The organism is Mesorhizobium sangaii, assembly GCF_014207355.1.
GTDB classification, from domain to species: Bacteria; Pseudomonadota; Alphaproteobacteria; order Rhizobiales; family Rhizobiaceae; genus Mesorhizobium; species Mesorhizobium sangaii.
In genome coordinates this window covers 397070-453263 of record NZ_JACHEF010000006.1, presented here as the reverse complement: position 1 = coordinate 453263, position 56194 = coordinate 397070, and the positions used below count along the sequence as shown (strand labels likewise).

The following is a 56194-nucleotide window of genomic DNA, read 5'->3' as shown; positions in this document are numbered from 1 at the left end:
CGCCGTCACCGAAGAGACGGCGGAAAACGCCGCGTCGCCGGCGGCGAGCCTCGCTGCATCGACTGCCGGCGCAAGCCCAGCCATCGCCGGTTCGCCAAAGCCTGGCACTCCGGGCATCGCATTCCCATCGAGTGCTTTCGCGTAGACCCAGGCGGCAAGCGAGCCCATCGCTGCCACCGCGATCAGGCCGCCGATGCGCGAGACGGCATTGTTTATGCCTGAGGCAGCACCGGTATCCTTGTCTTCCACCGCCGTCATGATCGCGGTCGACAGTGGCGACACGACCAGCGCCATGCCGAGCCCCATCAGCCCCATCAGCGGAAACGTTCCCGTCCAGAAATTGTGGATGCCGGCATGGGCGAGCAAGGCAAGCCCGGCAAAGGCGAAAGCCACGATAAGGCTGCCGCAGGCGATCGGAAAGCGTGGCCCGATCCGGTCGGACAACTGGCCGACCGGCCTCGACAAAAGTGCCATCGATGCCGACAGCGGCAGGAAGATGAAGCCGACCTCGGCCGTGCTCAGTCCCCAGCCGGCGATCAGCAGCATCGGCAGGTAGAAAAGATTGGCCGACAGCGCGAAATAGAGGAAGAACGTCGCGACATTGGCGCCGGCGAAAGCGCCGATGCGAAACAGCGACAGATCGATCATCGGCTCGCGCTGCCTAAGCTCGAAGGCGATGAAGACAGCCAGCAGTACGGCGCCGGCGGCAATGCTCGGCCCCGACAAATGGCCCTCGCCGCTGGCGCTCATCGAGGTCAGCCCGTAGGCGAGCGCGCCGAAGGCCAATGTCGCGAGCGCGGCACCGCCGAGATCCAGGCTGCGCTTTTCCGCCGGCGCATCGGCTGGAATCTTGGCCAGCAAAAGATAGATCGAGATCAGGCCGAGCGGCAGGTTGATGGCGAAGATCGCCCGCCAGATGCCATCGCCGAAAGCCGACAGCACGAAGCCGCCGAGCACCGGGCCAAGTGCCGTGGTCAGCGCCGAAGCCGCGGCCCAGATGCCGATGGCCCGGCCGCGCTCTTTTTTCGGATAGGCCTTGGCGATGATGGCGAGGCTGCCCGGCACCATGACCGCAGCACCAATGCCCTGCAGCGCCCGAAATGCGATCAGCACCACCGCATTCGGCGCCAGCGCGCAGGCAAGCGAAGCGACAATGAACAGCGCAATTCCTGCCACGAAGGCGCGGCGCAGACCGAATCGATCGCCGGCGGCACCCCCGGCAAGGATCATTGCCGAGAGCGTCAACGCATAGGCGTTGGAAATCCACTGCGCTTGCGCCAGGCTGGCGCCAAGGTTGACGCGGATCGCCGGCATGGCGATGGCCAGGATCGAACCGTCGATGAAGCCGAGCGCCGAGGCCAGGGTCGCCGCGATCAGCACGAATCGCCGTTGCGATGGTGGACAGAACGTGCCGTTCGTGACTGGACTGGTCAGCGGAACGGCGGCGGCTTCGCTTGGTGAATGCATGGAACCTTGCTTAGACCGCAGGCGTGTTGGCAACAACCGGCCAGTGGCTTGCTGTCCTTGAAACCAGCCACATGGCCAGGATTGCCCCTGTCCGGGTGCACATGGCGGCAGTCATGCTAGGTTTCTGGCCAAGTTTCTGGAAAATTGCAGACGGGGAGAAGTCGATGAAGCGGCCACTTGAAGCATCGGCGGAGGGACGCGGCCGTATCGTCGGCATCACCGACGGCGTGTTCGCCATCGCACTCACCCTGATCGTCCTCGAAATCAGGGTGCCGGCGCACGAGGCGATCCATTCGGAGCGCGATCTGCTTGCCGCGATCGCGGCACTGGGGCCACGCTTCCTGACCTACGCCTTGAGCTTCCTGACGCTGACCATCTTCTGGTTCGGCCAGCAGGCGCAGCATGGGCTGATCGCCAAATCCGACCGGCGGCTTGCCACGCTGAACCTCTGCTTTCTCGCCTTCATCGCCCTGCTGCCGTTCTCGACCGATCTTTTGGCCGACTTCCTCGAATTCAGAACCGCGGTGCTGGTCTACTGGCTCAATCTGCTGATGCTCGGCGTCACGCTGTTCGCCAGCTGGCGCTATGCGGAGAAAAGCGGCTTCCTGGCGGAAGGTGTCGATGCGAAAGCCAAGCGAACGGTCTATCTGCGCATCGTCAAGGCGCAGATCCTGTGGGCGATCGGCGCGGCACTGTGCCTGATCACGCCGTTGCTCGGCGTCGGATTTATCCTGGTGGTGCAACTGGTCTATGCCGCAACCCCGGGCGCGAAGTGGGTGCGCAGGATAATTGGCTGAGCGTTCGGGACACCGCTTCAGCTTCAGTCGACGAACTCCACCGTCACGCCCGGCGAGACCAGCTTAGCCAGTTCACGCGCATCCCAGTTGGTCAGGCGGACGCAGCCATGGCTTTCTGTCTTGCCGATCTTCGACGGATCCGGCGTGCCGTGGATACCGTAGGTCGGCTTGTCCAGAGCAATCCACACCGAGCCGACCGGACCGTTCGGACCTGGCGGAATGGTCAGGACCTTGTCGTTCTGGCCCTGCTTGAAGTTGATGCTCGGATTGTAGGTATAGTTCGGATCGAGCGCGACGCGCGATACAGCGTGTATGCCCGAGGGTGACGGCGTGTCCGCCGAGCCGATGGTTGCGGGATAGGCTGCCACCAGCTTGCCGCCCGCATCATAGGCGAAGACTTCTTTCCTGCCCTTGTCGGCGACGATACGGGCAACCGGCGTCGAGACCAGTTTGCCGAAATTGGCGACCTTGATGGTCGTGCCGGGACGATTGAAGTTGGCGTCCGGGTTGAGCGCCTTGAGGTAGTTCTCGTCCATGTGGAAGCGCTCCGCGAGCGCCTCGGTCACCGACGTATAGCCCATGCGGTCGAGCTGCGCCTTCTGGCTATAGTCTTCCGGGATCGAGGCCACATAGGGACCGGCCGCATCCTCCGGGGTAATGGTGTAGTTGGCGAAGGCATCGCCGCCGGACTGCGCAAGAGCTGCCTGGATGCCGACCGCATCGGTCGATCGCAGATTGCTGCCGGTGATCTGGTTGTAGGCGGCGAGCGCCTTGTCGACATTCGAACCGAAACGCCCGTCGATGACGCCAGGCGAAGCGCCACCCCGGTCGAGCAGCACCTGCAGCGCCGCGACATCCTGGCGTGCTCCCAGCGAAAGCGCCGGCTCGACGGTCGTCTTGCCACCGGCCGTTGGCGGAAGTCCCGCCTGATCGGGAGACGCAGGCGGGGCAGGGTCTATCGAGGCCTCGTTCAGCGGCTGGCGTTTGATGGTGCCCGGTTCTGCCGGCTGCTGCGCATCGGGATAATTGTTGTCGTAGCTGCCGTCGTCCTGCGGTGGCGGCGGCGGATAGGCTTCCACGGAATTGTCACTGTCGGGATTGTATTCGTCAGCCGGCGGCGGGATGACCCGGCCTTCTTCTTCCAACTGCTTGCGACGGAACCGCGCCATGTCTTCCGGATTGTCCAGATAGTAGCGGTCATTGTCATCAGGGACGCGGCCTAGCTCGCGCAGCCGTGTCTCGCGGCGTAGCGCGCGCCGGTCGAGCCGCGTCTGCGGCGGCTGGATGGCGATGACCTTGCCGGTATCGGAATCGACGATGACGCGGTTGCCCCTGGCGTCGTAATAGATGTCGAGATTGCCGTCCTGGGCGACAAGGATGTTGCCGTCGTGGGCAGCGCGGGCAATGCGTGGTGCGCTGTCCTGCGTCGGCGCGCCCAGCGCGCCAGAAGATAAAAGCCCGCCGGCGAGTACCGAAAGGGTGAAGATAGTGCGCAGCATGGTGGCCAAACTCTCCGGTCCGTAGTTGCCGCCGCCCGGCAGTGTCCCTGTACGGCGAACCCCTTCGCCAGCAAACCAGTTCACCACCATATGGTTCCAATATGAACCGGGCATGAAGATGGCGGTTTCCCGGCGTCTCGACGAATATCAGCTAGCTTGCGGCAAGTCCCAACTCCTTGCGCGCCTGCTTCGTCAGCTTCAGGGCAACAAGGCGATGGCTCTCGCGCAGATAGTCCTTCAGCGCGTCATCATCCATGCTCTGGCTTGTCTGACGCTGGATCCATTTCATGCCGCGCGAAGCAAGATAGGGTGCCGGCCGCAAGCCCGGCTGCTCCTTGAGCACGTCATAGGCGATGTCGGAACATTTGAAGGTGACGAAGAACTGCTGGCCCTGGTCCCAGCCGCCGATCGCAAAGACCTTGGCCCCGACCTTCCAGACATGGGCGCCGCCCCACTGGACGACATGGTTTGTCGAAGGCAGCGAAGCGCAGAAGCTGTTGTAGTCGTCCAGCGTCATCCGCGCCCCCGCCTTTATGAAAAAGCCGCGCGTCCAGGCTGGACGCGCGGCGTTGGATCAGGCTGCCGCCTCAGCCGCCACAATCGTCGGCTTCGAGCGGAAGTTCAGCCGGTCGGAACCGGCGGTCACCTTGACGGTCGAGCCGTCGAGGATGTCGCCGAGCAGTATCTTCTCTGCCAGCGGGTCCTGCAGTTCCTTCTGCATCACCCGCTTCAGCGGCCGCGCGCCGTAGGCCGGGTCGTAACCCTTGGCCGCCAGCCAGTCGATCGCCTCCTGGTCCAGCGACAGCGTGATCTTGCGATCGGTCAGCAGGCTTTCCAGCCGCTTGAGCTGGATCTCGACGATGCGGCCCATGTCCTGCCGGCGCAGCCGGTGGAACAGGATCACCTCGTCGACGCGGTTGAGGAACTCCGGCCGGAACGAGGCCTTGACGACATTCATCACCTCGTCGCGAACCTGGTCGACATCCTGGTCCTCGCCGAGATTGACGAGATATTCCGCGCCAAGGTTCGACGTCATGATGATCAGCGTGTTGCGGAAGTCGACGGTACGGCCCTGGCCGTCGGTCAGGCGGCCGTCGTCGAGCACCTGCAGCAGCACGTTGAACACGTCCGGATGCGCCTTCTCGATCTCGTCGAACAGCACGACCTGATAGGGCCTGCGCCGCACCGCTTCGGTCAGAGCACCGCCCTCCTCGTAGCCGACGTAGCCGGGAGGTGCGCCGATCAGCCGGGCGACCGAGTGCTTCTCCATGAACTCCGACATGTCGATGCGCACCATGGCGCTCTCGTCGTCGAACAGGAAACTGGCAAGCGCCTTGGTCAGTTCGGTCTTGCCGACGCCCGTCGGTCCGAGGAACATGAACGAGCCGATCGGCCGGTTCGGATCCTGCAGGCCCGCGCGGGCGCGCCGCACCGCCTTCGAGACAGCTTGCACCGCCTCGCCCTGGCCGACGACGCGCTTGCCGATCTCGTCTTCCATGCGCAACAGCTTGTCGCGCTCGCCCTGCAGCATCTTGTCGACCGGAATCCCGGTCCAGCGCGAGACGATATGGGCGACGTGGTCGGGGGTGACCACCTCTTCCACCATGCCGACCTTGCCGTCCTGGGCTTCGGCTTCCTTCAGCTTCTTTTCCAGTTCCGGGATCTTGCCATAGGCAAGTTCGCCGGCGCGCTGGAATTCACCCTTGCGCTGGGCAATGGCAAGCTCGTTGCGCGCCTCGTCGAGCTGCTTCTTCAGATCGGCGGCAAGCCCGAGCTTCTGCTTCTCGGCCTGCCACTTGGTGGTGATCTCGGTCGATTCCTCCTCGAGCCCGGCGAGTTCCTTTTCCAGGCGGGCGAGCCGATCCTTCGAGGCATCGTCAGTCTCGACCTTCAGCGCCTCGCGCTCGATCTTGAGCTGCATGATGCGGCGATCGATCTCGTCGAGTGCCTCGGGCTTGGAATCGACCTGCATGCGCAGCCGCGAGGCGGCTTCGTCGACGAGGTCGATTGCCTTGTCCGGCAGGAAGCGGTCGGCGATGTAGCGGTTGGACAGCGTCGCCGCCGCAACCAGCGCCGAATCCGAGATGCGCACCTTGTGGTGCTGTTCGTATTTTTCCTTCAGGCCGCGCAGGATCGAGACGGTGTCTTCCACAGTCGGCTCATCGACGAACACCGGCTGGAAGCGGCGGGCAAGAGCCGCATCCTTCTCGACATGCTTGCGATATTCATCGAGCGTGGTGGCGCCGACGCAGTGCAATTCACCGCGCGCCAATGCCGGCTTCAACAGGTTCGACGCATCCATGGCGCCATCCGCCTTGCCGGCGCCGACCAGCGTGTGCATCTCGTCGATGAACAGGATGATGTTGCCGTCGGCCGAGGTGACTTCGGAGAGCACGGCCTTCAGCCGCTCCTCGAACTCGCCGCGGTATTTGGCGCCGGCAATCAGCGCGCCCATGTCGAGCGCCATCAATTGCTTGTCCTTCAACGATTCCGGTACGTCGCCATTGACGATGCGCAGCGCCAGGCCTTCGGCGATCGCCGTCTTGCCGACGCCCGGCTCGCCGATCAGCACCGGATTGTTCTTGGTACGGCGCGACAGCACCTGGATGGTGCGGCGGATCTCGTCGTCACGGCCGATGACCGGATCGAGCTTGCCGGCGCGGGCATCCGCGGTCAGGTCACGTGCGTATTTCTTCAACGCATCGTAGCTCTGTTCGGCGCTCGCCGAATCGGCGGTGCGACCCTTGCGGACATCGTTGATGACCTGGTTGAGCGCCTGCGCGGTGATCCCGGCCTTGGCCAGGATGTCGGCGGTCTTGGCCGATTTCTCCATGGCGAGCGCCTGCAAGAGCCGCTCGACGGTGACGAAGCTGTCGCCGGCCTTCTTGGCCAGCTCTTCGGCGGTCGAAAACACCTTGGCCAGCGGCTGCGCCAGGTAGAGCTGGCCGTTGCCGCCTTCGACCTTGGGCATCGCTTCGAGCGCCGTTTCGACGCCAAGCTTGACATCGCGGACGTTGCCGCCGGCGCGTTCGATCAGCGACGCGGCTAGGCCCTCGTCGTCGTCGACGAGCACCTTCAGGATGTGTTCGGGTGTGAACTGCTGGTGGTTGCGGGAGAGCGCCATGGTCTGCGCGGACTGGATGAAGCCGCGCACGCGCTCCGAGTATTTCTCAAGGTTCATATCTGTCTCCTTCCATCACCGGCCCGCTTTGCGGCACCGGATCCGATTGCGGTGACGGACCCGCCCATTCGAGCCGGGTCCAGTTTGAGGCTGATATGGTGCATAGGCCATGCTGTCTCAAGACGCCTTGATGTCGGTCAACGCACAATATTCCATCGCGGCACAAAACGAAAACGGCGGAGATTTCTCTCCGCCGTCCGATATCCTGAAATGTCGTTCGATCAGTTGTCGATGTCGACTTTGACCGGTTCGGCATTGCCGCCGTCGGCCGGGGCCACAGCCACCTCGCCGGCATCAGCCCCGGAATTGGCATTGTCGCTGCCGCCGTCGACCTGATCGGCACTGACGCGCGGGCGGCGCGGACGCCTCGGGCGACGGACAGCACCGCTTTCGGCGGCCGCCTCGTTGAGTTCGGCCTGGGCGGCAAGACCTGCCGGCGACAGGTTCTCGAACAGCGGAACCGGCTCGGCTGTCACAACGGATTCTGTGGATTCGGTCGGCGAAGCGGTTTCGGCCTGGATCGGGGCCTCGTTGCGCTGGGGCTGGCCGCCCTGCTCGGCGGACGAACCATAATCACGCTGGCCATTCTGGCCGTAGCCGCCGTTGGGGCGACGATCGCGATGGCGCCCACCATTGTTGTCGCGGCCGCCATTGTTGCGCCCGCTATTGCCATCCCGATTGTCGCGGCCGTTTTCCCGGTTGAGCGCGACCTCGGCCGGCATGCCTTCGATGACCGGCTGCGGCCCGGCACCATGGTTGATCACCGGCACCTGGGCTTCGGAACCAGTGTTGCCGCTGTTGCCGGCATTGTCGAACTCGTCGCGATCCTCGTCGCCCTCATCGTCGAAATCATCGCGATTCTGTTGCGTGTTCTGGATCGGCATCTGTGCCTGCGCGGCTGCGATGATGCGATTGTAGTGCTCGGCGTGCTGGAGATAGTTCTCCGCCATGACCCGGTCGCCGGAGCTGTGCGCATCACGGGCCAAGGTGGCGTATTTTTCGGCGATCTGCTGAGCCGAACCGCGGATCTTCACGTCCGGGCCGTTGCTCTCGTAGTTGCGCGTCAGGGGATTTGGTCCCTTGCGGTTGTTGTTGTTATTGTTGTTATTGCCGCCGCCGCCGCCATTGTTGTTGCGACCGCGCATGCGCCTGTTCTGCTGTTGTGGCCTCATGAAACTCTCTTCATTTTGAAATTTTCGAAAACTCTTCACGAACGGAGGCGCTCATGCAGCCAGCCGCTTCGTTTCTTCACCGGCGTTCGCCCGCATCAATTGCGTTGGCGCCACGTGCCATCCTGTTCCGGTTACATCACTTGCCGGACGATTCCCGCACGAAGCTTGGGCATCGTTTTGCGCAAGAAGGCAGCTATTTCCAAGGAAAACCGAATCGCTAAGAGCACTGCCTGCTTCGTCTCATCCGGTTAAGGCGACCCTAGCCGCATTCCCCGGCATTGCCAAGCGCTTTTTTTTGCACTGCGTCAAGGCTTTGTCCTTTTAAAGACAAGAACCCTGTCGTTTCCACCAAGGTCCTGAAATGCACCGCCCGGCAGGTAGCCGGCTGCGACGAATATCTCCAAGACCTCGTTGTGCTGCGTGTGGCCGATCTCGACCGCAATCCTGCTTTCAGCTTCCAAAAACCTTGCCGCTTCCGCGGCGATGATCCTGTAGGGGCTCAGACCGTCCGCGCCACCATCCAAGGCCAGGCGCGGATCGAAATTGCGGACTTCGTCCTGCAGATTTCCAATGTCTTCAGAAGGTATATAGGGAGGGTTTGCGGCAATTACATGGTACCGGCCAGAAACTTTTTCGAACCAGTCCGACTGGAGGGCCGTGAACCGACCTGCAAGGCCGAGTTGCCGGGCATTGTGGGTCGCCGTTGCCAGCGCGCCCGCGGACATGTCGATGCCGGTTGCGATCGCGGCCGGCACTGCGCTAAGCAGCGCCAGCGCAATGGCGCCGGTGCCGGTGCCAAGATCGAGGATGCGGCATTCGCCTTGCCGCTCTGCCACTGCCTTGACGAAAGGCAGCATCGCCTCGACCAGCGTTTCGGTATCCGGCCGCGGCTCCAGCGTTTCCGGCGACAACGAAAGGCGCAAACCATAAAACTCGCGATAGCCGAGGATGCGATGCACCGGCTCGCCGCCGACGCGCCGTCTCAAGGCATCAGCAATTGCCGCAATGGCGCTTCCGTCGATCTTGCGGTTGGGATCGGCAATCGCCTGCGTGCGCGTCGTGCCGGAAAAATGTTCGACGATCAGCCTTGCATCGAGCGCCGGATCATCGACAGCGGCAAGCCGAGCCTGCGCCTGCCGCAGCAGCGGCCCCAGCGCCTCGGGCAGTCGATCAGCCATCGATGCCGATGTCGGCAAGCAGCTTCGACTGGTGATCGGCGATCAGCGCGTCGATCACTTCGTCGAGTTCGCCCATCATCACGCGGTCGAGCTTGTAGAGCGTCAGGTTGATGCGGTGGTCGGTGACGCGGCCTTGCGGGAAATTATAGGTACGGATGCGCTCGGAGCGGTCGCCGGAGCCGACTTGAGACTTGCGTGATTCGGAGCGTTCCTCATCCGCCTTGCTGCGCTCCAGGTCATAGAGGCGAGCGCGCAGGATCTGCATGGCCTTCGCCCTATTCTGATGCTGCGACTTTTCCGCCTGCACCACCATGATGCCGGTCGGCAGATGGGTGATGCGGACAGCCGAATCGGTGGTGTTGACGTGCTGGCCACCCGAGCCCGAGGCGCGCATGGTGTCGATGCGGATGTCCTCGGCCCTGATGTCGATGTCGACCTCTTCGGCTTCCGGCAGCACCGCGACCGTGGCGGCCGAAGTGTGGATGCGCCCGCTCGCCTCCGTCGCCGGCACGCGCTGCACGCGGTGCACGCCGGATTCGAACTTCAGATGCGCAAAGACGCCCTTGCCGGAGATCGTGGCGATGATCTCCTTGTAGCCGCCTGCATCGCCATCGCTGGCCGACACCGTCTCGAAACGCCAGCCGCGTTCGGCAGCATAGCGCTCATACATGCGAAACAGGTCGCCGGCGAAAAGGGCGGCCTCGTCGCCGCCGGTGCCGGCGCGGATTTCGAGAATTGCGTTCTTGTCGTCGGCTGCATCCTTGGGCAGCAGCAGGATCTGGATGTCCTTCTGCAGCGCCTCGATGCGCTCCTCGACCTCCGGCAGGTCGGCCTCCGCCAAAGCCCGCATTTCGGCATCGGTACCCTTGTCGGCAAGCATGGCCTCAAGATCGGCCTGCTCATGCTCGGCCGAGCGCAGTGCCCTGACCTTGGCCACCATGTCCTGGATCTCGGCGTATTCCGACGCCATCCGCACATAGGCATCCGGCGCCGGGCCAGCCGACATCTGCGCTTCGAGCATCTCGAAACGCTTGACGACTTGATCCATACGATCGCGTGGCAAATTGACCATGATGTGGGGCTACAATGGGATCGAACGGTCGTCGGCAAAGGCCTGCAGCAGCGCCCGCATCGGCAGCCCCTGCGCCGGCGCCATCAGATTGTCGTTGAAGAACGCCTCCAACTCATCCAGCGGCAGCTCCGTCAGCATCGCCTTGACCGGGCCGATCGAGGCCGGCGACATCGAGATCGAGCGGAAGCCAAGACCGATCAGCGCCATTGCCGAGATCGGCTTGCCAGCGAGTTCGCCGCACAGTGTTACCGGCGTGTGGTTGCGGATGCCGGCATCGGCGATCTGCTTCAGGACGCGCAGGAACGGCGCCGACAGCGTATCGAACCGGTTGGCCAATTGCGTGTTGCCGCGGTCGACGGCCATGACGAACTGGAACAGATCGTTCGAACCGACCGAGACGAAGTCGACCGCCTTCATCAATTCGTCGAGCTGAAACAGAAGCGACGGCACTTCCAGCATCGCGCCCAGCTTGAGGCTGGTCGGCAGATGATGGGCAAAGCGCGACAGATGCCTGACCTCGCGGTCGATGATCTCGCGCGCCTGGGCGATCTCGCCAAGCTCGGTCACCATCGGCAGCATCAGCTTCAATTCTCGTCCGCCACTGGCCTTGAGCAGAGCGCGGATCTGGGTGCGCAGCAGGCCCGGCCGGTCGAGCGTCAGGCGGATCGCCCGCCATCCGAGCGCCGGGTTCTCCTCCTGGATCGCACCCTTGAAATAGGGCAGCACCTTGTCGCCGCCAATATCGATGGTGCGGAAGGTCACCGGCTTGCCGCGCGCCGCTTCGAGCACGTCGCGGTAAAGCTTTTCCTGGGCCTCGGCGCGGGGAAATGTCGAGGCGACCATGAACTGCAATTCGGTGCGGAACAGGCCGATGCCGGCCGCACCCGCCTCGGCAAGCTGTGGCAGGTCGACGGCAAGACCGGCATTCATCAACAAATCGACCTGGACACCATCCCTGGTCGTCGACGGCTTCTTGCGCAGCTCGCGATAGACCTCTTGCCGGCGCGCCCGGAAACGCACCTTTTCGGCATAGGCGGCTTCGAGGTCGGGCTGCGGCCGCAAATGGATCACGCCCTCTTCGCCGTCGACGATGATGGCATCGCCGTTTTCCGCCATGGAAACGGCGCCCTTCATCTGGCCGGCGACAGGGATGCCCATGGCGCGCGCGACGATGACGACGTGGCTGGTGGCAGCACCATCCTCGAGCACCAGCCCGCGCATCTTGTCGCGGGGATAGTCGAGCAGCTCGGCGGCACCCATCGAGCGGGCGACGATGATGGCGTCCTTCGGCAGCGACGCCGCGACATCTTCCGGCCCGCGCCCCATCAGCTGGCGCAGCAGCCGGTTGGCGAGGTCGTCGAAATCGCTCATCCGCTCGCGCAGATAGGGGTCGGTCATGTGCAGCATGCGGGCGCGCATGTCGCTCTGCACCTTTTCCACCGCTGCTTCCGCGGTCAGGCCGTTGCGAATCGCCTCTTCCAGCCGGCGCACCCAGCCGCGGTCGTTGGCGAACATGCGATAGGCTTCCAGGACCTGGCGATGCTCGCCCTCGAAGGCGACGTCGCGACGTTCCAGCATGTCGTCGATGGAGAGCCGGAGCGAGCCGAGCGAGGTCTCGAGCCGGCGGACCTCTTCCTCGCTGTCCTCGTTGAACAAATTGGTGACGACGATGCGCGGCTCGTGCAGCACGACATGGCCAAGCCCGACGCCGTCGTTGAAGGACAGGCCGGTGAAACTGACCGGACGGCGCAGGTCGAGTTCGAGGCCGGGCCGGGTCAGCCGCGCCAGATCGCCGGTGGCGATCATCTCGGCGATCACCATCGCCGTGGTTTCCAGCGCCTCGACCTCGTCGTCGCGGTAGTGGCGCATCGTCTTGTTCTGCACCACCAGCACGCCCAGCGTGCGCCCTGCCCGTAGCACCGGCACGCCAAGGAAGGAGTTGTAGATCTCTTCCCCGGTCTCCGGCAGGTAGGCAAAGGCCGGGTGTTCCTGGGCGTTGGAAAGGTTGAGCGGCCGCGCGCTGGCCGCGATCGTGCCGACCAGGCCTTGCCCCAGCCGCAGCTGCGCCAGGTGGACGGCGTTCGGGTTCAAACCTTCGGTGGCGTAGAGTTCGAGCACCGAATCGGCGCGCAGCACGTAGAGCGAGCAGACCTCGGCGACCATGTTGGAGGCGATGTCGCGCACGATCCGGTCAAGCCGCTCCTGCGGCTCCAGCGGCTCCTGCATGAGCTCGCGGAGCCGTTTCAGCAAAACGCGCGGGCCACTGGCCTGATCACGCATCGCGGCTTCTTCTCCAATGGGCATTATGCCCGCCGCAGTTTCCACTGCGACCGGCGCACACGCAACAACTCAAATCGTTCTCGCTACTGCTTATCCAGACCGTAGACGGAATGCAAAGTACGAACCGCAAGTTCGGTGTACGGACCGTCGATCAGTATCGAAATCTTGATCTCGGAGGTCGTGATGGCGCGGATGTTGATCGAACGGTCGGCCAGCGCCTTGAAAGCTGTGGCGGCGACGCCGGCATGGCTCCTCATGCCGATGCCGATGACCGAAACCTTCGACATGCCGGCTTCCGATTGCACGACATCGTAGCCGATCGAGGCTTTCAGGCGCTCGAGCACGGCCAGCGCCTTGTCGACATCGCCCGACGGCACGGTGAAGGTCATGTCGGTGAACTTGCCGTCCTCGGAAATGTTCTGGACGATCATGTCGACATTGATGTTGGCCTCGGCCAGCGGCCCGAAGATGCCGGCGGCGACGCCCGGCCGGTCGCCGACACGGCGCAGCGAAATCTGCGCTTCGTCCTTGGCATAGGCAATTCCGGTGACGACCTGCTGTTCCACGATCTCTTCCTCGTCGCAAATGAGCGTTCCGGGCGGATTGAGCAAATCCCCCATTCCGGGCGCATCGGGATCGTCGAAGGACGACCGCACGAAGGTACGCACCCTGTGCACCATGGCAAGCTCGACCGAACGCACCTGCAGAACCTTGGCGCCAAGCGAGGCCATTTCAAGCATTTCCTCGAACGAAATCTTGGCCAGCCGCCGCGCCTTCGGCTCGATGCGTGGATCGGTGGTGTAGACCCCGTCGACGTCGGTGTAGATGTCACAACGATCGGCCTTGACCGCCGCAGCGATCGCCACCGCGCTGGTGTCGGAACCGCCGCGGCCAAGCGTGGCGATGCGATTGTCCGGGCCGATGCCCTGGAAGCCGGCGACCACCGCCACCTGGCCCTCGCCGAAACGCTTGATCAGGAAGGCGCCGTCGATGTCGAGGATGCGCGCCGCGCCGTGCGCATTGTCGGTCTTGATCGGGATCTGCCAGCCCTGCCAGGAACGGGCGTGCACGCCCATGTTCTGCAAGGTGATTGCCAGAAGGCCGGCGGTGACCTGTTCGCCGGAAGCGACGACTGCGTCATATTCGCGTGCGTCGTGCATCGGCGAGGCTTCGCGCGTCCATTGGACCAGTTCATTGGTCTTGCCGGCCATCGCCGAGACGACCACCGCCACCTCATGGCCGGCGTCGACCTCGCGTTTGACGTGACGCGCCACATTGCGGATGCGGGCGATGTCGGCGACGGAGGTTCCGCCGAATTTCATCACGATGCGCGCCATGGAAGCGAAATGCCTTTGCCTGATACCGGACCCAGCCCAAAAGCGGAATCCCGAAAAGCGGAAGGCCGGCTGGTGCCGGCCGCTGAATTCGCGGCCTCCTTAGCCAAATGATGAAGCTTTCGCAAGGCTGGCGGCGGATTGCCGACTTCAAGAACACGGCATATTGCGTTCCGGTCCGCCGCCGCTTACGAAATGCTGCCCGCGGGAAATTCCTTTTGATCCGGCATAACAGATGATTGCTCGTCTTCGACGCGCCACCCGATGGCAATCGCTCCCGCTTTTCATCGGCTTCGCGATGCTGGCGCTGATCGTCGGCACGCGCGCCGTGCTGGTCGAGAGCCAGCGGGCCAATCGTGCCGCCGCGCGTGAGACAATCGAATATCAGGAACTGCTTTCCGGGCTGCTTTCACTGGCGCAGGATGCCGAGAGCGGCCAGCGCGGCTATCTGCTGACCGGCGAGAAATCCTACCTCGAACCTTATCGGAAGGCGGTCGAGGCAATCCCGGGGCAACTCGCCCGCATCGACACGATGACAGCCTCGGACGACCAACTCGCCCTGCAGGTCAGTCACATCAAGGACGCGCTTGCGCAAAAGCAGGCGGAGCTGTCCGAAACGATCGCCCTCTACGACAAGGGTGACGCGGCGAAGGCGCTGGAGATGGTCCGCAGCGGCCAGGGCAAGGCCGCCATGGACGATATCCGGGCTAGCATGGATACGATCCGTCGCATCGGCGCCGCCGCCGTCGCCGAGCGTGACGAGCACACGGACCAGGTCGAGACCTGGCTGCGCATCGGCTCGCTGGCGGCACTGCTGGCGATCTTTCTGCTCGGCACTTACACCATCCGCGAATCCCGACGCCGCTTCCGCGAGGTGGCCGCCGCCCAGGATGAGCTGACGCGCAAGAACATCGCGCTCGGCAATGAGATCCAGACACGCGAAAAGGCCGAATCCCAGATCCGCCAAATGCAGAAGATGGAGGCGGTCGGGCAGTTGACGGGCGGTATCGCCCACGACTTCAACAATATGCTGGCGGTGATCATCAGCGCCATGAACCTCGCTCAGCGCAAGCTGGAGCGCGGCGAGCACGACATCGCAAAATTCATCGAAGCAGCGATCGACGCGGCAAACCGGGCGGCAAATCTGACGGCCAGGCTGCTCGCCTTCTCGCGCCAGCAGCCGCTGGCGCCGCAGATCGTCGATACCAACCGGCTGCTGACTGGAATGTCCGATCTGCTTCGGCGGGCGCTGGGCGAAACCATCCGCATCGAAACCGTGCTGGCGGGAGGCTTGTGGAAGACCCATGCCGACCCGAGCCAGATCGAGAACGCCATTCTCAACCTTGCCGTCAATGCGCGCGACGCGATGGGCGACGACGGCAAGCTGACCATCGAGACCGCCAACAGCCACCTCGACGACAGCTATGCAGCCACTCATGCCGAGGTCAAAGCCGGCCAGTATGTGATGATCGCCGTCAGCGACACCGGTGAGGGCATGGCGCCCGACACCATGGCCAAGGCCTTCGAGCCCTTTTTCACCACCAAGCCGGTCAACAAGGGCACGGGCCTGGGGCTGAGCCAAGTGTACGGCTTCGTCAAACAGTCCGGCGGCCACGTCAAGATCTATTCCGAGCCCGGCGAAGGCACGACGATCAAGATCTATTTGCCGCGATTCTTCGGACAGGAGGAGGTTGCCTTCCCCACGGGGCGGGGCGACAACCCCACGGCTCCGGTCACCGAAACCATCCTTGTCGTCGAGGACGATGCACGCGTGCGTGCTTCAACCACGGATGCCCTACGCGAACTCGGCTATACCGTCATCCATGTCGGCAGCGGCCAGGAAGCTCTGCAGGCGCTGGCCGAAAACCCCGGCATCGCCCTGCTGTTCACCGATATCGTCATGCCGGTGATGAACGGGCGCAAGCTTGCGGAAGAGGCGGTCGCCCGCATGCCGCAACTGAAGGTGATCTTTACCACCGGCTTCACCAGGAACGCCGTGGTCCACAATGGCGTGCTCGACCACGACGTGCACTTCCTGGCCAAGCCGTTCACCATCGAGCAGCTGGCGGCGAAACTGCGCAACGTGCTGGACACGAAGCAGCCCGGTCTGGAATGATCCTGTCGTGATCGACAACCGCGACCTGCCCGGATGGAACCGCGTTTCTGGCTGGACGCGACAGCGGGACGTCGGACCTCAAGCAAGGGTTTTGCTGGCCTTGGCCTGGTGACGGTCGGCATGGGCCTTGCCCAGCCCGACCACGACGCGGTCACGCCCGTCTGCCTTGGCCTGATAGAGCGCGCGGTCCGCAGCGTTGACGATCTCCGCCCAGGAGGCGCCAAGCTCCGGAAAGGCAGCCACCCCGAATGACGCCGTGATGGTGCCAAGCGTGCGGCCGCGATGAGCGAGGTGAAGCTGCTTGATCGCTTTTCGCAGCGCCTCGGCGCGCTCGGCACCGTCCGCCAGCGACGTCCCCGGCATCATCAGGGCGAATTCCTCGCCACCGTAGCGTGACACCACGTCGCTTTCCCTGGCGTGGTCGAGCAGCGTGGCGGCGACCTGCTTGAGGACGAGATCGCCGGCTTCATGGCCGAACGTGTCGTTGAACTGCTTGAAATGATCGACATCGAGCATGATCATCGCCAGGGGCTGTTCGGCACGCTCCATGCGCCTCAATTCGCGACTGCTTGTTTCCTCGAGATAGCGGCGGTTGTAGAGCCCGGTGTTGGGATCACGGATCGATTGTTGCCGCAGCGTTTCGCGCAGGCGCAAATTGGCCAGCGCCAGCGCCAGCGTATCGACGACGCCGCGCAGGATCTGATGCCGCTCGGCCAGCCAATCCGGCTTGTCGGCGGCGTCTGGTTCGCACAGATGCACGATGCCAAGCGTCTCTCCCTGTGCTGCCAGGGGCATGCAGACATAACCGCGGCCGCCATTCTCGGTGATGTGGTTGCAGCGCGGCGTCAGCATGCCGGGGCCGGCAACATGCTCCTGGCCGCGCCGCAGCGCCCAGCAATCTTCCGGCGCAAATTGGCCAACGCTCGAACGGACCGCGCCCCAATGCGCCATCTCCTCGACCAGATTGCGCGAGGCGCTGGTCAGATGAACGGTTCCGCTCAATCCGCCAAAGAAGTCGGGCATGGCCGAGCCGACGACGGAAAACGCCTCCTGGAAGGTGACGCAAGCCTGAAGCAACTCGCCGAGTTTGACCAGGCGGGTAGTCGCCTGGGACGTCTCCTTCAGTTCGCGGTTCAGCGTCGACAGTTCCTCGGCGCGATCGCTGACCGCCCGCTCGGCGCTGCGCAACTCGCCGATGTCGCTCAACGTCAGCACGATGCCGCCATCGGAGCGATTGAGCGGATTGCAGCTCGCAATCACCGGCAGATACGATCCATCAGGCTTTGCCAGCCGCACCTCGGCCTGATGCCGGCGACCCGTGGTCAGCGCCAGTTCGATCGGGGATGCGCCCTGCGCCAGCCTGTTTCCCGACAATCCCCTTATGTCGAGGACCGACGGCCAGTCCTGGCCCTCGATCTTGTCGTTGCGCAAGCCGATGATATCGGCGGCTGCCGGATTGACGGAGACCATCCGGCCCCTGCCGTCGATAACGGCAATGCCCTCGGCGACGGTACGGACGATATCCTCGATATAGGCCTTCTGTTCGACGAGCTGCCCACGCGAGGCTTCGAGCTCGGACGCCATGCGGTCGAACCCTTGCGCCAACAGGCCGAACTCGTCGTTGGAGGTACGGCCGATCCGCGCCCCGGCGTCGCCACGCGCCAGCGATTCGATGCCGCGGTTGAGGCCGGAAAGGCCAGCGCCAAAGCCGCGCAGCAAAAGGAAAGCCGAGATCGCCGATATCAGGACGGCGGCCGCGGTGCTCAGGCCGACAAGCCAGAGCATGTTGTTGGTGCGCTGTTGGGCGGCGCGCAGCAGCGGCGTGTACTCGAACAGGACCGCGCCGACGATCTTGCCCGGGGCATCCTTGATCGGTACCGCGACCAGGTTGATTGCTTCTGACACGTCGGCGCTGCTTTCGACGAAGTCGCGCGGCTCGCCGTCATCGAGCGTGCGGCCGACTTCGTTGCCGCCATCATGATCGAACGCGGTTCCGATATTTTGTTCTTCACCCGGAACGTCGGCCAGGATGATCTTGCCGCGATCGACCACGACGAGGTCGCGTTTCGAGCCACTGTGCTGCGAGGTCACGAATTCACGCAGCGCCTCGGGTCTCTCGAACAACGGACGTGGCGTATCGGTAGCCTTGAAGGCGATCGCCGCCGCCAGTTGCCGTGCAACGCTTGTCGCCTCAGCCAGTGCGGAGGATCTGGTCAGCGACATCTGGGAGACTATTGCAATGCCGCCCACCAGGCCGATCAAGGCCGCTGCGCTCAGCAAAGTAGCAATAATCTGGGTCTTGATCCGCACCAAGCCATCCCATTCTAGGAAAGGCAATCTATATGCCGAATCCCGCTCGTGCTTCAGGAAACCGCCAACCTCGTAAATTTCATGTTAAGGAAGCCGGATCAACCGCCATCTCCAGCAAGATCGCGGCACCGAAGATAGTGGGGTCAGCCTGGCAGTGCGGTGGCTCTCCACAGGCCGGGATAATCGACGACAAAGCCGTGCGGTGACACGTCGAGAACCTCGTCATAGCCGAACACCGGCGCGGCATAGCGAACCGTGTCGAGACGCCGGTAGGTCTGATCGAGGCGCACCAGCTTGAGCTCGGGGAACGTCAGGTAGGCGGCCTGGGCGGACGTCGCCTCCCCGACGCCGAGGTTGAACCGACGGATCGCCAGCAGATTCGATGCCGGCGTGAAACCAAGATCGACGTCGACAAGCCCGGCGACGCCATCTTGGACTTCGCCGTTCAGTATCCACTGGCCGCTGGGCCCCCGTTCGATAGCGTAATGCAGCTTCGACGTACCGGAAAAGCCGTCGATCCGCGCTGATCGAGTGCACCAGCCTGCATCGCAAATCACCTCATAGGCAAGGCAGCATGGCTGGCCGTCCTGGATGAAGATGGCCTGTCCCCTGAGGGTCTGCTCGCCGTCGGCCGGCGAAAGCAGGCAGGCGTCGTGGCCTTCCACGTCCAGCCGGCGCCAAAGGATGGAAGCCGTCATTGGTATCATTGTCCACTCCCCCGACGTCAAAAAGATCCCCTCTCCTTCGCCTGCCTGGCCAATTGTGTTTCACCCGCGCCACCCGGCAACTGACATGCCCTGACAGAATGCATCGCCCTGGCGGCAGAGAAAAATTGTTGCCTTGACATTCGCCGCCCCACGCCCGACTTCCTAGCGCTTGAGGAGACAACCGATGCCAGAGCCCCGACGATCGACGATCGATGCCGGAGAAGTGGAACGCTTTTCCGCTCTTGCCGCCGAATGGTGGAATCCGAACGGCAAGTTTCGCCCGCTGCACAAGTTCAATCCGGTCCGGCTCTCCTATATCCGCGACCAGATAGCAACGCGCTTTGGCCGCGACCCGCGCGCGGCACGGCCTTTCGAGGGCCTGCGCATTCTCGACATCGGCTGCGGCGGCGGGCTTTTGTGCGAGCCGATGGCGCGGCTTGGCGCCGAGGTGGTCGGAGCGGATGCCTCCGAAACGAACATCGAAGTGGCGAAGCTGCACGCGGCCGAGGGCAATGTGAGCGTCGACTACCGCGCCACGACGGCTGAGGATCTGGCCGATGCCGGTGAGAAATTCGACGTCATCCTCAACATGGAAGTCGTCGAGCACGTCGCCGACATCGACCTGTTCGTCGGCAAATGCGGCGAAATGGTTCGGCCCGGCGGCATCATGTTCGTGGCCACCATCAACCGCACCCTGAAGGCGCTCGGCCTGGCCATCATCGGCGCCGAATATGTACTGCGCTGGCTGCCGCGCGGCACCCATCAGTTCGGCAAGCTGGTGCGCCCGGAAGAACTCGAAAAGGCGCTCGGCGGTGCCGGGCTGAGCATCATCGACCGCACCGGCGTCACCTACAATCCGCTCGCCGACCGCTGGGCACGCTCCAAGGACATGGACGTCAACTACATGGTGCTGGCGGAAAAGGGCTCGGTCTGAACCGTCGCCCTTTTCCTGGAATTGCTCTGGGGGGTGTTGATATTCAGGTCAGGCCGAGGCCGGCATGACCTGAATATTAGCACACCTTAGGCGTCGAGCGGCCGGTAGCCGCCCCGCCAGTAGATCAGCGCCTGCCCGGCATCGCGGGTGCGCACCGCCTCGACCGTGCCGATGACGATGGAATGCGTGCCGCGATCGATCATCTCGTCGAGGCTGCAGTCGAAGGCAGCCACCGCGTCGCAAAGCAACGAAGCTCCGGTCTTCAGCGTCATCCATTCGGCGCCCTCGTAGCGGTCCTTGCCCTTGATGCCGCCAAAGCCGGAGAACCGCTCGGCCACGCGCTGATGCTGGGGTCCGAGCGAATTGACGCCGAAATGGCGGTAGCGTTCGATCAGCGGCCAGGTCGACGACGACCGGTTGACGCAGGCGATCACCTTGGGTGGCTCGGCCGACAGCGAGACGACCGAAATGACCACCAGGCCGGAGCGATCCTCGCCGACACCTGCAGTGATGACGCTGACATTGCCGACGATCAGCTGCATCGCGGCTCGAAAATCCGCGACGCCGACAGGAGTTCCCTCCGGAACCTTTGATTCAGTCATGGCTGGCTCCTCGATTTCCCGGAAGCGGAAACGGCTTTTCGGAAAAGACCACGCTCAAACAAGAAGATAAAGCGAATCCAGAGACAAATTCAGGTGAGCCCACTCACGGCAGCCATGGCGGCCGGCGTGATGCAGATGCCTCTCGGCCGAGGCCGATTACGCTTTCTGGCTTTGTGCCTTGGTGGTGATGAAGACGCCGGCCGTGATGATGACCGCGCCAGCCCAGGTCAGCAGCTGATAATGTTCGCCGAGGAAGACCGTGCCGGCAAACAGCCCGACCGCCGCCGCGACATAGCCGATCTGGCTGAGATAGACGGGGCCGCCGACCGACTGCAGCCGGAAGAAGAAGGCGAACATCGCTGAAGCCGACGCGGCCTGCGCGACGACGACCAGCGGCACGCCACCGAGCGGGGCGAAGGCCCCGGCGCCGAACAGAGCGAGAATGCCAACAGACAGCATCGCCGCCGACGCCAGGTGGCTGCCAACGGCAAGCTCAATCGGGCCGGTGCCTTGCGGCCAGTCCACCGTACGGTAGATGTTGCCGGCGGCAAGGCTGACCGGGATGAGCAGGCCCATCACCACCCAGAACAAATCGGCCGGCTGGCCGGCCTCGCCGCGCGTTACCGCCACCATGACCGCGCCGACGAAGCCGACGGCGATGCCGACGATGCCCAGCATGTTGGGACGCCGGACACGCAGCAGGATCGAGAACACGAGCGTGATGACAGGCGACAGCGTGAACATGATTCCGGTGTAACCGGCGCCGAGATGCGGCATGGCCGAGAACATCATGAGGTTCGGGACGGCATAGGACACCGCCGCGGTGACGAAGAAATAGCGCAATTTGTGCGCGGTGAGCCGAATGCGCTGGCCGCGCAGCAGCAAGGCGCACAGCAGCACGCCGCCGGCGCCGAGCGAGATGACGAAGGCCCAGACCATGGCTGGAACACCGGCAGCCGTGGCGATCTTGCCGAACGGCAGCGTCAGGCCGAGCAGGCCACCGGTGATCACCAGCAGGCCGAGCGCCGAATCCCAGAGAAATTTCATCATCGAGCCCCGTCGTGCGCGGCTCTTGGCCGGCATTGCATTTTGAGGTAAGATAATGGAAAGATTCTTAACGTCAAGATATATGATGGTGAGACAGTTGGACAGGGCAGCAAGAGCGATCGAGCAATGGAAGCGGGAGCGGCCGGATCTGGATGTCTCGCCGATGGCGGTGCTCGGGCGGCTGAACGAGGCCTCCTCGCTGATCGCCCGCGAGTGCCTCGCGCCGCTCTTTGCCCGCTTCGGGCTGCAGTCCGGGGAGTTCGACGTGCTGGCGACGCTGCGCCGTTCGGGATCACCCTACGCGCTGACGCCGACCGCTCTCTATGAAGCGACGATGGTGACGTCAGGCGCCATGACCAACCGGCTCGACCGGCTCGAAACGTCCGGATTGATCCTGCGCGGGCCGCACCCCAACGATCGGCGCGGCATTGTCGTGCGGCTGACCGAAAAGGGCCTCGCGCTGATCGACGAGGCTGTCAGCGCCCACGTTGCCAACGAGCACGAGATCCTCGCGAGCCTGACGCCGACGGAACGGGAAACGCTGTCTCGGCTGCTTGAGAAATTGATCGGCAGCGTGAGTTAGCGACTCAGTTGCGATCGTCCGGAAACACCGGGATCGGCATGAACTCGACGCCGTCCTCGGCCAGGCTCTTGGCCTCGTCCAGTGTCGCCTCGCCATAGATGCCGCGCGCGTCGCTTTCGCCGAAATGGATCTTGCGCGCTTCCTCGGCAAACTTGTCGCCGACATAGTCGGCATTCTCGCGCACCTTCTCGGCCATCGCCTTGAGCTGCGCCAGGGCCTGCTTCTGCGCCTCGCCCATGGCGAGCGCTATCGTTTCCTGCTTGCGCGCCGTGGAGACGGCGGGCGCCATCAGGGCTTTCTGCACCTTGTGCGAGCCACAGGTCGGGCAATCGACAAACCCGCGCTTCTTCTGGATGTCGAAATCGTCGTTGCTACGAAACCAGCCCTCGAATTCGTGCTCATGCTCGCAAATCAGGGCAAAGCGGATCAAGAGGCAGCACCCCTGAGACGCGGCGCCTCGCCCAGGCCGGCATTGACGGCGAAATCCCGCGCATTTTTGAGATTGGGAATCTTCTTGCGCGCCGCGGCCGACTGCGCCGGATCGATCTCGGCGACGATCACCGCCGGCTCGTCATGCGCGGCTTCCGCGATGATACGACCCCACGGGTCGACGATCAGCGAATGGCCATAGGTCTCGCGGCCGTCCTCATGCAGGCCGCCTTGCGCCGCGGCAACGACATAGGCGCCGTTCTCGATGGCGCGTGCCCTGAGCAGCACATGCCAATGCGCCTCGCCCGTCTGGCGGGTGAAGGCGGCGGGCACGGAAAGCAGATCGGCGCCGGCCAGGGCCTCGGCGCGGAACAGCTGCGGAAAGCGCAGATCGTAGCAAACGGCGAACCCCAGTTTCGCGCCTGCGATCTCGGTCACGACAGCCTCGGTGCCCGGCTCATAGGCGGCGGATTCGCGCCAGCTCTCGCCATTGTCGAGATCGACGTCGAACATGTGGATCTTGTCATAGGTGGCAAGCGTGGCGCCGTCCGGGCCGAACAGCAGCGCCCGGTTGGCGAGCTTGCCGTCGGCGCGCAGGATGGCGGTCGAGCCGATATGCAGCAAGACGCCAAGCTCGCTCGCCAGTTTGCGCGCGGTCGCCACGACGATGTCCTTGTCCTCGGAGGTGAAGGAGGCGGCACGCGCCTCCTTGTCGCGGATCAGCGCCCCGGTCATTTCCGGCGTCTGGATGTAGGTCGCACCTTGGCTTGCGGCTTCACGCACCAGCCGTTCGAGATCGACCGCGTTGCGCTCGGGGCTCTCGCCTGAACGCATCTGGATCGCAGCCGCCTTGAAAACACCCATCGTCATATCCCCTCAAATCGTCGCGCCGTTGGCGAGCATCTTGTCGAGCCGGCCTTCGGCCTCCAACTCGTGCAGGTCGTCGCAGCCGCCGACATGCGTATCGCCGATGAAAATTTGCGGAAAGGTCGAGCGGCCATGGGCGCGGGAAATCATTTCCTGGCGCAGTTCGGGCGAGAACGAGGCGTCGTGCTCGGTAAAGGCGACGCCCTTTCGCTCGAGCAGCCGTTTGGCTGCCGTGCAATAGCCGCACATCATGCGGGTGTAGATGGTGACGTCGACCATGACGAATTTCCGCTGTTCGTTGCCGACTTATATAGTCGCGGACTCGTCCGCCCGAAAGTCCCCCGGCAACACACGGGCGAAGGTCAACACGTCGACGGCACCGGCGCCGCCTCTTTTCAGCGCCTTGGTTGCCGCACGAACGGTGGCGCCTGTGGTGTAGACGTCGTCGATCAACAGCACCCTGCGGCCGGCAATTTCGATTTCCGCCTCGGCGGGCACCCGAAAGGCGGCCCGCACATTTTCCTCACGCTCCTGCCTCTCCAGCCCTACCTGCTGGCGGGTGAGTTTGACGCGCCGCACCGCCGAAGGCGCGAAGGGCAATTGGCTGAGCACGGAGACCGCCCTTGCCAGTTCCGCCGACTGGTTGAAACGCCGCCTGAAAAAGCGCCGCCAGTGCAGCGGCACCGGCACCACCACATCCGCCTCGGCGATGAGATCGGCGCCGGCCCGCACCATCCAGCGCGCCATCCATGGTGCGAGATCCGTGCGATCCTGGTATTTCAGTCCTTGCACCATCTGGCGGGCGACGCCGGAATAGGCGACGGCGGCCCGCGCCCGCTCGAAGGGCGGCGGATCGGCGATCGCCTCGGCGGACAGAAAGCCCTCGCCCATATGGTGGGTGAACGGCGTGCCCATCACCGGGCACCATGGCCGTTCCAGGAGCCGCAGCTTCGGCCAGCAGGCGCCACACAGGACGCCGGGCTGCGAGACATGCCGGCGGCAACCGGCGCAGACCGGCGGAAACAAGATGCGCGCCGGCCAGCCGAGAGCCGATCGGGCCAGGCGCTTGATCTCGATGGGCTTGATCTTGGGCATCGGATCGGCCACGTGGTTGGTCCTGCGCGCCATTATATGAACTATCTCAGGGCGTGGACAAACAAGGATTTGCCCGTTGCGGCCGATAATGGATATTTCGCTTTGGCTGGCGCACAAGCGGCGCGCGCTTGCCCATCCTGTTGACGGCGCCGATTTCCTCATGCGCCGCACGGCCGAGGATCTTGCCGATCGGCTGGCTGCCGTCGAGCGGCGGTTCGGCAAGGCAGCGGTGCTGTTTTGCCAGACGGCGGCGGCAGCCGAAATACTCGCCGAGAGCGGCAAGGTCGCCGACATTGTCCGTGTCGAGACGGACGCGGCTTTCCTGAATGGCGGTGCCGGCTTGGTGGCACCACTCGAAACCGTGCCGTTCGAACCGGAAAGCCTCGATCTGGCGGTCTCCCTGCTGTCGCTGCAGGCGATGAACGACATCCTCGGCATGCTGATCCAGATCCGCCGCGCGCTGCGGCCAGACGGGCTTTTCCTCGGCGCCTTTGCCGGCGCCGGCACGCTTTTCGAGTTGCGTGAAAGCCTGCTTGCGGCCGAGACCGAGCTTTATGGCGGCGCCAGCCCGCGTGTCATCCCGTTCACCGATGTGCGCGATGCCGGTGCGCTTCTGCAGCGCGCCGGTCTCGCTCTGCCGGTCGCCGACGTCGAGACGGTGACCGTGCGCTATGCCAGCCTGTTCGGCCTGATGGCGGATCTGCGGGCCATGGGGGAAACCAGTGCGCTCACCGATCGCAGCCGGCGGCCGGGCTCGCGCAAGCTGTTTGCCCGCGCGGCGGAAATCTACGCCGAGCGGTTTTCCGATCCCGATGGTCGCGTGAGGGCAAGTTTCTCGATCGTCTGGATGTCCGGCTGGGCGCCCGACGCATCGCAGCAAAAACCGCTGAAGCCGGGGTCGGCCAAGGTCTCGCTGAAGACGATACTGGAGGCTCCCTACGGGCAGTGATCCGGCCCGTAGGCGCGGACGGCCACCTCAGGGTCCGATGGCGTTGACAAGCCTGCTGCTGCTGTCGCTGAACAGCCAGGTGATCGCGTTGAAGACCTGACTGATGCCGCCAATGATGGTCAACGACAGCACGCCGATGATCAGGCCATATTCGATGGCCGTGGCGCCGGTCTCGTCCTTCAGAAAACGCAGCAGCACTGCTTTCATGACCTCAACCCCTCTGGCCAGAACCTTAGCGCCGATCTGTTAAGAAAGGTTAACGGCAAAGGCTTAACAGGCGGTGAAACCGCCACCCTTGTCGAATCTCTTAACCATGTCAGCAGTCGCCGCTGCTTCTGCCATTGGACCTGATGATGCAGACCGAACTGGGCCGCGGCTGCAGCACGCTGCGGCGCACCGTATAGGTTTCACGATGGCTGACCGAGCCGGTGGCCATCATGTCGAGCCCGCTGGCAACATCATCGCGGGCCGACAGCGAGCGTGTCTGGCCGTCGAGGAAAGGCGCGGCGATCAGCGCCAGCGCCACCGCGGCCGAACCGAACAGAAGCGTGATGCGCAATATGCCCATGCCCGCGTCGGCGGCGCGAAAGCCGCGCTCGGGCCGGATCGAGTCCCAATCCCTGTCTAGGCTCATTCTATCGCTCCCCAGCGAATCGGCGGTGCGGCCACCAAAACGACCATGCTTCACTTTTTCACGGTGGGATAAATCTTCCATTAACGCTGACTGATACGGCGCTTCGACCCGGCCGGCGGGAGGGCGTCCCTAGAGAAGATCGATGAGGAACGGGATCAGCGGCGCATCGGCCGGCGGCATCGGATAGTCGCGCATCTGCTTTGGCCGCACCCATTTCAGCGCCTGCCCCTCCTTGGGCTGGGCGATGCCGCGGAAGCGGCGGCAGATGAACAGCGGCATCAGCAGGTGGAAATCATCATAGGAATGACTGGCGAAGGTGAGCGGCGCCAGGCAGGGGATGTCGGTCTCGATGCCGATTTCCTCGTGCAGTTCGCGGATGATGCATTGTTCCGGCGTCTCGCCGGGCTCGACCTTGCCGCCGGGAAACTCCCACAGGCCGGCAAGTTGCTTGCCCTCGGGGCGCTGGGCCAGCAGCACCCTTCCGTCGGCATCGACCAGCGCGCAGGCGGCGACCAGCAGCAGGCGCTTGCCGGCGATCGTCACTTCACTCATGCCCAATTTCATTCATGAACAGGCGGCCGGCGATAGTGGTAGCGATAGACCTCGTCGAAGCCGAGCGAACGATAGAGCGCCAGCGCCGGCACGTTGCCGGCCTCCACCTGCAGCCAGGCGTCGCGGGCGCCACGCAGGCGCGCCCATTTCAGCGCCGACAGGATCAGGTTGCGGCCGTGGCCCTTGTTGCGCGCCGACTTGTCGGTGGCGATCTCGAACAGGCCGGCAAGATCGCCGTCGTGCACACAGATCAGCGTCGCCAGCGGCTCGGCTCCATCTTCGAGCGCGAACAGCCCGGCCTCGGGCTGGATGGCGCCGATGATCTCCGACAGGCCGGGTCGCAGCGAAACGTCCGAACCGCTGACCTTGAGCGACGCGCCGATGAAGCGGCTGATATCCTTCAGCGGGATCTGGTCCATGGCGGCATCGAGTTGCGCATCGGCCAGCGGCAGCCGCATCACCAGCGACTCGTCGAATCGGCTCCAGCCCTCGCGGTCGAGATGGCTGGCGAGATCGGGACCCGACAGTGGCGACATGCGGAACGTCAGCGGCCTGCCATAGGCATCGAAACGGCGGCTGGCCCGGCCGATGCGGTCGGCAATGTGCTGGGTGTCGCCCGGATCGAGAGGATTGACCGAATTCAACCGCTTGGCCGGATGGCCGGCGGTCAGCCGCACCACCCAGGTGCCGTCATAGTGGACCGCCGCTGCCGGCCAGGCGCGGAAGCCGGCCGCCTCGTAGCGGCGCACGATCGCGAGCATGCTTGCAGGATGCCTGGAAGCCAAAGCCATCAGCTCCGGTAATCGCCATTGATGGCGACATATTCCTTGGTGAGGTCGCAGGTCCACACCGTCGCCTTGCCGCGGCCGATGCCGATGTCGGCGCGGATACGGATATCGTCGCGTCTCATATAGGCCGAGGTGGCTTCCTCGGAATAGCCGGGGTCGCGCTCGCCCTCATGCGCCAGGCGGTTGTCACCGAACCAGATCGACAGCCGGTCGCGGTCGGCGGGCTCGCCGGCCTTGCCGACGGCCATGACGACACGGCCCCAATTGGCGTCCTCGCCGGCGACCGCCGTCTTGACCAGCGGCGAATTGGCGATCGACAGCGCGATGCGCTTGGCCGACCGCGCCGATTTGGCGCCTGTGACGGTCACTTCGACCTGCTTGCGGGCGCCCTCGCCGTCGCGCACCACCTGCAGCGCCAGCGATTTCAGCACCTTGCCGAGCGCCCGGCGGAACGCGCCAAGGCGGGCATCCTTCGCGTCGGTTATCTCTGGCGCACCGCGCTTTGCGGCCTTGCCGGTGGCGAAGATCAGCAGCGTGTCGCTGGTCGAGGTGTCGCTGTCGACGGTGACCGCGTTGAAGGTCTTGGCCGTGCCGCGCGACAGCAGGTCCTGAAGGACGGGTGCGGCGATCGGCGCGTCGGTGGCGATGAAGGACAGCATCGTCGCCATGTCGGGCGCGATCATGCCGGCGCCCTTGGAGATGCCGTTGATGGTGACGTCGGTGTCGCCGAGATTGACGGTTGCGGTCGCCACTTTCGGATAGGTATCCGTGGTCATGATCGCCTTTGCCGCTTCGGTCCACAAATCAGGCTTGCCGTTGCTGACCAGCCCGGCCAGCAGATGGCTGAACTTACCGGTGTCGAGCGGCTCGCCGATGACGCCGGTCGATGCCAGGAAAACCTCGCTGGCCTTGCAGCCGGCCGCCTTGGCCGCGGCTTCGCCCGTCAGCGCGGTGGACTCGCGACCCTTCTTGCCTGTGAAGGCGTTGGCGTTGCCGGAATTGACGACCAGCACCCGCGCCTTGCCGGCGCCGAGATTCTGCCGGCAGAAATCGACCGGCGCCGAGGGGCATTTCGATTTCGTGAACACGCCGGCGACCGCGGTGCCTTCATCGAACACCATGGTCAGCAGGTCGGTGCGGTTCTTGTATTTTATCCCCGCCTCGGCGGTGGCGATGCGCACCCCCTCGATGGCCGGCATCTTGGGGTATTTCTTCGGCGCAAGCGGCGAAATCGTCGTGGACATGGGGACCTCGGGCGGGAAAATCGCAAGGGAAGGCCGGTTTGCCCGATACGACGCGCGGGCGCAAGGGCGTTTTCGCTTGTCGCCGGAGCGGAAACCCGATCGGAATTAAGCCTGCATTTCAAATCCGTTGGCATCGCCGTGGCCGATTGCACTATGATCTTCCCCATGGGCAGGCTTGCGATCCTCGCATGGGCATTTCTGGGACTTTTGCTGCTGAGCGCCGATGCACAGCCGCAGCGGCGCGTGGCGCTGGTCATCGGCAACGGCACCTATGCCGAAGCCGGCACGCTGGCCAATCCGGTCAACGACGCGCTCGACATCGCCGACAAGCTGCGCTCCATCGGTTTCGAGGTCATTGAAGGCAATGATCTCGGCAAGCGCGAACTGGAACGCAGCATCGGCGCGTTCTCCGATGCCCTCGAAGGCGCCGGCGTCGGGCTTTTCTACTATGCCGGCCACGGCTTGCAGGTCGAGGGGCGCAATTACATCGTGCCGGTCGACGCCAGGCTCGACATGCCGGTCAAGCTGCAGCTCGAGGCCGTGCCGATCGATGAAGTCCTCGACATCATGGAACAGCAGACCAAGGTCAGCCTGGTGTTTCTCGATGCCTGCCGCAACAACCCGTTTGCCCGCAGCCCGAGCCGCACCGCCACCACCCGCTCGGCGACGGCGCTGGCCGGGCTGGCGCAGTTCGATTCGACGCGCGGCTCGTTCATCGCCTTCTCGACCGCACCTGGTGCGGTCGCCATGGATGGAAGCGGGCGCAACTCGCCCTTCGCCGAAGCCTTGCTGCGGCACATCGCCGAGCCCGGCCAGAGCATCAACGACATGATGATCGCGGTGCGCCGCGACGTGGTGTCGCAAACGCGCGAGGCGCAGCGCCCCTGGGAGCAAGGGTCGCTGCTCGAGCGCTTCGAATTCGTCCCGGGCGGACAACCCGCCCAGCCGCAGAAGCCGGCCGCGGCTCCGGCCCCCTCGACGGAAGTTGCCGCACTTGAACGATCGGTCGGCGACGACAAGGGCTCGATCGAGAAATTCCTGCGCCACGACTATCTGACGCCGGATACAAAGGCGATGAGCGAGACCGTCAAGCGGCTCTACGGCCCCTCCGCCACCATTTTCGGCATGCGCTACGACGCCGACGCCATCGCCAGAGTCAAGGCCGACTGGTTCGCGCAGTGGGCCTCCTGGTCGCTCGGCCTGGAGCCCGGCAGCCTGGAGGTCACCCCGCATGGCGAGGATCGCGCCGAGGCCGCCTTTGCGATGCGCTATGACTATCTCCCGAAGGACAAGTCGGCGGCGCGCCTGACCGGCAAGGCACGCGTCACGCTTGGCCTGGTCAAGGCAGACGGCGGCTGGCGCATCGAGTCAGAGACATCGCAAGCGATGCAGTAGGCATCTGCTGGAGGCCAATCCAGCGTGTCGGCAGCTGGTGTCGGCAGCTCTTGTGCCGCTCGCGTTTCACGTCGATAGGAATTTTTTCTTGACCCAGTGAGGACAGCTATGCTACATATTTGTCGATGGTGCTGTTTTGCGCCAGCGACCCGCCGCCCAGGCGGGTTTTTGCTTTTTGGTGCTTCGTCAACCGACACGCTGGCGAAGGCTCCTATGGAACCCGTTGACCGGGGATCGTTGCCCTTGCCGCCGCCACTGCCACCGGCAGCTTGAAAACGGGCCGTTTCGTTTAATCGCATGGTCACGTATAGTGCCGGCGAAATTGTTGGCGAGGACGACAGAAATGGGCGTAGACGTCGATCCGGCGCGCAGATCGATCGGCGCGCGGCGCAACCCCGACAGCGCCGATGCCATTCTCGAAGCCGCCGAGGCCGTGCTGGTCGAGGCCGGCTATGCCGGTTTCTCGATCGAGGCGGTGGCGCGGCGGGCTCGCGCCGGCAAGCCCACCATCTACCGCTGGTGGCCGAGCAAGGCCGCATTGCTGCTCGAAGTCTACCAGCGCCAGAAACGCGTCGATGTTCCCGATACCGGGCGGTTGGAGGAGGATCTCGTCGGCTTCCTGAAGAACCTGTTCGCCCACTGGCGCGAGACATCGTCTGGCAGCGTGTTCCGGTCGCTGATCGCCGAGGCGCAGTCGGATGACGCGGCGTCCGCGGCACTTGCCGGCTACGCACTGGGCCGACGGTCGCATACCGGCCAGATCATCGAACGCGCCAAGGCAAGGGGGGAAATCGGCGTCGACATCGATTCAGCGCTGGTCGCCGACCTGATCGCCTCATTCGCCTGGAAGCATCTGTTGACCAACCAGCTCGACGAGGACGAAGCCACGATACGCAAGACGGTCAGTTACGTGATGCGAGGCATAGCAGCGCCTGGAAAGTAAAAGCGGCCGGCGTCGGCCGATAAAAAAAGGGCGCGGCAACCCTTGGCTGGCGCGCCCTTTTCCAAATAATTCCTTCAGGCTTACTTCCTTCAGACTTACTTGGCGCTTTCTAGCGTATCGACCGCCTTCTTCAGCTTCTCATCCGGGATCTCGACCTTGGCGCCGCCGCGCAGCGACTTGACCAGCGCAAAATACTTGTCGCGGATGACCGCCTGCCTGGCCTGGTCCTTGACGTCGTCGAAGGCCGGCGGCTGCTTGGTGCGCTTGTCCTCGAGCTTGATGACATGCCAGCCGAACTGCGACTGCACCGGCTGCTCGGTGTATTTGCCAACCTCGAGCGCGAAAGCCGCCTTGTCGAACTCCGGCACCATCTGGCCAGGTCCGAACCAGCCGAGATCGCCGCCGCTGGTCTTGCCGGAGGGATCGCTGGTGTGCTCGTTGGCGAGCTTCTGGAAGTCGGCGCCGCCGTCGAGCTGCTTGATGATGGCCTCGGCCTCTTCCTTCGTCTTCACGAGGATGTGACGGGCATGCACCTCGTTGGTGGGCGGCGTGTTGGCGATCTCCTGGTCGTAGCGGGCGCGAACCTCGGCGTCGGTGACCTTGTCGACGACACCCTTCTCGACCATCTCGCCATGCAGCGCACGCTGCTGCAGGAAGGCCATGCGACGCTGGAAGTCGGGATCCTTGTCGAGGCCGGTGGTGACCGCCTGGGCGGCCATGACGCGGATTTCGATGGCCGCCGAGAGGGCCGCGGCGCGGCGCTGCTCGGGCGGCAGCTGCGCGAACTGCTGCGACAGCTCGCCTTCGGCAAGCACCAGGTCGGCTTCGGTCAAGGGCTGACCGTTGATCGTGGCGATCACGGTGTTCGGATCGACCGGTGCCGCGGCAGGGGCTGCCGCATCCGCCGGGGCGGCTGGAGCGGTCTGCTGGGCCATCAGCGGCGACAGCGAAAATGCCGACAGGCCGACGGCCAGGCCAAGGCTGGCGAGCGACGCACGGCGGAACAACAAGGACATAAGATGACTCCGGTAAGGGATTATGAGGGCGGAAGGTTTCCAAATCAGCCGGATTGTGGCGGAATTTGGCGCGACCGGCAGGGCCAGCGCGGCGTTGACATCAGTTGAGCCCCCTCTTATCTGTCCAACGACTTTGCGTCCAGAACCGTTTTCCGGGCGCTTTTTGTGTTTGCCCGCGTTCAGGCGGTGCGTTCACGTGGATTTGATGGGGCCAGCCGGCGCCCATCTCAAGATTGAGAATTCTATCGAAAGGACCATTGTATGGTCAGTCTCGGCGGTCTCGCCCGTAAGGTTTTCGGTTCCTCCAACGACCGTCGGGTCAAATCGACCCGGCCCCGCGTCGAGGCGATCAACGCCATGGAAAACGAGATGCGGGCACTGTCCGACGAGGAGCTGGTCGCCCGCACCGCGAAATTCCGCCAGGACATCGCCAACGGCGCCACGCTCGATGACCTTCTGGTACCCGCCTTTGCCACCGCCCGCGAGGCGGCACGCCGCGTGCTTGGCATGCGCCCCTTCGACGTCCAGCTGATCGGCGGCATGGTGCTGCACAATGGCGGCATTGCCGAAATGCGCACCGGCGAGGGCAAGACCCTGGTCGCGACGCTGCCGGTCTACCTCAACGCGCTCGCCGGCAACGGCGTCCATGTCGTCACCGTCAACGACTACCTCGCCAGCCGCGACTCCGAATGGATGGGTCGCGTCTACAAATTCCTCGGCCTCTCGGTCGGCGTCATCGTCCATGGCCTGTCCGACGAGGAGCGCCGCGTTGCCTATGCCGCCGACGTCACCTACGCCACCAACAACGAACTCGGCTTCGACTATCTGCGCGACAACATGAAATACGAGCGCGCCCAGATGGTGCAGCGCGGTCACAATTACGCGATCGTCGACGAGGTCGATTCCATCCTGGTCGACGAAGCGCGGACGCCGCTGATCATTTCCGGTCCGCTCGAGGACCGTTCGGAAATGTACAACACCATCGACACCTTCATCATCCAGCTGCAGCCGCAGGATTATGAGATCGACGAGAAGCAGAAGACCTCGATCTTCACCGAGGAAGGCACCGAGAAGCTGGAGAACCTGCTGCGCGATGCCGGCCTGCTCAAGGGCGAGTCGCTCTACGACGTCGAGAACGTCGCCATCGTCCACCATGTCAACAATGCGCTGAAGGCGCACCGGCTGTTCCAGAAGGACAAGGACTATATCGTCCGCAACGACGAGATCGTCATCATCGACGAATTCACCGGCCGCATGATGCCGGGCCGCCGCTATTCGGAAGGCCTGCACCAGGCGCTCGAAGCCAAGGAGCATGTGGCGATCCAGCCGGAGAACCAGACGCTGGCCTCGGTCACCTTCCAGAACTACTTCCGCCTCTACAAAAAGCTTTCCGGCATGACCGGTACGGCGCTGACCGAGGCCGAGGAGTTCGGCAACATCTACAATCTCGACGTCACCGAAATCCCGACCAACCTCCCGGTCATCCGCAAGGACGAGGACGACGAGGTCTACCGGACGGTCGAGGAGAAATACAAGGCGATCGTCAAGGAGATCCGCGAAGCCAGCGCCAAGGGCCAGCCGACGCTGGTCGGCACCACCTCCATTGAAAAATCCGAGCAACTGGCCGAGCGCCTGCGCAAGGAAGGCTTCAAGGACTTCGAGGTGCTGAATGCCCGCCACCACGAGCGCGAGGCGGCGATCGTCGCCCAGGCGGGCAAGCCGGGCGCCATCACCATCGCCACCAACATGGCCGGCCGCGGCACCGACATCAAGCTCGGCGGCAATGCCGAGATGCGCATCGCCGACGAGCTGGGCGACATGCCGGCCGGGCCCGAGCGCGAGGCGCGGGAAAAGGAAATCTATGACGACGTCGAGCGCCTGAAGGATAAGGCGCTGGCCGCCGGCGGCCTCTACGTGCTGGCCACCGAACGCCATGAATCGCGCCGCATCGACAATCAGCTCAGAGGCCGCTCCGGCCGCCAGGGCGACCCCGGCCGCTCGAAATTCTTCCTGTCGCTGCAGGATGATCTGATGCGCATCTTCGGTTCCGAGCGCATGGACGGCATGCTGCAGAAGCTCGGCCTCAAGGAAGACGAGGCGATCATCCATCCGTGGATCAACAAGGCGCTGGAAAAGGCGCAGAAGAAGGTCGAGGCGCGCAACTTCGACATCCGCAAGAACCTGCTGAAATACGACGACGTCTCCAACGACCAGCGCAAGGTGGTGTTCGAGCAGCGCATCGAACTGATGGACGGCGAAGGCCTATCGGAAACCATTGCCGAGATGCGCGAGGGCGTCATCGACGAGATCGTCGCCAAGGCCATTCCCGAAAACGCCTATGCCGAGCAGTGGGATGTTGCCGGGCTGAAGGCCGAGGTCGCCGAATTCCTCAATCTCGACCTGCCGGTCGAGGAGTGGGCCAAGGAAGAGGGCATCGCCGAGGACGACATCCGCGAGCGCATCACCCAGGCCGCCGACGCAGCCGCCAAGGAGCGCTCCGAGCGCTTCGGCCCCGAGGTGATGAACTATGTCGAGCGCTCGGTGGTGCTGCAGACGCTCGACCATCTGTGGCGCGAGCACATCGTCAATCTCGACCATCTGCGTTCGGTCGTCGGCTTCCGCGGCTACGCCCAGCGCGATCCGCTGCAGGAGTACAAGGGCGAGGCATTCGAGCTGTTCCAGGCGATGCTGGGCAATCTGCGCCAGGCCGTCACCGCACAGCTGATGCGCGTCGAACTGGTGCGCCAGGCCGCCGAAGCACCGCCGCCCGAGGCGCCCGACATGTTCGGCATGCATATCGACGGCACCACCGGCGAGAATGATTTCGACGGTGGCGAAACCGCCCTCCTGGTCCGTCCGGAGACGACCGCCATTGTCGCTCCCGAGAACCGCGACCCGAACAACCAGGCGACCTGGGGCAAGGTCGGCCGCAACGAAGCCTGCCCCTGCGGCTCCGGCAAGAAGTACAAGCACTGCCACGGGGCCTTTGCGTAAGGGAATGCTTCCCTTCTCCCCGTCACTATACGGGGAGAAGGTGCCCGAAGGGCGGATGAGGGGCAGCGCTGACGTTCTGAATTAGCCTATCTCCCCGCCTGAGGGAGGGATGGCCGGCAGGCCAACACATACACACTTCGATCTTTCGCTGACGACCCGCGCTCGCCATGCCACCGGCGTGTGCTGCGCACCCCCCGGCCTCCCGGCCCTTCGCTATGGCTCCCTGGCCTTCGGGCGTTCAGACCCTTCAAAAGGTCCACTGGACCTTTTGATCCGCCCGAAGGCGGACCAGGTCTTCACCGTTCGTCGCTCGAAAAGCCAAATCGTTGGCTTTTCGTCCGCTGCGCGGACCACTCCTCACCCAACCGTTTCTTAATGTGTCTCCGCTACACAACAGCCTGAAAAAGAGGCGGAAAACGGAGAGTAATCGGGGTGCGCTTTTCCGCGGCCACGACAGCCGGGCGGTTCTTGCCGCAGCGCTTGGCGCTGCGCATCGGGCCGTTGCTTGGTCGCATCGATGCCGTGCTGTTCACCGCCGACGAGCGCGGCGAGGCCGGCCGCATGTCGGTCATCGCTTTCTCCATCCGCATCATCAGCGCCGTCATCGCCTTCGTCAGCCAGGTGCTCATGGCGCGCTGGATGGGTTCGTTCGAATACGGCATCTTCGTCCTCGTCTGGGTGACGATGGTCATCGTCGGTAACCTCGCCTGCCTCGGCTTCCACACCTCCGTCATCCGCTTCATCCCCGAATACCGCGAGCGCGGCATGCTGGCCGAACTGCGCGGCATCGTGCTGGCCAGCCGGCTGTTCGTGCTGATCGCCTCCACGCTCATCGCCGGGCTCGGCGCGCTCGGCGTCTGGCTGGCCGCGCCATGGATCGAGAACTACTACGTGGTGCCGTTCATCCTCGGCGTCATCTGCCTGCCGATGATCGCCATGTCCGACCTGCTGCAAGGACTGGCGCGCGCCAATTCATGGGCGCTGTTCGCACTGTCGCCGACCTATCTGGTGCGCCCGGTTCTAATCTTGCTGTTCATGGCGCTGATGCTGGCCGCCGGTTATGCGCCCGACGCCAGGACCGCCATCTTCGCTTCGATCGCCGCCACCTACGTCACCACGCTCGGTCAACTCATCGGCGTTACCCAGCGCATGGAAAAGCGGATCCCGGCCGGGCCGATAAAGGTCCATTTCGCGCAATGGTTCGTCGTGTCGCTGCCGATCTTCCTGGTCGAAAGCTTCTTCTTCCTGCTCACCAACGCCGACGTGCTGATGGTCGGCGCCTATATGGATCCCAACGACGTCGCCGTCTATTTCGCCACCGTCAAGACGCTGGCGTTGGTGCATTTCGTCTATTTCGCCGTCAAGGCCGGCGTTGCCCAGCGCTATGCGCAGTTCACCCATGGCGAGCCGCAAAAGCTCGCCGCCTTCGCCCGCGAGACGGTGTCGTGGACGTTCTGGCCCTCGCTGCTGATGGCGATGCTTGTGCTGGCGCTGGGTGAGCCGATGCTGGTGCTGTTCGGCCCTGAATTCAGCAGTGGCTATCCGCTGTTGTTCCTGCTCGTTTTCGGCGTCGTGGCGCGAGCCGCCGTCGGCCCGTGCGAAAGCCTGCTGACGATGAGCGGCAACCAGAACATCTGCGCGGCAGTCTACGCCATGACGCTGGCCTTCAACATCGGCCTCAACGTGATGCTGATCCCGCCTTTCGGCCTGTGGGGCGCGGCCATGGCCACCGCCTTTGCCATGATCTTCGAAGCCTGTGCTCTGTCCTTCACCGTGTGGCGCAAGCTCGGCATCGTCATGCTTATCTTCGTGCCTGCGAAAGGAGCCGCGTGATGGCCGCCATCCCGTTGCTTGAGGAAACCAGCGGCGGCACGGCCGGCGCCATGGTATCGGGCCTCGCCGGGCTGACCCGCGACCCCGACCCCGCCCATATCGAGATCCTCGCCAACAACCGGCCGGAGCGCAAACTCGCCATCTACCCGGCATCGGCCGGCTTCGACCTTGTCGAGGAACTGGATTATCTCTGCACCCGCACGATCGAGCCGAACGTCTTCTTCAACCCACGTTTCCTGGCGCCGGCCATGCCCCGGCTGGAGGATCGCGAGGTGCGGCTGGCGGTAATCCGCGACGGCGACGAATACCGCAACCGGCTGCGCCTTCTGGTGCCGTTCTCGGTGGAACGACCGGGGATGCCGCTCGGCGTTCCGGTCATGCGCACCTGGTCGAGCCCGTTCGGCCCGCTCGGCACGCCGCTGGTCGACCGTGACGACCCGGTCGGCGTCGTCGAGGATTTCTTCTCGATGCTGTCGCGCCCGCACTTGAAGCTGCCGAAAGTCTTCGTCCTGCCCGACATCCGGCTCGATGGCCCGGTGGCGAGCCTGTTTGCCACCGTGGCCGAGACGCGCGGCCTGATGCTGGTCACCACCGGGCAGACCCAGCGCCCGGCGCTGGAGAGCGAAGCCGATGGTGACGAGTATCTAAAGGCCTCGCTGCGCGCCCACCATTTTCGCGAGTTCCGCCGGCTGAAGCGGCGCCTCGGCGACCTCGGCAAGCTGGAGCATGTCGTGGCGCGCGGCCCTGAAGAGATCCGCCACGCCATCGAAAGCTTCCTGACGCTGGAAGCGGCCGGCTGGAAAGGCCGCGAACGGACCGCCATGGCGATCGACCGCTACCGCGCCGCCTTCGCCCGCGAGGCCGTGCACCGGCTGGCCGAACAGGACATGTGCCGCATCCATTCGCTGACACTGGACGGCCGCACCATTGCCTGCCTGATCGTGTACGTCGAAGCCGGCGTCGCCTACACTTGGAAGACGGCCTACGACGAGACGCTGGCCGCCTATTCGCCAGGCACGCTGCTGATGATCGAGGTGACCAGGCAGCATCTCGACGATCCCAACATCATGATGACCGATTCCTGCGCCATGCCCGACCATCCGGTGATGAGCCGGCTATGGACCGAGCGCAAGCCGATGGGCACGCTGGTGATTGGCCTGACGCCGGACGCCGACCGCCTCACTCGCCAGGCCGCCTCGCAACTGCACCTCTACCGCGAAACCCGCAACATGGCCCGCCTGCTGCGCCTTCGGATGAAGAGCTTGCTGGGACGGCGGTAGGGCCTGGCGCCGCCAAGTGCGTCGCCGCATTTGCAGGGGTGCCATGCCTAGTCTGAGCGTCAGGTGCCCAGGAGGCCAACCCTGTTTTGAAACCTAATGTGATCGACCTCTCCGCGAAAACAGCTCGGCAGTGATTTCGTCTCTGTCTCCATTATGCCTGGCGATCAAAGCCAGCGCTTCCTGGCGGCCAATGTTGCCAAGCTTCATGAGGTACGGAACCTCAAACGTTCTCTTGTTGAGGCGCCATTCTGGCACACGCCGTTTTCCTGCTTTTCGCGCTGTTGTTCCATCTTGACGCATCATTTTTCACTCCTCTCCTCTATATGATGATGCCGTCGCATATTCCGCGCCACGTCCCGCTTCGGAGGGCACGGCAACGTGTGGTCGCCAACGGCTTGCTACCGTCAATAGGCGTAATTGCGCAGTTGCTAATATACCCATAAATTAATCAGTGCGGCAGTAACAAACCCACCGGAGTGGCCGGTACGCTGCATGACTTTGGCAATTGGCATTGGAGATCTGGTGGGGGTCACGGCCACGGTGCGCAGGCGGATTGACGATGAGCGCGTCAGCGTGTCGGTCCCGAACTATGATTGCCCGCAATCGATCCGAAGCTATGATTTTGCGCATTCGATCCGCACCAAGGTGCAGCGGGGAGATCAGATCGAGCTTGTTGGCGAGGTCACCCGGATCGATGACGAGACGGTGACAATCGACCTGGGGCCGCTGGTGACGGTCGAAATCGATATGGTCAGGCTCATCGAGAGACACCGGCCAAAGCAGCGCAGGACGCCACTCTGAGGCCCTTTCTTCTACGGATTCCTCAATCTCCATCCGCAACACCAGCATCGTGCCGCACGATGGGCCTGATCATGCTTCGACCTCGTACGCACGGTTATGGGTTTGAGCGATCCTTCGCCAAAGCGTTGAAAAGCAACGTGCACGCCACCAGCGATACGAGCCCGCCGAACAGGTCGTCCCCCGTCAGGCCGAAAAGATAGACCGTCTCAAACGCCAACGCTGCCATTGCTGTTCACCCAGGCGCGAATTGATCAGCCTTCCTGTCCATCACCAGGGCTACACCGCGAGCCGCAGCCATCTTTGCGACAAGAGCCTCCAGATCGGCATCCGATCGCATCGATCCGGTTTTCTGTCGAAGTCGGGAAACCGTCAGTATGACAGAAAGGGGCGCCTTCCCCTTCGCCTCGCTCATGATTTCGTCAGCCGCCGCCGCAACGTTGCAGAGCTCTGGTGCAACTTTGATCCTCATGGCTAGCCACCTCCACACAAAGGTCGCGCGCCATAAACTCTCGAACCCAATCCAGGTTCCAACCAAACCGAGCCGGCTGGTGTCGCCGCCTCGGAGCGGCAGCGGGGCAGTCATGGATGCTGGGGATCAAAACCAGCATAGGGCAACGAGCGGCTGCGCGGTTGGCTGCGGACCGATCATTTTAGAGAAATTGAATATTCGAATAAACGGCCTATAATTTACCAGCCGGCAAACCCACCCCTCTTTGCCGGTAAGGCCCGGCGGTCAAACACCGAGCCACCGCTATGGCCGCCGGACCGCTGGAAGACGGTCGGCAACGCCACGACGTTGTGCCGGGTGAGGCAGGCAGAAATCGGTGGTGGCGCCCAGCGAAGAGAGGTCATTCGCATGCACACGGCAGCACTGCAGCTTCGATCACTCCGAGAAGCTCTATTGCCAATGATGGGGTTTACCGCCTGGCACGAAAGCGTCAGCAAAGAAGGCACGCCCATTTGGACACGTTACATCGCGAAAACGGACTCATGGGAGATCCGTCCGATGACGCCTGAAGAGGAAGCCAAGGCTTTCTGGTGGTATTGTCCACCATTTATCTGAACCCCGTCCGAGGCGCCGCAGGTACTGTCTGGCCCCAAAAGCCCGCGCCACGGAGGGACCGCTGGCGCGGGCCGGCCGATGTGCCCACCAGCCTGCGACGGAGCCAAGCAGCGGCGTCCGAAGCATGAACTCAACAATTCAAGCCTGCTAATGTTCCAGCCTCTTTTGTCGGGTTCGATCCAGCCAGGTATCTGCCAACGCAAAAGGCCGCCACCTTGCGGCAGCGGCCAAGTCATGGGCGGCCGGCGCGCAAAACGAGATCGTAAAGCTGACCTCGGCCATGTTCGGCTGGGCTGTGGACAGCGCCGTTGGATGCGTCAATCCGGCTCTCGGGATCAAGGCGAAAAACTGAACAAAATCAGCGCCTGGAAAATGGCGTGGTGCCCCTAGCCGGGATCGAACCAGCACTCCTTGCGGAACTCGATTTTGAGTCGAGCGCGTCTACCAATTCCGCCATAGGGGCTCAGGCCGGGCGGCCTGGATGGGCGCGGACTATACGGTTGGGGGCCTGTTCGTCAACAGGCCAATTGTCGATGGCCCGGATGCGACCAAACTTCACCTTTCGATTTCGTGACGGCGCTGCCATTGTGCAGCGCGGAAAATCTTTCTAGACAGGCGGCGCATCAAAGCGAGGCGCGTCCCACTGGATGGACGGCGCGCGCTTTGGGTCTTTCTTTTGTGCATGCCCGTCGGTTGTGCATGCCAATGTCCCGAAACCGCTGCGCACCGTTTGGGCGACACGCATAGGAGTGCCGATGCTTCGCGGACTTTACGACTGGACCTTGTCGCTGGCGGCAAGGAAATCCGCGGAATGGTGGCTTGCCATCATCGCCTTCATTGAAAGCTCGTTCTTCTTCGTGCCGGCCGATGTGCTCTATCTGCCGATGGCGTTGGCACGCCCCGACCGCGCCTACCGCTATGCGCTGACCGCCACGGCCGCCTCGGTGCTGGGCGGCATCGCCGGCTGGATGATCGGCTATTTCGCCTACGACGCCATCGCCCGCCCGATCCTGGAGCATTTCGGCGGCCTGTCGACCTTCGAGCGCTGGCAGAATTCTGGCACCGGCCTGATGCTGGTGCTGCTCGTTACGTCCGGTCTCGCGCACCTGCCGCCGATCAAGGTCGTCACCATCCTTGCCGGCGCCCTGCACGTCAATTTGCTGATCTTCATCATCTCGGCCATCGTCGCTCGCGGCGCGCGCTTCCTGCTGCTGGCCTGGCTGCTGCGCCGATATGGCGAATCGATCCGCGAATTCATCGAAAAGCGTCTCGGACTGATCGCGGGCGCCGGGGCGGCTGCCCTGATTTTGCTCTATATCGTCGTCAAATACGCGCTCTAGACCTGTCGCCCAAAAGTGGCCGGCGCTGTTGGGACAAGGACAGGGACAAAGAGCGCGGCGAACTCAACGGACGAAGAACACGATGACAGCGACCATGAATGCCGACACCGGACGCCAGCGGACGCGCATCGCCTTGTTTCTCGCCGTCGCCATGGCTGCCACAGTGGGCTCGGCGCTCGGCTTCCAGTATCTCGGCGGCTACATCCCCTGCCACCTCTGTCTCGAACAGCGCACCCCCTACTACATCGGCGCGCCGCTGATGCTGCTGGCGGTGATTGCATCCACGCTGCACGCGCCGGCGTGGCTGACGCGCGGCCTGCTGGCCATAGGCGGCCTGCTGATGCTCTACGGCCTCTATCTCGGTGTCTATCACTCCGGCGTCGAATGGCAGTGGTGGGCCGGCCCGACCGATTGCACCGCGGGCGCCGGACCGGTGGACACCGGCGGCAAGGGCGTGCTCGACGCGCTCGACAAGTTCGTGCCGCCCTCCTGCGACAAGGCGGCGCTGCGCATCCTCGGCCTGTCGCTGGCCGGCTGGAACGCCATCGCCAGCCTCGTCCTCGCCGCCGTCGCCTTCCGCGGCGCCCTCACCCGCGACTGACCTGCCGCAAAATCATTTTGCGCCGACGCGAGATGGTTCAAGCGCGAAATGGTTCCAAGAATTCGGCAGGCCGAGTCGAATGAAGTGATTTTCGAGAACCGGAGCGGAGCGTACTGAAGTACGTGAGCACCGGAAGCGCAGAAAATCGCTTCAGGCGGCCGGCCTCCCGAATTATCGAACCATCTCAAGGTTCCAGTTCGACATCCCAGTACAGATAATCCATCCAGCTTTCATGCAGATGGTTGGGCGGGAACAGGCGGCCGTTGTTGTGCAAATCGTGCACCGTCGGCTGGAAGGGTTTCTGCAGCGGCCACATCTTGGCATGCGCCGGCATCATGCCGCCCTTCCTGAGATTGCAGGGCGAACAGGCGGCAACGACATTCTCCCACGTCGTGGCGCCACCGCGATGGCGGGGGATGACGTGATCGAAGGTCAGGTCCTCCGGCGTGCCGCAATACTGGCACTGGAAGCGGTCGCGCAGGAAGACGTTGAAGCGGGTGAAGGCCGGGTGCCTGGATGGCTTCACGTAGGCCTTCAGGCTGACGACGCTCGGCAGCTTCATCGAGAAGGTCGGCGAGGAGACAGCGTGCTCGTATTCGGCGACGATGTTCACCCGGTCGAGGAACACCGCCTTGATGGCATCCTGCCAGGACCAGAGCGACAGAGGATAATAGCTGAGCGGACGGTAATCCGCATTCAGCACCAGTGCTGGAAGCCCATCCGGAGATACGGCGACCGTCACGTGTTTACCTCCTTGGTTCTAGACCCGAACGGCGCGGATACTGTAAGCCTGACATGACAGGGATGTGAAGCGGATTGTCGCGTCGCTGAAGCGCCAAAAATGCGTGATTTTCATGCCTTTTTACGGATTAAGCCGGCGGCGCCGCGTCCCGCCCTCTGGTTTCGCGATAATAGGACCAGAAAAGCCGCGATGCGACACCTCGCCACGGGCTCCATGATTCGGCCAGTGCGATCAGTGTTTTCTCCGGCGGACGCGGCTCGATGCCGAGCGCGTGACCGACCGCGCTCTGCAAGGCGACGTCGCGCGCCGGAAAAATGTCGGGGTGGCCGGCGGCGAACAAAAGATACACTTCCGCCGTCCATGGGCCGATGCCGGACACCGCCGTCATCGTCGTGATCGCCTCCTGGGCATCGAGCGAACAAAGGTGATGGAGGTCGAGGCCGTCGAACACCGCCTGGGCAATGGCGATCAGGCCGCGCTGCTTCGGCCGCGACAGGCCGGCCTCGCGAAACATGTCTTCGCCGGCGGCAAGTATCGCCTGCGGCGTCAGCGGATCGACGAGTTTGGTCAGCCGGCCGAAGATCGCATCGGCGCTGGCGCGGGACACTTGCTGCGAGACGATGATCGAGGCCAGGCTCCGGAACCCGGGCTCGGAAAGCCGCAGCGGCACCTCGCCGGCCATGCCGCGCACCTTTTCCAGGCGCGGATCGATCACGCAAAGCGCGTCGAGCCCCCGGGCAATGTCGTCTGATGTGGCGATGCGCTGCATGTTTCTTGTTCCTTGACCCTCGACAGGGTAGCAATTGGCGAAGCGCCGCAAAACCTGATTGCCGCCGGACAAATGACACTCCTGACATTCCGCTTCGCCCCCAGCCCCAACGGCGACCTGCATCTCGGCCACGCCTATTCGGCGCTGCTCAATCAGAAATTGGCGGATGCCGCCGGCGGCCGCCTGCTGCTGCGCATCGAGGATATCGACACGACGCGCTGCACGCCGCAATTTGAGGCCGGCGTGCTCGCCGATCTGAAATGGCTGGGGCTTGGCTGGGAACAGCCGGTGCGCCGCCAATCCGAGCACTTCGCTGAATACGAGACGACGCTTGACCGGCTGATTCGGGATGAACTCGTCTATCCCGCCTTCATGAGCCGTGGTGAGATCCGCGCCTTCATCACCGACAGCGAAGAACGCGGGCGCGACTGGCCTCGCGATCCCGATGGCGTGCCGCTCTACCCCGGCGCCGATAAGGCGCTGCCGGTGAAGGAACGCAAGCGACGGATCGCCGAGAACGCGCCTTTCGCCTGGCGGTTGGATATCGACGCCGCCGTGGCAGGTGCCGGCAAGGACCTGTCATGGGCCGAATTCAGCGATGAGACGCTCGTCGCGACACGGGCGATCGAAGCCCGGCCCCAGGACTGGGGTGATGTGATCGTGGCGCGCCGCGACATCCCGACCAGCTATCACCTCGCCGTCGTCATGGACGATGCCCTGCAAGGCATCAGCCATGTCGTGCGCGGCCAGGACCTGTTTTCCGCTACCGGTGTCCAGCGCCTGCTGCAGGAACTCCTCGGACTGCCGCAACCGGCCTACTTCCACCATCGCCTTATCCTTGGACCGGACGGACGAAAGCTGTCCAAGAGCCTCGGCGACACCGGCCTTGCCGCCTTGCGCGATACCGGCGCAACGCCGGAGGACGTCAGGCGGATGGTCGGGCTTTGAGCCTGGCGAGGCAGAGAAACCGCGTGGCGAATTCGGGTCACGTCGGTTTGAAGTTTGTCCCGTCGTCAACCGCCATCAACCGACTGTCGCGTGACGGTCAAAATTTCTGTATGCTTGCCGCCAAGCGGTGGAGGCTTCCATGAAGCGACATCTGACTGACGAAGAAAAGGCGCGCGTTCGCGACAGCCTGACGGCAATCGAGGGCGCCAGATACCCGGACCATATCGTTTCGGTCATGGTGAACAACGAGACCGACGACAACGGCGATCCGGTATGGTCGGTGGTCAAATCATGTGACGATAGGGAAGCTGTCTATGGGCACAGCCCGCTTATCAAATGGCCGGGGTGCAGCTGGTAGCAAAAAATCAGTCCCCGAAATTTCAAACTGAGCCGAATTCGCCGTCGATTGAATTCCGGTGATGTATGGATCAATCGTTTCGTTTTGCGCGCCGGCTTGAACCGCATTAGAGCAGCGCCACGATCAACTCTCCCCAGGGCGGCGGTCTCCCGAACATGCAAAGCATCAAGCGGTTCATTCCCGCCACCTTCGTTGTCCTGTGGGCAACCGGCTTCATCGGCGCGCGCTACGCCATGCCATGGGCCGAGCCGTTCACCTTTCTTGCCGCGCGTTTCGTGCTGGCTGCCATCCTGCTGGCCGTCCTGATGCTCGTGCTGGGGTCGAAGAGAGCCACCCGCACTGAAGCGCTGCACGCCACCGGCGCTGGCATCCTGATGCACGGCGTCTACCTCGGCGCCGTCTTCTGGGCCATCCACAGGGGCATGCCGGCCGGCTTTTCGGCCCTCATCGTCGGCCTGCAGCCGCTGATCACGGCCGTGCTTGCCGGCAAGTTTCTCGGCGAGGCGATCCTGCCGCGTCACTGGGCCGGGCTTGGCATCGGCCTCATCGGCATCGTCATCGTGCTATGGCCGAAGCTGGGCGCGCTTGGCGGAGGCGTGACGGCGGCGACGTTGATCGCCTCGCTTGTCTCGGTGCTCGGCATGAGCGCCGGCACTATCTGGCAGAAGCGTTTTGCCTCTGGCGGCGACCTCGTCGCGGCGACCATGTGGCAATATGTCGGCGGCGCCTCTTTGATGATCCTGGCTTCGCTCGCCTTCGAAACACGCACCGTCGTCATCAACGGCGAATTGATCTTCGCCATGGCCTGGCTGGTGCTGGTGCTGTCGCTCGGCGCCATCTTCCTGCTGATGGTGATGATCCGCGACGGCGAGATGTCGAAAGTGGCCTCGCTGTTCTACCTGGTACCGGCGGTTACGGCCTCATCGCCTGGGCCTTGTTCGACGAGCAGCTCAACGCGCTGCAGATTGTCGGCATGGCGATCACGACATTCGGCGTTGGCCTGGCAACGGCACGACCGGCCAAGCCTCAGTCCGTCAATCAACCGACTCGGGCGCGCGCCTCCAGATAGCGGCTGATTGCGGCATTGAGTTCGCCGCCGAGGATGAAGATTGCCGAGAGCATGTAGAGGAAGACCACCGCGATCATGATCGAGGCGAGGCCGGCATAGGTCGTCACATAAGACGAGAAGTGATCGAGATAGGTGGCGAAGACGGTCGAACCGACGAGCCATGCCGCCAGCGTGAAGATGATGCCCGGTACGATCGAGACCAGGCGGCGCCTGCCCGCCGGCAGCCAGAAATGCACGGCAAACAATCCGCCGACGATGACTGCCGAGGCGATGACATACCGCCATAGCGTGATCGTGCCCATATAGGGCTTGATGCCTTCGATATGGGCTTCGGCGAGCCGCGCCAGCAGTGGCGCGAACACCAGGAGCACGCTGATCGCCAGGAAACCGGCCGTCGCGATCAGAACGAAAATGATGCTCTGCACCCGGCGGTAGATGATGCCGCGCGTTTCCGAGACGCGATAGGCGCGGTTGAGCGATGTGCGCAACGCCTCGATGCCGTTCGAGGCAAAGTAGGCGGCAAGCAAAACGCCGTAGGTCAACAGGTCGGTGCGCCTGACGGTCAGCACATTGAGCACCTCGCGCGCGATCGGCTTGGCGATCTGCTCGGGCCAGGTGTCGAAGACAAGATGCACCGCCGTGTCTGAGAATGCCTGCGCACCGAGGAAGCTCGCTAGCGTCGTGGCGAAAATCAGGAATGGAAACAGCGCCATCAGCGAGGTGATCGCCAAATGGCTGGCCATCGCCCAGCCGTCATCGGTGTTGAAATGGCCGAGCGCGTCGTAGAGCACGCGGCGCAGGGCGACAATATTCCGCAGCAAGAACCCGCGCTCCCTTCGATTGTCTCGACGCCGCGAATATGGGAAGGGATTGCGGCAAATGGCAACCCTTGGCGAAACCATGAACAGTCCGGCGCAAGCGTTGCGCTCGATCATCGTCACCGGCGCCTCTTCGGGAATAGGCGCCCACTGCGCCCGCGCGTTGAAGGCGGAAGGCTGGCGGGTGTTCGCGACGGCACGCAAGCCGGAGGACATCGCCGCACTCGAAGCGGACGGCATCGAGGCCTTCTATCTCGACTACAGTCAAGCCGCATCCATTGAAGCACTGGTCGCATCGGTTCTGGATCGCACAGGCGGCCGGCTCGACGCCTTGTTCAACAACGGCGCCTACGCGCAACCCGGCGCCGTCGAGGACCTGCCGGTGGCCGCGCTCAAGCAGCAATTCGAGGCGAATTTCTTCGGCTGGCACGACCTGACCCGGCGGCTGGTGCCGGTGATGCGCCGCCAGGGCCATGGCCGCATCGTCCACTGCTCGTCGATCCTCGGCCTCGCGCCGGTGCGCTTTCGCGGCGCCTATTCGGCTTCGAAACACGCGCTGGAGGGTTTGATGCTATGCCTGCATCAGGAACTTCGAGGCAGCGGCATCCATGTCTCGCTGATCGAACCCGGGCCGGTAACGTCGAAGATCGCCAGCAATGCGCTGCCATGGTTCCTGGAGAACATCGACCACGAGAATTCGGTCCACCGCCTCGACTATGAGGCGCAACTGGCAAGGCTGCGGGCCGGCGGCAGCCAATCGGCACTGAAGCCGGGGCCGGAAGTGGTTCATGCGGCGCTGCGCCATGCGCTTCTGTCGCGGCGCCCGCGCCCGCACTATGTGGTAACAGTGCCGGCTAAGATCGGCGCGGCTCTCAAACGCATCCTGCCTGCATCGCTGCTCTACCGCTTCCTTGCCAAACGCGCCTGAACCAACCGAACTGGGAACACACCATGGCAACCGTCTTCAACATCCTCGCCATTCTGGTCATGGTCGCCGTGGTGATCGTGCTCGTTCGCGGCCTCGTCAACATGATGCGTGGCGGGTCCGGCGTCACCTCCAACAAGCTGATGCAGGCGCGTGTTCTGCTGCAGGCCGTGGCGCTGGCGCTGATCCTGCTGGCGGTGTATTTCACCCGCAAGTGAGGCCGTTCGGGAGGCGATGTGGTCAAACTCAACAAGATCTACACCCGCACCGGCGATGATGGCACCACCGGTCTCGGCACCGGCGAACGGCGGCTGAAGTCCGATCTGCGGGTGGATGCCTACGGCACGGTCGACGAAGCCAATGCCTGCATCGGCCTCGCCCGGGTTCACACAGCGACAACCCACCCGACGATCGACGCCATGCTTTCCCGTATCCAGAACGATCTCTTCGACCTCGGCGCCGATCTCGCCGTGCCCGATGACGGCAAGCCGCTCGGCTATGAGCCGCTGCGCATCATCGCCACGCAGACCGACCGGGTCGAAAAGGATATCGACCTGCTCAACAAGGATCTTCAGCCGCTCAGATCCTTCGTGCTGAATGGCGGCACGCCGGCCGCCGCCGCCCTCCATCTCGCCCGCACCGTGGCGCGGCGGGCCGAACGGCTGATGGTGGCCCTGGCGTTGGACCCCAGCGAGCACGTCAACCGCGACGGGTTGAAATACATCAACCGCGTCTCGGATTTCCTGTTTGTCGCCGCCCGGGCGGTCAATGACAATGGAAATGGCGACGTGCTATGGGTTCCCGGCAAGAACCGCTGAACTGTCCGAAAGCGCGAGGGGGCCAGGGGACCGATGTTCATCCCGCTTTACGACACCAACAGGCTGCGGCACATCCGCCTCCAATATGTGACGATCGGGTTGATCGTGGTCAACGCCCTGGTCTACTTCGCCACCGCGCTCGGCGGCGAGAATTTCTCCAATGCCGCCGTGCTTGGCCTTGGCTTCATCCCGGCCGTTGTCCATGACACCGCGGAGCTCGATCCTCGCTTTGTCGTCGTCCCCGAAAGCCTGAGCTACCTGACCTATTCCTTCCTGCATGCCGACATCTTCCACCTCGGCGGCAACATGCTGTTCCTGTGGGTGTTCGGCGACAATGTCGAGGACGCCCTCGGGCACGTCCGCTACCTCATCTTCTACCTGTTGTGCGCGATCGCCGGAGCCGCCTTCCAGGGCCTCATCGCCTGGGATTCGCAGGTGCCACTGATCGGTGCGTCCGGCGCCATCGCCGGCGTGGTCGTCGCCTATCTGATCCTTTATCCTCGCGTGAAGGTATGGGTGCTGGCCTTTGCCCGCATCCCGCTGCGCATTCCGGCCTTCATCCCGCTGGTCCTGTGGGTGGCGTTCCAGGTGGTGATGTTTGCCGCCGGCGGCGAGGACCAGATTTCATGGGCCTGCCACATCGGCGGCATCATCGCCGGCGCCATTCTGGTGCTTGTCTTGCGCAGCCGCGGCGTGCCGCTGTTTGCCGGCCCCGACGAGGATGTCGCTGTCGCTCCCGCTGACCAGCCTGCCGTTGCGGCCGAACCGGTGACCCCCGACCCGCCTGCCGCAACGCCGCGCTGGGGGCGAGGAAACGCTTCCAGTCCGGACTGAACCGATTTGAGCGGCTTGCAGCGTATTGACGTGCAGGGTTGCCGCAACTACGGAAACGTCTCCGTCGCAGCCTAAGGCGGTCAAAGACCAGAATTTCCATCCGGAATGTCGGCTTTCGACAACTCAGAAAGGGCGCAGGCTGTTATAGCGCGCCTAATTATCTTGAAGAGGTGACAGGCAATGAAGATCCTTGTGCCCGTAAAGCGGGTTGTGGATGCGAACGTCAAGGTTCGCGTGAAGGCTGATGGTTCGGCGGTGGAACTCGCCAACGTCAAGATGGCGATGAACCCGTTCGACGAGATCGCGGTTGAAGAGGCGATCCGGCTGAAGGAGGCCGGCAAGGCCGAAGAGATCATCGTCGTTTCGATCGGCCCGCAGCAGGCGCAGGAAACCTTGCGCACCGCGCTTGCCATGGGTGCCGACCGCGCCATCCTGGTCAAGACCGACGAACAGACCGAGCCACTCGGCGTCGCCAAGGTGCTGAAGGGCGTCGTCGACGCCGAACAGCCCGGCCTCGTCATCCTCGGCAAGCAGGCGATCGACGACGATTCCAACCAGACCGGCCAGATGCTGGCGGCCCTGCTTGGCTGGGCGCAGGGCACCTTCGCCTCCAAGGTGGTGCTCGACGGCGACAAGGCCAAGGTGACGCGCGAAGTCGACGGCGGCCTGCAGACGGTGGAGCTGAAAATGCCGGCGATCGTGACCGCCGACCTTCGCCTCAACCAGCCGCGCTATGCCTCGCTGCCCAACATCATGAAGGCCAAGAAGAAGCAGCTCGACGAAAAGACCCCGGCCGACTACGGCGCCGACGTCAAGCCGCGGCTGAAGGTCATCAAGACCGAGGAGCCGAGCGGCCGCAAGGCAGGCGTCAAGGTCAAGAGCGTCGCCGAACTGGTCGACAAGCTCAAGAACGAAGCCGGCGTTTTGTAAGCGATCGGGAAAGGAACACGAAAATGGCTATTCTTCTGATTGCTGAACACGACAACGCCACCCTTTCCGACCAGACCGCCAAGGCGCTTTCCGCGGCCCTGCAGATCGGTTCGGACGTGCATGTGCTGGTTGCCGGCAAGGGCGCCAAGGGTGCAGCCGATGCCGCCGCCAAGCTGAAGGGCGTGAGCAAAGTACTGCTGGCCGAGGCCGACGAGCTTGCCGAGCGCCTCGCCGAACCGACGGCGGCACTCGTTGTGTCGCTCGCGGGCGGCTACGACACCATCATCGCGCCGGCGACCTCGTCGGGCAAGAATGTCGCGCCGCGCGTTGCGGCCCTGCTCGATGTCGCGCAGGTCTCCGAGATCATCGAGGTCGTCTCGCCCGATACCTTCAAGCGGCCGATCTATGCCGGCAACGCCATCCAGACGGTGCAGTCGACCGACGCCAAGAAGGTGATCACTGTCCGCACCGCCTCCTTCCAGGCAGCCCCCGAGGGCGGATCGGCCGCTGTCGAGACCGTCAAGGCGGCGGCCAACCCCGGCCTCTCCACTTTCGTCGAGAACAAGCTCTCGGAGACCGACCGTCCGGAACTGACTTCGGCCAAGATCATCATCTCGGGTGGTCGCGCGCTGGGCTCTTCGGAGAAGTTCCAGGAAGTCATCCTGCCGGTCGCCGACAAGCTTGGTGCCGCCGTCGGCGCGTCGCGCGCCGCGGTGGACGCCGGCTATGCGCCCAACGACTGGCAGGTCGGCCAGACCGGCAAGGTCGTCGCCCCCGATCTCTACATTGCGGTGGGCATCTCCGGCGCCATCCAGCACCTCGCCGGCATGAAGGATTCGAAGGTCATCGTCGCCATCAACAAGGACGAGGAGGCACCGATTTTCCAGGTCGCCGACTACGGCCTCGTCGGCGACCTCTTCGTCATCCTGCCGGAACTGCAAAAGGCGCTTTGACGCTCTCTGCCAAAGCGTATTAAATAGTGAAGGGTGGGGTAGACGAAGTCGCCCCGCCCTTTTAGTTTGCACCGCACAAAAAAGCAGGCCGCAAAGGCCTTTTGACGGGATCGGTGTAATGAGCAAGATCGAGACGATCGGCATCATCGGCGCGGGCCAGATGGGCGGCGGCATCGCCCATGTCTCCGCCCTTTCGGGCTACAAGGTGCTGATCTACGACATATCGCCCGACCGCATCGAGAAGGGTATCGCCACCATCAGCGGCAACATGGCCCGCCAGGTGGGGTCAGGCAAGCTCGACGAGAAGGTGCGCAACGAAGCGATGGCGCGCATCGCCTCCGCCCCGGCGATGGCCGATCTTGCCGGCGCCGACCTGGTGATCGAGGCAGCGACCGAGGACGAGACTGTCAAGCGCAAGATCTACGCCCAGCTCTGTCCGCAGCTCAATCCCGAAGCCATCCTGGCGACCAACACCTCGTCGATCTCGATCACGCGGCTTGCCGCGCAGACCGACCGGCCGGAACGTTTCATCGGCATCCATTTCATGAACCCGGTGCCGCTGATGAAGCTGGTCGAGCTGGTGCGCGGCATCGCCACCGAGGACCAGACCTTCGAGGCGGCGAAGACCTATGTGAAGCAGCTCGACAAGACGATCACGGTCTCGGAGGATTTCCCGGCCTTCATCGTCAACCGCATCCTGCTGCCGATGATCAACGAGGCGATCTACACGCTTTATGAGGGTGTCGGCTCGGTCGACGCCATCGACACCGCCATGCGGCTCGGCGCCAACCATCCGATGGGCCCGCTGCAGCTGGCCGATTTCATCGGGCTGGATACCTGCCTGTCGATCATGCAGGTGCTGCACGACGGCCTGTCGGATTCGAAATACCGCCCCTGCCCGCTGCTGGTCAAATATGTCGAGGCTGGCTGGCTCGGCCGCAAGACCGGGCGCGGCTTCTACGACTATCGCGGCGAGCATCCCGTTCCGACGCGCTAATCAGGTCTGAGGCTGATCGGCCGGGATCAGGAGGCCGCGGCCAGCGGCTCGGGCGGTTCCATCCTGTCGTCCATGACGTCGCCGTCCGGCGCTACGGATACGCAGCCGCGGCCGGCCGCCTTGGCCGCATAGCAAGCGGCGTCGGCCCTGGCGATGATCTCGTCGACTTCGCCGCAACTGGCACCGATCGCAGCCAAGCCGATGCTGGCGCCGATCACGTGAGGACGGCCGTCCCAGGCGAAGTCCAGGCCGCGTATCGCATCGATGATGGATCGCGCCGCGATCTTGGCGCCGGCAGCTGAACCCGATTTCAGGATGACTGCGAATTCGTCGCCGCCCAGCCGCGCGACCATGTCCTCTGGACCAAGCACGCCGCGAATTGCCTCGGCAACCCGCTTGAGCAAGGCATCGCCGGCCGCGTGGCCGCCGGTGTCGTTGACCAGTTTGAAATGGTCGAGGTCAATGAACATGAACTGATGTCCGCTGCCTTTGCCCGAGGTGCCTTCCTTGCGCGCCTGATCGACCAGGTCCTCCATGGCGCGGATGAAGCTCGAGCGATTGGCAAGGCCGGTCAGTGCGTCATGCGCGGCCGCATGGGCAAGCTGACGCTGCAGCGCGCGCGCATCGGTGAAGTCCTGGAAGACGATGACCAGTCCGCAGAATTCGTTTCGCTCGTTGATGATCGGCGACACTACCTGGCGGATGCTGCAGCGCGTGTCGTCGCGCCGGATCAGGACGGCGCGGCTGTTCTGGTCGGCGGGCGCCTGGCCGCCGATGGCCGGCCGGGTGACGCCGATTCTGTGCCCCGTCTCCTCGTCGACCGCCCAGTAGACGTGGCCAAGCATCTTGCCGAGGGCCTCGCCGCCGGCAACCCCGGTCAGCTTTTCAGCAACCGGGTTCATGAAGGTGACGCGGTTTGCGGCATCGGTGCAGATGACTGCATCGCCGATCGACTGCAGCGTCACCCTCAGCCGCTCTTTCTCATCGGCCAGCATCGCCGCCGATACGGTGAGGCGTGCTTCCGCCTCCTTGCGCCGGGTGATGTCGGTCAAGCTGCCGATGGCCCTGACCAGCCGCCCCTCCTCGTCACGCTCGATGGCCTTGCCGCGGTCGAGGATCCATATCCAGTGGCCATCCCTGTGGCGCATCCTGAATTCGGCTTCGAAGTAGGGCGTGTTGCCGTCGAGATGGGCGCGATCCGCCTCGGCGACGGTCTCGCGATCGTCGGGATGGATCATCGTCAGCCAGCGGTTGGGATCGCCGTCGAGCTCGCCATCCTCAAAGCCCAGCATCTTGCCCCAGGTCTCGGAGTACGTCGTCCCGCCCTTGCGCATGTCGAGATCCCAGACGCCCTGGCCGGCGCCGGCAAGCGCGAAATTCCAGCGCGTTTCCGCTTCGGCAATGCGCGCCTCGGCCTGCTTGCGCGCGTCGATGTCCTCGATCTGCGAGACGAGATAGAGCGGACGGCCGCTCCTTTCGTCGCGGATGACGGAGCCCGCAAGATGCGCCCAGACGGGTGTGCCATCCTTCCTGAGATAGCGTTTCTCGAAGTGGAAGGAATTGACCGTGCCCGCTTTCAGACCGGCCATCGTTTCCCGGCCGATCTGGATATCGTCGGGATGCGTGATCTGGAAGAAGGTCAGCGCCTCGATCTCCTCGCGGCTGTAGCCGAGCATTGCGGCAAAGGCCGGATTGGTCTGGAGAATGCGCCCGTCGAGGCCGACAACGGCGATACCGATCGCCGAATCCTCCATGGCGCGGCGGAAGCGCTGCTCGCTCTCGGCGATCTGCCGGCGGTCCTTGCTGATCCGGCCGTTGAACAGGGCGGCGAGGCAAAGCGCACTCGCCGTCACCGCCACCGATATCCGCAGGCAGAATTTCAGCGCCTCGGTGCCGGGATCCAGTTGCGACAGCAGCATAGAGGCTGCCCCCACACAAAGGCCGGCCACGAGCAGCACCAACCCTGCGTGCCCAAAAGATCTTCGGCCGGTCAATCCTCGCCCCATCACGATACGTGCCACCCCCGTGCGCAAACGCATGCTGTCGCGCCGACCTTGGCGGATCGATTTTAAGGAATGGTTGCGTGCGGCGTGCCGGCTCGATCAGTAACCGACAAACAATTGCCGGCATGATTAAGGATCGGTGTGCATGGGTCGCGACTGAGCAATTCCAGGAAAAGTGTGAAGCGGTTTTCCGTCCGGAATTGCGTCAAACAAAAAGATGGAGCGGTTCGGCGTTTCCGTGAACCGCTCCGGGCGCCGCACTACCAGCGCACGAAAAACCGCCCGCCGAGCGCGCCAAGCAGCGCGAGGATCGCGATCGCTATCGTGTACCAGGTGGCGACGAAAAGCGGCGAATCGTCGAAGCAGTGTGCGGCGTAGAAGGTTGCCGCCAGCCCGCCCGCAAGCAGGCCCGCGACCGCACCGGCAAGCACCGGCCGTGTCGGCGCGCCGTAGCGCAGCATCCACAGGAAAATGGCAAGCGGGCCAATGCCGATCAGCGGAATAAAGCCCATGCAGATCATCATGTTGGAGCCGACCATCCTTGTGCCCCAGTCGGCCTCGGGCAAGGCAAACAGCTCAAGAACCACGGCCAAGGCTACCAACAGCGGCGCGGCGATCATCCCAGCCATTGCCCTGCCGGTCGGCGCACCGGGTGTCGACAAGGCGCGGATCAGGGCAAATGCGCTGACGGCAAGGACGATGGTGAAGACGAATTTGGAGAGAAAGCGCATCGTGTGCGCGGCCGCCATGAAGTCGGGGCGTGGGCCGATCGTCAGCAGGAAAACGATGGCCGCTACAACTGCTGCCGCACCGGCGGCCATCCACCAGGCCGATTGCAGCGGCATCGCCTTGCTGCGGGCATCAGCGTCCAGCGCCTTGATGAGATCGTCCGTCCTCATGTCATTCCCGCCCGAATCGCCCCTGCCCGAATCGCTTGGCTATCGCGGCAAGTCCCCGATGCAGCGACACCCGCACCGCCGTCTCGCTGATGCCGAACTTGGCCGCCGTCTCGCCGATTGACCGCCCCTCCACCGACACAGCAGAGACCACCGAACGCTGTGCCGGTGACAGGCCGTCCAATGCCCGATTGATGTCGCGTTCGCTGACGCTCTCCTGTTCCGGCTCGGCGAAGGTCTCGGCGATATCGTCGACATCGATCTCGATGCGCCGTCCGCGCCGCCGGAACGCGTCGATCAGCTTGAAGCGGGCAATCGCATAGACCCACGGCAACACCGGCGCATCCTGGCGCCAAGTATGTCGTTTCACATGAATGGCCAGCAAGGTTTCCTGCACGACATCCTCGGGATCGACCCCGCCCTGCACGATCTTGCGCCTGACAAAACCGCGAACCAGCGCGGCAATCCGGTGCAGAAAGTCGGCGTAAGCCTTTTCATCTCCCGCGATCGCGGCCCGCATCAGCCGGGAAAGCTCGGCCTCATCCTTGCCGGTCACAAGAGTTACTCCCCGATTTTCGCGTCTCGGCGGTGATTTGTTACGTGGCCGGCGAAATAATGTCCAAGCCAAATTACCGGCAAATCACGAAAGTTTGCGCCTCGGCGCTTGATCAAAATCCGCAAGACAATGTTGACTATCCCTGTCAGGTATTGGTAGGTGCAGCCGTGACAGACGCAAGACCCCCGAGATCGAGGACAATGCCATGAAATATGCTCTTTCCACCCTCGTCGGCGCCACCGCGCTGGCAATCAGCCTGATCGCCGGCCCGGCGATGGCGGAAGATGATGGCATCATTGTCTACAACGCCCAGCACGAGAACCTGACCAAGGCGTGGGCCGAAGGCTTCACCAAGGAAACCGGCATCAAGGTCACTGTCCGCAATGGCGGCGACAGCGACTTCTCCAACCAGATCGTCGCCGAAGGCGCTGCCTCGCCGGCCGACGTGTTCCTGACCGAAAACTCGCCAGCCATG

55 protein-coding genes, 1 tRNA gene and 1 pseudogene (2 of these 57 cut by a window edge) are annotated in these 56194 nt (G+C 63.7%); 24 read left to right on the top strand and 33 right to left on the bottom strand.

Annotated features, from left to right (window positions below; all coding sequences use genetic code 11):
* A protein-coding gene (locus tag HNQ71_RS27660) for an MFS transporter (RefSeq protein WP_184876329.1) crosses the window boundary here: on the bottom strand, positions 1-1467 show its 5' portion. Its footprint begins 93 nt before the window's first position; only the first 1467 of its 1560 coding nucleotides appear in the window; it begins with the start codon at positions 1465-1467; its stop codon lies beyond the left edge, outside the window.
* 164 nt (positions 1468-1631) lie between these two features.
* Here HNQ71_RS27660 and HNQ71_RS27655 point away from each other — a divergent pair, with 164 nt between their 5' ends.
* A complete protein-coding gene (locus HNQ71_RS27655) occupies positions 1632-2264 on the top strand; it encodes a TMEM175 family protein (protein ID WP_184876328.1) in 633 nt (210 codons plus the stop codon).
* 23 nt (positions 2265-2287) lie between these two features.
* Here the strand turns inward: HNQ71_RS27655 and HNQ71_RS27650 are convergent, their stop codons facing one another.
* The 8 genes from HNQ71_RS27650 to HNQ71_RS27615 form a co-directional block, all read right to left on the bottom strand.
* On the bottom strand, positions 2288-3763 hold the full coding sequence (locus HNQ71_RS27650; RefSeq protein ID WP_184876396.1) for a L,D-transpeptidase family protein: 1476 nt from the start codon (positions 3761-3763) through the stop codon (positions 2288-2290).
* Between the two features lie 151 nt (positions 3764-3914).
* Positions 3915-4280: an MmcQ/YjbR family DNA-binding protein gene (locus tag HNQ71_RS27645; protein ID WP_184876326.1), complete on the bottom strand. Its 366-nt coding sequence runs from the start codon at positions 4278-4280 to the stop codon at positions 3915-3917.
* A 57-nt stretch (positions 4281-4337) separates the two neighbouring features.
* Positions 4338-6944 (bottom strand): ATP-dependent chaperone ClpB, encoded by a 2607-nt coding sequence (clpB, locus tag HNQ71_RS27640; RefSeq protein ID WP_184876324.1) that lies wholly within the window; start codon positions 6942-6944, stop codon positions 4338-4340.
* 221 nt (positions 6945-7165) lie between these two features.
* Positions 7166-8116, bottom strand: coding sequence for a DUF4167 domain-containing protein (locus HNQ71_RS27635; protein WP_184876322.1), 951 nt, complete (start codon positions 8114-8116; stop codon positions 7166-7168).
* A gap of 305 nt (positions 8117-8421) precedes the next feature.
* Complete coding sequence (gene prmC / locus HNQ71_RS27630; protein ID WP_184876320.1) at positions 8422-9294, bottom strand: peptide chain release factor N(5)-glutamine methyltransferase; 873 nt, start codon at positions 9292-9294, stop codon at positions 8422-8424.
* Positions 9287-10366 (bottom strand): peptide chain release factor 1, encoded by a 1080-nt coding sequence (prfA, locus tag HNQ71_RS27625; RefSeq protein ID WP_095084818.1) that lies wholly within the window; start codon positions 10364-10366, stop codon positions 9287-9289. Before prfA ends, prmC begins: the two co-directional genes overlap by 8 nt.
* A 9-nt stretch (positions 10367-10375) precedes the next feature.
* Positions 10376-12646: a phosphoenolpyruvate--protein phosphotransferase gene (gene ptsP, locus HNQ71_RS27620; RefSeq protein WP_184876318.1), complete on the bottom strand. Its 2271-nt coding sequence runs from the start codon at positions 12644-12646 to the stop codon at positions 10376-10378.
* A gap of 83 nt (positions 12647-12729) precedes the next feature.
* A complete protein-coding gene (locus HNQ71_RS27615; RefSeq protein ID WP_095084820.1) occupies positions 12730-13983 on the bottom strand; it encodes an aspartate kinase in 1254 nt (417 codons plus the stop codon).
* A gap of 232 nt (positions 13984-14215) precedes the next feature.
* Here HNQ71_RS27615 and HNQ71_RS27610 point away from each other — a divergent pair, with 232 nt between their 5' ends.
* Positions 14216-16096 (top strand): CHASE3 domain-containing protein, encoded by a 1881-nt coding sequence (locus HNQ71_RS27610; protein WP_184876316.1) that lies wholly within the window; start codon positions 14216-14218, stop codon positions 16094-16096.
* A gap of 78 nt (positions 16097-16174) precedes the next feature.
* Here HNQ71_RS27610 and HNQ71_RS27605 read toward each other — a convergent pair whose 3' ends face one another.
* Positions 16175-18406 carry a diguanylate cyclase gene (locus tag HNQ71_RS27605; RefSeq protein WP_184876314.1) on the bottom strand — a complete coding sequence of 744 codons (2232 nt, stop codon included), beginning with the start codon at positions 18404-18406 and terminating at the stop codon, positions 16175-16177.
* Positions 18407-18549: 143 nt separating this feature from the next.
* On the bottom strand, positions 18550-19104 hold the full coding sequence (locus tag HNQ71_RS27600; protein ID WP_246462162.1) for a putative glycolipid-binding domain-containing protein: 555 nt from the start codon (positions 19102-19104) through the stop codon (positions 18550-18552).
* 193 nt (positions 19105-19297) lie between these two features.
* Here HNQ71_RS27600 and ubiG point away from each other — a divergent pair, with 193 nt between their 5' ends.
* On the top strand, positions 19298-20047 hold the full coding sequence (ubiG, locus tag HNQ71_RS27595) for a bifunctional 2-polyprenyl-6-hydroxyphenol methylase/3-demethylubiquinol 3-O-methyltransferase UbiG (protein ID WP_184876309.1): 750 nt from the start codon (positions 19298-19300) through the stop codon (positions 20045-20047).
* An 86-nt stretch (positions 20048-20133) separates the two neighbouring features.
* Here the strand turns inward: ubiG and HNQ71_RS27590 are convergent, their stop codons facing one another.
* Entirely contained in the window at positions 20134-20649 is a 516-nt protein-coding gene (locus HNQ71_RS27590) for a flavin reductase family protein (protein WP_184876307.1), read from the bottom strand.
* A 156-nt stretch (positions 20650-20805) separates the two neighbouring features.
* A complete protein-coding gene (locus HNQ71_RS27585; protein WP_184876394.1) occupies positions 20806-21696 on the bottom strand; it encodes a DMT family transporter in 891 nt (296 codons plus the stop codon).
* 97 nt (positions 21697-21793) lie between these two features.
* On the opposite strand from HNQ71_RS27585, the gene HNQ71_RS27580 reads away from it, so the two are divergent.
* Positions 21794-22279, top strand: coding sequence for a MarR family winged helix-turn-helix transcriptional regulator (locus tag HNQ71_RS27580; RefSeq protein WP_184876305.1), 486 nt, complete (start codon positions 21794-21796; stop codon positions 22277-22279).
* Positions 22280-22283: 4 nt separating this feature from the next.
* On the opposite strand, the gene HNQ71_RS27575 is transcribed toward HNQ71_RS27580, so the two are convergent.
* Genes HNQ71_RS27575 through HNQ71_RS27560 form a run of 4 tightly spaced genes read right to left on the bottom strand, consistent with a single transcriptional unit; the run spans position 22284 to position 24682 of the window.
* The gene (locus tag HNQ71_RS27575) at positions 22284-22709 is read right to left on the bottom strand and encodes a DUF1178 family protein (RefSeq protein ID WP_111548896.1); all 426 of its coding nucleotides are present in this window, start codon (positions 22707-22709) and stop codon (positions 22284-22286) included.
* The gene (locus HNQ71_RS27570) at positions 22706-23572 is read right to left on the bottom strand and encodes a carbon-nitrogen hydrolase family protein (RefSeq protein ID WP_184876303.1); all 867 of its coding nucleotides are present in this window, start codon (positions 23570-23572) and stop codon (positions 22706-22708) included. The genes HNQ71_RS27575 and HNQ71_RS27570 overlap by 4 nt, the downstream gene beginning before the upstream one ends.
* Positions 23573-23584: 12 nt before the next feature.
* Positions 23585-23854 (bottom strand): glutaredoxin 3, encoded by a 270-nt coding sequence (gene grxC / locus HNQ71_RS27565; RefSeq protein ID WP_184876301.1) that lies wholly within the window; start codon positions 23852-23854, stop codon positions 23585-23587.
* 27 nt (positions 23855-23881) lie between these two features.
* Positions 23882-24682, bottom strand: a complete 801-nt coding sequence (locus HNQ71_RS27560) for a double zinc ribbon domain-containing protein (RefSeq protein WP_184876393.1) — start codon at positions 24680-24682, stop codon at positions 23882-23884.
* Between the two features lie 64 nt (positions 24683-24746).
* On the opposite strand from HNQ71_RS27560, the gene HNQ71_RS27555 reads away from it, so the two are divergent.
* Positions 24747-25619, top strand: coding sequence for a methyltransferase domain-containing protein (locus tag HNQ71_RS27555; protein ID WP_184876299.1), 873 nt, complete (start codon positions 24747-24749; stop codon positions 25617-25619).
* A gap of 27 nt (positions 25620-25646) precedes the next feature.
* Here HNQ71_RS27555 and HNQ71_RS27550 read toward each other — a convergent pair whose 3' ends face one another.
* From HNQ71_RS27550 to argJ, 5 genes are all read right to left on the bottom strand, one after another.
* Entirely contained in the window at positions 25647-25826 is a 180-nt protein-coding gene (locus HNQ71_RS27550; RefSeq protein WP_184876297.1) for a Flp family type IVb pilin, read from the bottom strand.
* 109 nt (positions 25827-25935) lie between these two features.
* A complete protein-coding gene (locus HNQ71_RS27545) occupies positions 25936-26253 on the bottom strand; it encodes a hypothetical protein (RefSeq protein ID WP_184876295.1) in 318 nt (105 codons plus the stop codon).
* 129 nt (positions 26254-26382) lie between these two features.
* Complete coding sequence (gene mutT / locus HNQ71_RS27540; RefSeq protein ID WP_184876293.1) at positions 26383-26805, bottom strand: 8-oxo-dGTP diphosphatase MutT; 423 nt, start codon at positions 26803-26805, stop codon at positions 26383-26385.
* An 8-nt stretch (positions 26806-26813) separates the two neighbouring features.
* Complete coding sequence (locus HNQ71_RS27535) at positions 26814-27566, bottom strand: GNAT family N-acetyltransferase (protein WP_184876291.1); 753 nt, start codon at positions 27564-27566, stop codon at positions 26814-26816.
* A 29-nt stretch (positions 27567-27595) separates the two neighbouring features.
* Positions 27596-28837 carry a bifunctional glutamate N-acetyltransferase/amino-acid acetyltransferase ArgJ gene (gene argJ, locus HNQ71_RS27530; protein ID WP_184876289.1) on the bottom strand — a complete coding sequence of 414 codons (1242 nt, stop codon included), beginning with the start codon at positions 28835-28837 and terminating at the stop codon, positions 27596-27598.
* Between the two features lie 165 nt (positions 28838-29002).
* On the opposite strand from argJ, the gene HNQ71_RS27525 reads away from it, so the two are divergent.
* Positions 29003-30232, top strand: coding sequence for a caspase family protein (locus HNQ71_RS27525; protein ID WP_184876287.1), 1230 nt, complete (start codon positions 29003-29005; stop codon positions 30230-30232).
* A gap of 343 nt (positions 30233-30575) precedes the next feature.
* Complete coding sequence (locus HNQ71_RS27520) at positions 30576-31175, top strand: TetR/AcrR family transcriptional regulator (RefSeq protein WP_184876285.1); 600 nt, start codon at positions 30576-30578, stop codon at positions 31173-31175.
* Between the two features lie 95 nt (positions 31176-31270).
* Here the strand turns inward: HNQ71_RS27520 and HNQ71_RS27515 are convergent, their stop codons facing one another.
* Positions 31271-32191, bottom strand: a complete 921-nt coding sequence (locus HNQ71_RS27515; RefSeq protein WP_184876283.1) for a peptidylprolyl isomerase — start codon at positions 32189-32191, stop codon at positions 31271-31273.
* A 261-nt stretch (positions 32192-32452) separates the two neighbouring features.
* Between HNQ71_RS27515 and secA the strand changes: the two genes are divergently transcribed.
* The 3 genes from secA (at position 32453) to HNQ71_RS27500 (ending at position 38298) form a co-directional block, all read left to right on the top strand.
* The gene (gene secA, locus HNQ71_RS27510) at positions 32453-35185 is read left to right on the top strand and encodes a preprotein translocase subunit SecA (RefSeq protein WP_184876281.1); all 2733 of its coding nucleotides are present in this window, start codon (positions 32453-32455) and stop codon (positions 35183-35185) included.
* Between the two features lie 432 nt (positions 35186-35617).
* The gene (locus HNQ71_RS27505) at positions 35618-37018 is read left to right on the top strand and encodes an oligosaccharide flippase family protein (protein WP_184876279.1); all 1401 of its coding nucleotides are present in this window, start codon (positions 35618-35620) and stop codon (positions 37016-37018) included.
* Positions 37018-38298, top strand: coding sequence for a GNAT family N-acetyltransferase (locus HNQ71_RS27500; protein WP_184876277.1), 1281 nt, complete (start codon positions 37018-37020; stop codon positions 38296-38298). The genes HNQ71_RS27505 and HNQ71_RS27500 overlap by 1 nt, the downstream gene beginning before the upstream one ends.
* A gap of 93 nt (positions 38299-38391) precedes the next feature.
* On the opposite strand, the gene HNQ71_RS27495 is transcribed toward HNQ71_RS27500, so the two are convergent.
* Positions 38392-38601 carry a hypothetical protein gene (locus tag HNQ71_RS27495; protein ID WP_184876275.1) on the bottom strand — a complete coding sequence of 70 codons (210 nt, stop codon included), beginning with the start codon at positions 38599-38601 and terminating at the stop codon, positions 38392-38394.
* A 189-nt stretch (positions 38602-38790) separates the two neighbouring features.
* Here HNQ71_RS27495 and HNQ71_RS27490 point away from each other — a divergent pair, with 189 nt between their 5' ends.
* Positions 38791-39099 (top strand): hypothetical protein, encoded by a 309-nt coding sequence (locus tag HNQ71_RS27490; RefSeq protein ID WP_184876273.1) that lies wholly within the window; start codon positions 38791-38793, stop codon positions 39097-39099.
* Between the two features lie 94 nt (positions 39100-39193).
* Here the strand turns inward: HNQ71_RS27490 and HNQ71_RS35575 are convergent, their stop codons facing one another.
* The 3 genes from HNQ71_RS35575 to HNQ71_RS27480 form a co-directional block, all read right to left on the bottom strand.
* Complete coding sequence (locus HNQ71_RS35575; protein WP_281391411.1) at positions 39194-39325, bottom strand: hypothetical protein; 132 nt, start codon at positions 39323-39325, stop codon at positions 39194-39196.
* Between the two features lie 6 nt (positions 39326-39331).
* Entirely contained in the window at positions 39332-39568 is a 237-nt protein-coding gene (locus HNQ71_RS27485) for a hypothetical protein (RefSeq protein WP_184876271.1), read from the bottom strand.
* Positions 39569-40540: 972 nt separating this feature from the next.
* Positions 40541-40625: transfer RNA gene (locus HNQ71_RS27480), tRNA-Leu, on the bottom strand.
* A gap of 292 nt (positions 40626-40917) precedes the next feature.
* On the opposite strand from HNQ71_RS27480, the gene HNQ71_RS27475 reads away from it, so the two are divergent.
* Positions 40918-41502, top strand: a complete 585-nt coding sequence (locus HNQ71_RS27475) for a YqaA family protein (protein ID WP_184876269.1) — start codon at positions 40918-40920, stop codon at positions 41500-41502.
* A gap of 82 nt (positions 41503-41584) precedes the next feature.
* Positions 41585-42103: a disulfide bond formation protein B gene (locus tag HNQ71_RS27470; RefSeq protein WP_184876267.1), complete on the top strand. Its 519-nt coding sequence runs from the start codon at positions 41585-41587 to the stop codon at positions 42101-42103.
* A 184-nt stretch (positions 42104-42287) separates the two neighbouring features.
* On the opposite strand, the gene HNQ71_RS27465 is transcribed toward HNQ71_RS27470, so the two are convergent.
* Positions 42288-42845 carry an HNH endonuclease gene (locus tag HNQ71_RS27465; RefSeq protein ID WP_006328497.1) on the bottom strand — a complete coding sequence of 186 codons (558 nt, stop codon included), beginning with the start codon at positions 42843-42845 and terminating at the stop codon, positions 42288-42290.
* A 127-nt stretch (positions 42846-42972) separates the two neighbouring features.
* Positions 42973-43614 (bottom strand): DNA-3-methyladenine glycosylase family protein, encoded by a 642-nt coding sequence (locus tag HNQ71_RS27460; protein ID WP_184876264.1) that lies wholly within the window; start codon positions 43612-43614, stop codon positions 42973-42975.
* 72 nt (positions 43615-43686) lie between these two features.
* On the opposite strand from HNQ71_RS27460, the gene gluQRS reads away from it, so the two are divergent.
* The 3 genes and pseudogenes from gluQRS to HNQ71_RS27445 all read left to right on the top strand — a co-directional run bounded on the left by gluQRS (position 43687) and on the right by HNQ71_RS27445 (position 45989).
* Entirely contained in the window at positions 43687-44562 is an 876-nt protein-coding gene (gluQRS, locus tag HNQ71_RS27455; RefSeq protein ID WP_184876262.1) for a tRNA glutamyl-Q(34) synthetase GluQRS, read from the top strand.
* Positions 44563-44701: 139 nt separating this feature from the next.
* On the top strand, positions 44702-44920 hold the full coding sequence (locus tag HNQ71_RS27450; RefSeq protein ID WP_184876261.1) for a hypothetical protein: 219 nt from the start codon (positions 44702-44704) through the stop codon (positions 44918-44920).
* Positions 44921-45075: 155 nt separating this feature from the next.
* A pseudogene (locus HNQ71_RS27445) lies at positions 45076-45989 on the top strand (DMT family transporter).
* Here HNQ71_RS27445 and HNQ71_RS27440 read toward each other — a convergent pair.
* The gene (locus tag HNQ71_RS27440) at positions 45959-46810 is read right to left on the bottom strand and encodes a YihY/virulence factor BrkB family protein (RefSeq protein ID WP_184876259.1); all 852 of its coding nucleotides are present in this window, start codon (positions 46808-46810) and stop codon (positions 45959-45961) included. The pseudogene HNQ71_RS27445 and the gene HNQ71_RS27440 sit on opposite strands and share 31 nt — an antisense overlap.
* A gap of 58 nt (positions 46811-46868) precedes the next feature.
* Between HNQ71_RS27440 and HNQ71_RS27435 the strand changes: the two genes are divergently transcribed.
* The 7 genes from HNQ71_RS27435 to HNQ71_RS27405 all read left to right on the top strand — a co-directional run bounded on the left by HNQ71_RS27435 (position 46869) and on the right by HNQ71_RS27405 (position 52264).
* Positions 46869-47735: an SDR family oxidoreductase gene (locus tag HNQ71_RS27435; protein WP_184876257.1), complete on the top strand. Its 867-nt coding sequence runs from the start codon at positions 46869-46871 to the stop codon at positions 47733-47735.
* Between the two features lie 23 nt (positions 47736-47758).
* Positions 47759-47950 (top strand): twin transmembrane helix small protein, encoded by a 192-nt coding sequence (locus tag HNQ71_RS27430; RefSeq protein ID WP_184876255.1) that lies wholly within the window; start codon positions 47759-47761, stop codon positions 47948-47950.
* 18 nt (positions 47951-47968) lie between these two features.
* On the top strand, positions 47969-48550 hold the full coding sequence (locus HNQ71_RS27425) for a cob(I)yrinic acid a,c-diamide adenosyltransferase (protein ID WP_184876253.1): 582 nt from the start codon (positions 47969-47971) through the stop codon (positions 48548-48550).
* A gap of 33 nt (positions 48551-48583) precedes the next feature.
* Positions 48584-49384, top strand: a complete 801-nt coding sequence (locus HNQ71_RS27420; RefSeq protein ID WP_184876251.1) for a rhomboid family intramembrane serine protease — start codon at positions 48584-48586, stop codon at positions 49382-49384.
* Between the two features lie 180 nt (positions 49385-49564).
* Positions 49565-50314 carry an electron transfer flavoprotein subunit beta/FixA family protein gene (locus HNQ71_RS27415; RefSeq protein ID WP_184876249.1) on the top strand — a complete coding sequence of 250 codons (750 nt, stop codon included), beginning with the start codon at positions 49565-49567 and terminating at the stop codon, positions 50312-50314.
* 23 nt (positions 50315-50337) lie between these two features.
* On the top strand, positions 50338-51267 hold the full coding sequence (locus tag HNQ71_RS27410) for an electron transfer flavoprotein subunit alpha/FixB family protein (protein WP_184876247.1): 930 nt from the start codon (positions 50338-50340) through the stop codon (positions 51265-51267).
* A gap of 118 nt (positions 51268-51385) precedes the next feature.
* Positions 51386-52264 carry a 3-hydroxybutyryl-CoA dehydrogenase gene (locus HNQ71_RS27405; RefSeq protein ID WP_095084859.1) on the top strand — a complete coding sequence of 293 codons (879 nt, stop codon included), beginning with the start codon at positions 51386-51388 and terminating at the stop codon, positions 52262-52264.
* Between the two features lie 26 nt (positions 52265-52290).
* Here the strand turns inward: HNQ71_RS27405 and HNQ71_RS27400 are convergent, their stop codons facing one another.
* The 3 genes from HNQ71_RS27400 to HNQ71_RS27390 form a co-directional block, all read right to left on the bottom strand.
* Positions 52291-54183, bottom strand: coding sequence for a PAS domain S-box protein (locus HNQ71_RS27400; protein WP_246462161.1), 1893 nt, complete (start codon positions 54181-54183; stop codon positions 52291-52293).
* A gap of 344 nt (positions 54184-54527) precedes the next feature.
* Positions 54528-55166 carry an NrsF family protein gene (locus HNQ71_RS27395; RefSeq protein WP_184876243.1) on the bottom strand — a complete coding sequence of 213 codons (639 nt, stop codon included), beginning with the start codon at positions 55164-55166 and terminating at the stop codon, positions 54528-54530.
* Between the two features lies 1 nt (position 55167).
* Positions 55168-55719 carry a sigma-70 family RNA polymerase sigma factor gene (locus HNQ71_RS27390; protein ID WP_184876241.1) on the bottom strand — a complete coding sequence of 184 codons (552 nt, stop codon included), beginning with the start codon at positions 55717-55719 and terminating at the stop codon, positions 55168-55170.
* 205 nt (positions 55720-55924) lie between these two features.
* Between HNQ71_RS27390 and HNQ71_RS27385 the strand changes: the two genes are divergently transcribed.
* Positions 55925-56194: the 5' portion of an iron ABC transporter substrate-binding protein gene (locus HNQ71_RS27385; protein WP_184876239.1), read on the top strand. Its footprint extends 738 nt past the window's final position; 270 of the gene's 1008 nt are visible here — the first part of the coding sequence; its start codon is at positions 55925-55927; its stop codon lies off the right edge, out of view.

Excerpts from the sequence above, each read along its gene's own strand:
- HNQ71_RS27545 (WP_184876295.1), bottom strand. The coding sequence starts at position 26,253 with ATGAGCCTAGACAGGGATTGGGACTCGATCCGGCCCGAGCGCGGCTTT.
- HNQ71_RS27550 (WP_184876297.1), bottom strand. The coding sequence starts at position 25,826 with ATGAAAGCAGTGCTGCTGCGTTTTCTGAAGGACGAGACCGGCGCCACG.
- HNQ71_RS27515 (WP_184876283.1), bottom strand. The coding sequence starts at position 32,191 with ATGTCCTTGTTGTTCCGCCGTGCGTCGCTCGCCAGCCTTGGCCTGGCC.
- HNQ71_RS27590 (WP_184876307.1), bottom strand. The coding sequence starts at position 20,649 with ATGACTGAATCAAAGGTTCCGGAGGGAACTCCTGTCGGCGTCGCGGAT.
- prfA (WP_095084818.1), bottom strand. The coding sequence starts at position 10,366 with ATGGTCAATTTGCCACGCGATCGTATGGATCAAGTCGTCAAGCGTTTC.
- HNQ71_RS27410 (WP_184876247.1), top strand. The coding sequence starts at position 50,338 with ATGGCTATTCTTCTGATTGCTGAACACGACAACGCCACCCTTTCCGAC.
- HNQ71_RS27645 (WP_184876326.1), bottom strand. The coding sequence starts at position 4,280 with ATGACGCTGGACGACTACAACAGCTTCTGCGCTTCGCTGCCTTCGACA.
- HNQ71_RS35575 (WP_281391411.1), bottom strand. The coding sequence starts at position 39,325 with ATGGCAGCGTTGGCGTTTGAGACGGTCTATCTTTTCGGCCTGACGGGG.
- HNQ71_RS27520 (WP_184876285.1), top strand. The coding sequence starts at position 30,576 with ATGGGCGTAGACGTCGATCCGGCGCGCAGATCGATCGGCGCGCGGCGC.
- HNQ71_RS27400 (WP_246462161.1), bottom strand. The coding sequence starts at position 54,183 with ATGCTGCTGTCGCAACTGGATCCCGGCACCGAGGCGCTGAAATTCTGC.
- clpB (WP_184876324.1), bottom strand. The coding sequence starts at position 6,944 with ATGAACCTTGAGAAATACTCGGAGCGCGTGCGCGGCTTCATCCAGTCC.
- HNQ71_RS27430 (WP_184876255.1), top strand. The coding sequence starts at position 47,759 with ATGGCAACCGTCTTCAACATCCTCGCCATTCTGGTCATGGTCGCCGTG.
- HNQ71_RS27650 (WP_184876396.1), bottom strand. The coding sequence starts at position 3,763 with ATGCTGCGCACTATCTTCACCCTTTCGGTACTCGCCGGCGGGCTTTTA.
- HNQ71_RS27450 (WP_184876261.1), top strand. The coding sequence starts at position 44,702 with ATGAAGCGACATCTGACTGACGAAGAAAAGGCGCGCGTTCGCGACAGC.
- HNQ71_RS27655 (WP_184876328.1), top strand. The coding sequence starts at position 1,632 with ATGAAGCGGCCACTTGAAGCATCGGCGGAGGGACGCGGCCGTATCGTC.
- HNQ71_RS27475 (WP_184876269.1), top strand. The coding sequence starts at position 40,918 with ATGCTTCGCGGACTTTACGACTGGACCTTGTCGCTGGCGGCAAGGAAA.
- HNQ71_RS27490 (WP_184876273.1), top strand. The coding sequence starts at position 38,791 with ATGACTTTGGCAATTGGCATTGGAGATCTGGTGGGGGTCACGGCCACG.
- HNQ71_RS27610 (WP_184876316.1), top strand. The coding sequence starts at position 14,216 with ATGATTGCTCGTCTTCGACGCGCCACCCGATGGCAATCGCTCCCGCTT.
- ubiG (WP_184876309.1), top strand. The coding sequence starts at position 19,298 with ATGCCAGAGCCCCGACGATCGACGATCGATGCCGGAGAAGTGGAACGC.
- mutT (WP_184876293.1), bottom strand. The coding sequence starts at position 26,805 with ATGAGTGAAGTGACGATCGCCGGCAAGCGCCTGCTGCTGGTCGCCGCC.
- prmC (WP_184876320.1), bottom strand. The coding sequence starts at position 9,294 with ATGGCTGATCGACTGCCCGAGGCGCTGGGGCCGCTGCTGCGGCAGGCG.
- HNQ71_RS27460 (WP_184876264.1), bottom strand. The coding sequence starts at position 43,614 with ATGCAGCGCATCGCCACATCAGACGACATTGCCCGGGGGCTCGACGCG.
- HNQ71_RS27395 (WP_184876243.1), bottom strand. The coding sequence starts at position 55,166 with ATGAGGACGGACGATCTCATCAAGGCGCTGGACGCTGATGCCCGCAGC.
- HNQ71_RS27635 (WP_184876322.1), bottom strand. The coding sequence starts at position 8,116 with ATGAGGCCACAACAGCAGAACAGGCGCATGCGCGGTCGCAACAACAAT.
- HNQ71_RS27570 (WP_184876303.1), bottom strand. The coding sequence starts at position 23,572 with ATGGGTGTTTTCAAGGCGGCTGCGATCCAGATGCGTTCAGGCGAGAGC.
- HNQ71_RS27500 (WP_184876277.1), top strand. The coding sequence starts at position 37,018 with ATGGCCGCCATCCCGTTGCTTGAGGAAACCAGCGGCGGCACGGCCGGC.
- HNQ71_RS27615 (WP_095084820.1), bottom strand. The coding sequence starts at position 13,983 with ATGGCGCGCATCGTGATGAAATTCGGCGGAACCTCCGTCGCCGACATC.
- HNQ71_RS27585 (WP_184876394.1), bottom strand. The coding sequence starts at position 21,696 with ATGAAATTTCTCTGGGATTCGGCGCTCGGCCTGCTGGTGATCACCGGT.
- HNQ71_RS27525 (WP_184876287.1), top strand. The coding sequence starts at position 29,003 with ATGGGCAGGCTTGCGATCCTCGCATGGGCATTTCTGGGACTTTTGCTG.
- grxC (WP_184876301.1), bottom strand. The coding sequence starts at position 23,854 with ATGGTCGACGTCACCATCTACACCCGCATGATGTGCGGCTATTGCACG.
- HNQ71_RS27600 (WP_246462162.1), bottom strand. The coding sequence starts at position 19,104 with ATGACGGCTTCCATCCTTTGGCGCCGGCTGGACGTGGAAGGCCACGAC.
- HNQ71_RS27485 (WP_184876271.1), bottom strand. The coding sequence starts at position 39,568 with ATGAGGATCAAAGTTGCACCAGAGCTCTGCAACGTTGCGGCGGCGGCT.
- ptsP (WP_184876318.1), bottom strand. The coding sequence starts at position 12,646 with ATGCGTGATCAGGCCAGTGGCCCGCGCGTTTTGCTGAAACGGCTCCGC.
- gluQRS (WP_184876262.1), top strand. The coding sequence starts at position 43,687 with ATGACACTCCTGACATTCCGCTTCGCCCCCAGCCCCAACGGCGACCTG.
- HNQ71_RS27435 (WP_184876257.1), top strand. The coding sequence starts at position 46,869 with ATGGCAACCCTTGGCGAAACCATGAACAGTCCGGCGCAAGCGTTGCGC.
- secA (WP_184876281.1), top strand. The coding sequence starts at position 32,453 with ATGGTCAGTCTCGGCGGTCTCGCCCGTAAGGTTTTCGGTTCCTCCAAC.
- HNQ71_RS27405 (WP_095084859.1), top strand. The coding sequence starts at position 51,386 with ATGAGCAAGATCGAGACGATCGGCATCATCGGCGCGGGCCAGATGGGC.
- HNQ71_RS27415 (WP_184876249.1), top strand. The coding sequence starts at position 49,565 with ATGAAGATCCTTGTGCCCGTAAAGCGGGTTGTGGATGCGAACGTCAAG.
- HNQ71_RS27535 (WP_184876291.1), bottom strand. The coding sequence starts at position 27,566 with ATGCTCGCGATCGTGCGCCGCTACGAGGCGGCCGGCTTCCGCGCCTGG.
- argJ (WP_184876289.1), bottom strand. The coding sequence starts at position 28,837 with ATGTCCACGACGATTTCGCCGCTTGCGCCGAAGAAATACCCCAAGATG.
- HNQ71_RS27470 (WP_184876267.1), top strand. The coding sequence starts at position 41,585 with ATGACAGCGACCATGAATGCCGACACCGGACGCCAGCGGACGCGCATC.
- HNQ71_RS27420 (WP_184876251.1), top strand. The coding sequence starts at position 48,584 with ATGTTCATCCCGCTTTACGACACCAACAGGCTGCGGCACATCCGCCTC.
- HNQ71_RS27495 (WP_184876275.1), bottom strand. The coding sequence starts at position 38,601 with ATGATGCGTCAAGATGGAACAACAGCGCGAAAAGCAGGAAAACGGCGT.